47 protein-coding genes and 1 pseudogene (1 of these 48 only partly in view) are annotated in these 57,671 nt (G+C 63.4%); 17 read left to right on the forward strand and 31 right to left on the reverse strand.

Annotated features, from left to right (window positions below):
* The 8 genes from PHO31112_RS19025 to PHO31112_RS19060 all read right to left on the reverse strand — a co-directional run.
* Positions 1-40 carry the 5' end (the start) of an ABC transporter permease subunit gene (locus PHO31112_RS19025; protein WP_150621970.1) on the reverse strand. The gene continues 1,706 nt to the left of window position 1, outside the view, so the window shows 40 of its 1,746 coding nt (coding positions 1-40); the start codon lies at positions 38-40; its stop codon lies off the left edge, out of view.
* Between the two features lie 45 nt (positions 41-85).
* The gene (locus PHO31112_RS19030; protein WP_150621972.1) at positions 86-1,159 is read right to left on the reverse strand and encodes an ABC transporter ATP-binding protein; all 1,074 of its coding nucleotides are present in this window, start codon (positions 1,157-1,159) and stop codon (positions 86-88) included.
* Between the two features lie 34 nt (positions 1,160-1,193).
* A complete protein-coding gene (locus PHO31112_RS19035) occupies positions 1,194-2,276 on the reverse strand; it encodes an ABC transporter substrate-binding protein (RefSeq protein ID WP_150621974.1) in 1,083 nt (360 codons plus the stop codon).
* A 118-nt stretch (positions 2,277-2,394) separates the two neighbouring features.
* Positions 2,395-3,195: an enoyl-CoA hydratase/isomerase family protein gene (locus PHO31112_RS19040; protein WP_150621976.1), complete on the reverse strand. Its 801-nt coding sequence runs from the start codon at positions 3,193-3,195 to the stop codon at positions 2,395-2,397.
* Positions 3,196-3,504: 309 nt separating this feature from the next.
* The gene (locus PHO31112_RS19045; RefSeq protein WP_010807835.1) at positions 3,505-3,930 is read right to left on the reverse strand and encodes a F0F1 ATP synthase subunit epsilon; all 426 of its coding nucleotides are present in this window, start codon (positions 3,928-3,930) and stop codon (positions 3,505-3,507) included.
* A 116-nt stretch (positions 3,931-4,046) separates the two neighbouring features.
* Positions 4,047-5,099 (reverse strand): Ldh family oxidoreductase, encoded by a 1,053-nt coding sequence (locus tag PHO31112_RS19050; protein WP_150621978.1) that lies wholly within the window; start codon positions 5,097-5,099, stop codon positions 4,047-4,049.
* Positions 5,100-5,126: 27 nt separating this feature from the next.
* Positions 5,127-6,617 (reverse strand): DASS family sodium-coupled anion symporter, encoded by a 1,491-nt coding sequence (locus PHO31112_RS19055; RefSeq protein ID WP_150621980.1) that lies wholly within the window; start codon positions 6,615-6,617, stop codon positions 5,127-5,129.
* A gap of 310 nt (positions 6,618-6,927) precedes the next feature.
* Positions 6,928-7,440 carry a hypothetical protein gene (locus PHO31112_RS19060; RefSeq protein ID WP_150621982.1) on the reverse strand — a complete coding sequence of 171 codons (513 nt, stop codon included), beginning with the start codon at positions 7,438-7,440 and terminating at the stop codon, positions 6,928-6,930.
* Positions 7,441-7,973: 533 nt separating this feature from the next.
* On the opposite strand from PHO31112_RS19060, the gene gor reads away from it, so the two are divergent.
* Complete coding sequence (gene gor / locus PHO31112_RS19065; RefSeq protein WP_150621984.1) at positions 7,974-9,335, forward strand: glutathione-disulfide reductase; 1,362 nt, start codon at positions 7,974-7,976, stop codon at positions 9,333-9,335.
* A gap of 141 nt (positions 9,336-9,476) precedes the next feature.
* Here gor and PHO31112_RS19070 read toward each other — a convergent pair whose 3' ends face one another.
* From PHO31112_RS19070 to PHO31112_RS19115, 10 genes are all read right to left on the reverse strand, one after another.
* The gene (locus PHO31112_RS19070) at positions 9,477-10,868 is read right to left on the reverse strand and encodes a sodium-dependent transporter (protein ID WP_246178382.1); all 1,392 of its coding nucleotides are present in this window, start codon (positions 10,866-10,868) and stop codon (positions 9,477-9,479) included.
* Positions 10,869-11,127: 259 nt separating this feature from the next.
* The gene (locus PHO31112_RS19075; RefSeq protein WP_150621986.1) at positions 11,128-11,889 is read right to left on the reverse strand and encodes a phytanoyl-CoA dioxygenase family protein; all 762 of its coding nucleotides are present in this window, start codon (positions 11,887-11,889) and stop codon (positions 11,128-11,130) included.
* A gap of 117 nt (positions 11,890-12,006) precedes the next feature.
* On the reverse strand, positions 12,007-12,375 hold the full coding sequence (locus PHO31112_RS19080; protein WP_150621988.1) for a hypothetical protein: 369 nt from the start codon (positions 12,373-12,375) through the stop codon (positions 12,007-12,009).
* Positions 12,376-12,538: 163 nt separating this feature from the next.
* Entirely contained in the window at positions 12,539-12,721 is a 183-nt protein-coding gene (locus tag PHO31112_RS19085) for a hypothetical protein (RefSeq protein WP_150621990.1), read from the reverse strand.
* A gap of 101 nt (positions 12,722-12,822) precedes the next feature.
* Entirely contained in the window at positions 12,823-13,056 is a 234-nt protein-coding gene (locus PHO31112_RS19090) for a formate dehydrogenase subunit delta (RefSeq protein ID WP_150621992.1), read from the reverse strand.
* A gap of 27 nt (positions 13,057-13,083) precedes the next feature.
* Positions 13,084-14,013 (reverse strand): formate dehydrogenase accessory sulfurtransferase FdhD, encoded by a 930-nt coding sequence (fdhD, locus tag PHO31112_RS19095; protein ID WP_246178385.1) that lies wholly within the window; start codon positions 14,011-14,013, stop codon positions 13,084-13,086.
* A gap of 33 nt (positions 14,014-14,046) precedes the next feature.
* On the reverse strand, positions 14,047-16,932 hold the full coding sequence (gene fdhF / locus PHO31112_RS19100) for a formate dehydrogenase subunit alpha (protein WP_150621994.1): 2,886 nt from the start codon (positions 16,930-16,932) through the stop codon (positions 14,047-14,049).
* 30 nt (positions 16,933-16,962) lie between these two features.
* On the reverse strand, positions 16,963-18,603 hold the full coding sequence (locus PHO31112_RS19105; protein WP_150621996.1) for a formate dehydrogenase beta subunit: 1,641 nt from the start codon (positions 18,601-18,603) through the stop codon (positions 16,963-16,965).
* The gene (locus PHO31112_RS19110) at positions 18,596-19,078 is read right to left on the reverse strand and encodes an NAD(P)H-dependent oxidoreductase subunit E (RefSeq protein ID WP_150621998.1); all 483 of its coding nucleotides are present in this window, start codon (positions 19,076-19,078) and stop codon (positions 18,596-18,598) included. Before PHO31112_RS19110 ends, PHO31112_RS19105 begins: the two co-directional genes overlap by 8 nt.
* Before the next feature lie 253 nt (positions 19,079-19,331).
* A complete protein-coding gene (locus tag PHO31112_RS19115; protein WP_150622000.1) occupies positions 19,332-20,405 on the reverse strand; it encodes a substrate-binding domain-containing protein in 1,074 nt (357 codons plus the stop codon).
* A gap of 234 nt (positions 20,406-20,639) precedes the next feature.
* On the opposite strand from PHO31112_RS19115, the gene PHO31112_RS19120 reads away from it, so the two are divergent.
* From PHO31112_RS19120 to PHO31112_RS19150, 7 genes are all read left to right on the forward strand, one after another.
* Positions 20,640-22,955, forward strand: a complete 2,316-nt coding sequence (locus tag PHO31112_RS19120; protein WP_150622002.1) for an FdhF/YdeP family oxidoreductase — start codon at positions 20,640-20,642, stop codon at positions 22,953-22,955.
* Positions 22,945-23,259 (forward strand): helix-turn-helix domain-containing protein, encoded by a 315-nt coding sequence (locus tag PHO31112_RS19125; protein WP_174995787.1) that lies wholly within the window; start codon positions 22,945-22,947, stop codon positions 23,257-23,259. The genes PHO31112_RS19120 and PHO31112_RS19125 overlap by 11 nt, the downstream gene beginning before the upstream one ends.
* A gap of 152 nt (positions 23,260-23,411) precedes the next feature.
* Positions 23,412-24,494 carry a fatty acid desaturase family protein gene (locus tag PHO31112_RS19130; protein WP_150622006.1) on the forward strand — a complete coding sequence of 361 codons (1,083 nt, stop codon included), beginning with the start codon at positions 23,412-23,414 and terminating at the stop codon, positions 24,492-24,494.
* A gap of 302 nt (positions 24,495-24,796) precedes the next feature.
* Entirely contained in the window at positions 24,797-25,075 is a 279-nt protein-coding gene (locus PHO31112_RS19135; protein WP_150622008.1) for a hypothetical protein, read from the forward strand.
* Complete coding sequence (locus PHO31112_RS19140) at positions 25,065-25,319, forward strand: hypothetical protein (protein ID WP_150622010.1); 255 nt, start codon at positions 25,065-25,067, stop codon at positions 25,317-25,319. The genes PHO31112_RS19135 and PHO31112_RS19140 overlap by 11 nt, the downstream gene beginning before the upstream one ends.
* A gap of 10 nt (positions 25,320-25,329) precedes the next feature.
* Positions 25,330-26,997, forward strand: coding sequence for a PepSY-associated TM helix domain-containing protein (locus tag PHO31112_RS19145; protein WP_150622012.1), 1,668 nt, complete (start codon positions 25,330-25,332; stop codon positions 26,995-26,997).
* A gap of 143 nt (positions 26,998-27,140) precedes the next feature.
* Complete coding sequence (locus tag PHO31112_RS19150) at positions 27,141-29,390, forward strand: TonB-dependent siderophore receptor (protein WP_150622014.1); 2,250 nt, start codon at positions 27,141-27,143, stop codon at positions 29,388-29,390.
* 64 nt (positions 29,391-29,454) lie between these two features.
* Here PHO31112_RS19150 and PHO31112_RS19155 read toward each other — a convergent pair whose 3' ends face one another.
* Entirely contained in the window at positions 29,455-30,627 is a 1,173-nt protein-coding gene (locus PHO31112_RS19155; RefSeq protein WP_150622016.1) for an MFS transporter, read from the reverse strand.
* Entirely contained in the window at positions 30,624-31,814 is a 1,191-nt protein-coding gene (locus PHO31112_RS19160; RefSeq protein ID WP_150622018.1) for a serine hydrolase domain-containing protein, read from the reverse strand. The genes PHO31112_RS19155 and PHO31112_RS19160 overlap by 4 nt, the downstream gene beginning before the upstream one ends.
* 127 nt (positions 31,815-31,941) lie before the next feature.
* Between PHO31112_RS19160 and PHO31112_RS19165 the strand changes: the two genes are divergently transcribed.
* On the forward strand, positions 31,942-32,838 hold the full coding sequence (locus PHO31112_RS19165) for a LysR family transcriptional regulator (RefSeq protein ID WP_150622020.1): 897 nt from the start codon (positions 31,942-31,944) through the stop codon (positions 32,836-32,838).
* Between the two features lie 131 nt (positions 32,839-32,969).
* Here the strand turns inward: PHO31112_RS19165 and PHO31112_RS19170 are convergent, their stop codons facing one another.
* From PHO31112_RS19170 to PHO31112_RS19200, 7 genes are all read right to left on the reverse strand, one after another.
* Positions 32,970-33,740 (reverse strand): ferredoxin--NADP reductase, encoded by a 771-nt coding sequence (locus PHO31112_RS19170; protein ID WP_010807810.1) that lies wholly within the window; start codon positions 33,738-33,740, stop codon positions 32,970-32,972.
* Between the two features lie 217 nt (positions 33,741-33,957).
* Complete coding sequence (galE, locus tag PHO31112_RS19175) at positions 33,958-34,989, reverse strand: UDP-glucose 4-epimerase GalE (protein ID WP_150622023.1); 1,032 nt, start codon at positions 34,987-34,989, stop codon at positions 33,958-33,960.
* A 156-nt stretch (positions 34,990-35,145) separates the two neighbouring features.
* The gene (pelG, locus tag PHO31112_RS19180) at positions 35,146-36,522 is read right to left on the reverse strand and encodes an exopolysaccharide Pel transporter PelG (RefSeq protein ID WP_150622027.1); all 1,377 of its coding nucleotides are present in this window, start codon (positions 36,520-36,522) and stop codon (positions 35,146-35,148) included.
* Positions 36,522-38,168 (reverse strand): GT4 family glycosyltransferase PelF, encoded by a 1,647-nt coding sequence (gene pelF / locus PHO31112_RS19185; RefSeq protein WP_246178386.1) that lies wholly within the window; start codon positions 38,166-38,168, stop codon positions 36,522-36,524. Before pelF ends, pelG begins: the two co-directional genes overlap by 1 nt.
* A 5-nt stretch (positions 38,169-38,173) precedes the next feature.
* On the reverse strand, positions 38,174-39,307 hold the full coding sequence (locus PHO31112_RS19190; RefSeq protein WP_150622030.1) for a lipopolysaccharide N-acetylglucosaminyl transferase: 1,134 nt from the start codon (positions 39,305-39,307) through the stop codon (positions 38,174-38,176).
* Positions 39,300-40,793, reverse strand: coding sequence for a PelD GGDEF domain-containing protein (locus tag PHO31112_RS19195; RefSeq protein WP_150622032.1), 1,494 nt, complete (start codon positions 40,791-40,793; stop codon positions 39,300-39,302). The genes PHO31112_RS19190 and PHO31112_RS19195 overlap by 8 nt, the downstream gene beginning before the upstream one ends.
* A 300-nt stretch (positions 40,794-41,093) precedes the next feature.
* Entirely contained in the window at positions 41,094-41,921 is an 828-nt protein-coding gene (locus tag PHO31112_RS19200) for a phosphodiesterase (protein ID WP_150622034.1), read from the reverse strand.
* A gap of 574 nt (positions 41,922-42,495) precedes the next feature.
* Between PHO31112_RS19200 and PHO31112_RS19205 the strand changes: the two genes are divergently transcribed.
* The gene (locus tag PHO31112_RS19205; RefSeq protein WP_010807803.1) at positions 42,496-42,774 is read left to right on the forward strand and encodes an HU family DNA-binding protein; all 279 of its coding nucleotides are present in this window, start codon (positions 42,496-42,498) and stop codon (positions 42,772-42,774) included.
* A 496-nt stretch (positions 42,775-43,270) separates the two neighbouring features.
* Complete coding sequence (locus PHO31112_RS19210) at positions 43,271-44,185, forward strand: CHAD domain-containing protein (RefSeq protein WP_174995788.1); 915 nt, start codon at positions 43,271-43,273, stop codon at positions 44,183-44,185.
* Positions 44,186-44,212: 27 nt separating this feature from the next.
* On the opposite strand, the gene PHO31112_RS19215 is transcribed toward PHO31112_RS19210, so the two are convergent.
* The gene (locus tag PHO31112_RS19215) at positions 44,213-46,609 is read right to left on the reverse strand and encodes a heavy metal translocating P-type ATPase (protein WP_150622038.1); all 2,397 of its coding nucleotides are present in this window, start codon (positions 46,607-46,609) and stop codon (positions 44,213-44,215) included.
* 68 nt (positions 46,610-46,677) lie between these two features.
* Between PHO31112_RS19215 and PHO31112_RS19220 the strand changes: the two genes are divergently transcribed.
* From PHO31112_RS19220 to PHO31112_RS19240, 5 genes and pseudogenes are all read left to right on the forward strand, one after another.
* The gene (locus PHO31112_RS19220; protein WP_150622040.1) at positions 46,678-47,148 is read left to right on the forward strand and encodes a Cd(II)/Pb(II)-responsive transcriptional regulator; all 471 of its coding nucleotides are present in this window, start codon (positions 46,678-46,680) and stop codon (positions 47,146-47,148) included.
* A 383-nt stretch (positions 47,149-47,531) separates the two neighbouring features.
* Positions 47,532-48,767 (forward strand): annotated as a pseudogene (locus PHO31112_RS19225) (NAD(P)/FAD-dependent oxidoreductase); the annotation flags it as partial.
* A gap of 314 nt (positions 48,768-49,081) precedes the next feature.
* On the forward strand, positions 49,082-50,416 hold the full coding sequence (locus tag PHO31112_RS19230; protein ID WP_150622044.1) for a putative bifunctional diguanylate cyclase/phosphodiesterase: 1,335 nt from the start codon (positions 49,082-49,084) through the stop codon (positions 50,414-50,416).
* A gap of 6 nt (positions 50,417-50,422) precedes the next feature.
* On the forward strand, positions 50,423-52,117 hold the full coding sequence (locus PHO31112_RS19235; RefSeq protein WP_150622046.1) for a sensor domain-containing diguanylate cyclase: 1,695 nt from the start codon (positions 50,423-50,425) through the stop codon (positions 52,115-52,117).
* Positions 52,118-52,164: 47 nt separating this feature from the next.
* Positions 52,165-53,463, forward strand: a complete 1,299-nt coding sequence (locus PHO31112_RS19240; protein ID WP_150622048.1) for a phospholipase A — start codon at positions 52,165-52,167, stop codon at positions 53,461-53,463.
* A 54-nt stretch (positions 53,464-53,517) separates the two neighbouring features.
* Here PHO31112_RS19240 and PHO31112_RS19245 read toward each other — a convergent pair whose 3' ends face one another.
* Positions 53,518-53,940, reverse strand: coding sequence for an EamA family transporter (locus PHO31112_RS19245; protein ID WP_150622050.1), 423 nt, complete (start codon positions 53,938-53,940; stop codon positions 53,518-53,520).
* Positions 53,941-54,108: 168 nt separating this feature from the next.
* Here PHO31112_RS19245 and PHO31112_RS19250 point away from each other — a divergent pair, with 168 nt between their 5' ends.
* Entirely contained in the window at positions 54,109-54,324 is a 216-nt protein-coding gene (locus tag PHO31112_RS19250; protein WP_150622052.1) for a DUF1289 domain-containing protein, read from the forward strand.
* Here PHO31112_RS19250 and PHO31112_RS19255 read toward each other — a convergent pair.
* Both PHO31112_RS19255 and PHO31112_RS19260 read right to left on the reverse strand, forming a co-directional pair.
* The gene (locus tag PHO31112_RS19255; RefSeq protein WP_150622054.1) at positions 54,305-55,738 is read right to left on the reverse strand and encodes an aldehyde dehydrogenase family protein; all 1,434 of its coding nucleotides are present in this window, start codon (positions 55,736-55,738) and stop codon (positions 54,305-54,307) included. The genes PHO31112_RS19250 and PHO31112_RS19255 overlap by 20 nt on opposite strands.
* A gap of 234 nt (positions 55,739-55,972) precedes the next feature.
* The gene (locus PHO31112_RS19260) at positions 55,973-57,568 is read right to left on the reverse strand and encodes an ABC-F family ATPase (protein ID WP_010807792.1); all 1,596 of its coding nucleotides are present in this window, start codon (positions 57,566-57,568) and stop codon (positions 55,973-55,975) included.
* Between the last annotated feature and the right edge of the window lie 103 nt (positions 57,569-57,671).

Raw genomic sequence — 57,671 nt, forward strand, 5'->3', positions numbered from 1 at the left:
TACGGGGCCCCGCCTGAGGCAGGCGTTGAACAAGCCACATGGCAAATACTCCTGAAGCGGATGACTTGGGCGTCGGGCAAAAAGCTCAGCGCGTAAGCAGCGTCGCGCGGCCGTGATCCCACGCCAGACCGACGCGCTCGCCGACACACGGCGTGAGATCGCGCGGGCAGCGCACGGTGAAGTCGGCGCCGTCGTCGCGCTCGGCACCCTGCCCCAGCGACACGATCGCGCGCGTGTCCGCCCCCAGGAAGACGACTTCGCGTATCGTGCCGGCGAGCGCCCCCTCTTCGGGCGAGGTCAGCCGCGCCGCTTCCGGACGCACCAGCAGACTGGCGGCCCCGGCTGCCGGCAGATCGGGACTCGGGCCGATGGGTACCAAACGGTCGCCCACACGCAAGGCCACGCGGCCGTCGGCCACACGTTCGACCACGCCGTCGAGCAAGTTGGAATGACCGAGGAAATCCGCCGCAAAGCGTGTCGCCGGACGGTCGTACAACTGTGCCGGGGTGCCGATCTGCTCGATACGCGCCTGATTCATCAGACAGATCCGGTCGGACAGCGTGAGCGCCTCGTCCTGATCGTGGGTGACGTAGATGAACGTCGCCCCCAATTCCTGATGCAGACGCCGGATTTCCATCTGCATGTGTTCGCGCAGCTTCTTGTCGAGCGCGCCAAGCGGCTCGTCGAGCAGGATGATCGAGGGACGGAAGGCGAAGCAGCGCGCAAGCGCGATGCGCTGCTGCTGCCCGCCCGACAACTCCGACGGCAGACGCTGCGCAAAAGCCTGCATCTTGACCATCGTCAATGCGGCGTCCACGGCCGGCGCCAGTTCGGCACGCGGCAGTTTGCGCATGCGCAGCCCATACGCCACGTTGTCCCAGACGGTCATGTGCGGAAAGAGCGCGTAACTCTGGAACACCATCCCGATGCCGCGTTTGCCCGGCGCGTCGTGCGTGGCGTCGCGCCCGTCGATGAGAAGTTGCCCGGCGCTGGGCTCGACCAGCCCCGAAATCATCTGCAACAGCGTGGTCTTGCCCGAGCCCGACGGCCCGAGCAAGGTGAGAAATTCTCCTGCCGCGACCCGAAGGTCGGTCGGCAGAAGCGCGGGGGTCTCGCGATACGTCTTGGCAAGACCGATCGTTTCCAGTTTGGTACTCATGTTCGCCTCATCCTGCTCCGTTGCCTCTCACCCCTTACGACAACAGCCATGCGTTGAAACGCTCGGTGGCCCTCGTGCGGTTCTCGGCCCACCATTGCGGACTCGGCAGACGCATCCCCTTCAAGTTGGCCGGTGCCGTGGGCAACAGCATTGCGCGATCCTTCTGGATGGCGTCGAACGCCTTGAGGTTGGTTGGGCCATACGCGAGATCCTGCGTAATGAGCGACTGACGGGCAGGATCGCCGCAGAACCGCACAAACTGCTTGGCGAACTCGGCGCGCGGCGTGCCCTTCGGAATCCCCCACCCTTCGATGGAATACAGCCCCTGATTCCAGACGATCTTCACCGGCGCCTTGTTGTCGATGGCGGCCTGCGCGCGGCCGTTCCACGTCGACATCATGTCGACGTCGCCGCTCTGAATCGCCTGCATGGCTTGTGCGCCGGACGTCCACCACAGATTGACGTGCGGCTTGATCTTGTCGAGCGACTTGAACGCGCGGTCGAGATCGAGCGGATACAGCTTATCGATGGGTACACCGTCGGCCATGAGCGCCTGCTCCAGCGTGTCGAGCGGGCTGCGGCGCAGCGAGCGGCGCCCAGGGAAGCGCTTCACGTCCCAGAAGTCTGCCCACGTTTGCGGCGCTTCTTTCTGGAACTTGTCGGTGCGATAGGCCAGCACGGTCGAATACACGTCGACGCCCAGCCAGTCGGCCGTCACCGCCTCGGGCATGATGCCGGGGAAGTCGCCGGCCTTCATGCCAATGGGCTCGAGAAAGCCCTTCGACTCGAGGTACGGAATATCGGCCGAGAGCGTGAGCGTCGTCACATCCCACACGAAGTTCTTGGTCTGCACCATGGCCGCGAACTGCGCCACCGGCTGCGACTCGCGCGCCACGCTCACGACCTTGATGCCGGTGGCCTTCTCGAACGGGTCGTAAAACGCACGGCGGTAGGCTACGGTGTACGGCCCCCCCGGATCGGAGACGATCAATTGACGTGCCTGTGCGTACGCTGTACGCGACACAGCCAACGGCAAGGCGCTTGCCAGCGCGGCAGTGCCGGCCATTTGCATGAGGCGGCGACGAGACGGGTTTTGCGGGTCGTGCGGTTGAGACATGGAAAACTCCGCTAGCGTGTGGACAGACGCGACGCGCATGTCCTGTAATGTTCACCGCCCCGCAACACTGCGCGTGAAGCCGGGCGGCGGGACGTCATTCGACGGCGACCGGTATCGCTCAGGCCTTTGCCGCCTCGGCCTTGGCAGCACGCTTGGCAAAGAACGCGGCCATCATGCGCGCCGGCTCTCCCGATTCGTACGATTCGCGCTGAATGCGCATGCCGGCTTCGATGGCGTCCTGGAACGTGCCTTCGGTCATCTCGCGAAAACGCTGCTTGTCCAGACGCATGGCCACCGGCGGCTTCTCGGCCAGATCGGACGCAATCTCCAGCGCCTTCTCGAACACCTTCTCTTCCGGCACGAGGTGATGAATCAGCCCCAGACGATGGCACTCGTCGGCTTCCATCAAGCGGCCCGTGAGCGTGAGTTCGATGGTGCGCGACAAGCCCAGCATGTGATTCATGATCCACGGACCCGTCGTGCTCGCGATCCCGGCATTGATCTCCGGCTGCCCCATGCGCACGCCGGGGTGGCCGACGCGAATATCGCCCAGTAGCGACACCTGGAAGGCCGAACCGGCCGCCGTGCCGTTCAGCGCCATGACCAGCGGCTTCTTCAGGCTGCGGATCACATCGTAGTAGTGCTCCCAGCCCTTGATCCACTCGATGGCGGTGTCGCCGTCGAAGTGCTTCGCTTCGGCCAGATCCTGCCCGGCCGAGAAAGCCCGGCCTGCGCCGGTCATGATCACGGCCGCCACGGTCTCGTCGGCATTGAAGCGCTCGAGCGCATCGATGATCAGTTCGCGCATGGCGATGGTCCAGGCGTTGAGCGCCTGCGGGCGGTTCAACGTAATCACCGCAACGCGGCCAACCTGCGTGAAGAGAACTTCCTGTTCCGTTTGCTTTGCTGTCTCGCTCATTTGAACTCCAGGGACACCGACGCGTGAGATCACGCGTGCATTGAGATGGCGACAAGTCGACTATCGCATTTTTCATAAACAGTTATTTCAGTGCAATAACTATTATTTGAAAGAAATATAGTGGCTTCAAAAAAATGACGCAAGCCGAATCGACTCGGGGTTTACCTCAGGCGGTTGCACCTCTCGATTGGCGAGCAAAAGCGAAAAAAAAGGCAGTCCGTGAGGACTGCCCGTCTTGCCTGCTGATGCCTGAGTGCGATGGCGTGGCGCCGGAGGTAATGCGCTCGGCGTGAGCGACGCCTTGCCTGCTCAGCGGGTCTCCTTCTGCCTGCGCATGCGCCGGATCGCCTGCAATTGCGCCACGGCCTCGGTCAGTTCGGCCTGCGCCTTGGCGTAATCGATATCGCTCGCCTGCGTCTCGAGCAGCGCCTTGGCTTCCTCGCGGGCTCGCTGGGCACGGGCCTCGTCTAGGCTTTCGGCACGTATGGCGGTATCGGCCAGCACCGTTACCCGGTCGGGCTGAATCTCCACGAAGCCGCCCGCAATGTACAAAAACGTGTCCGTGCCGTCGCCCGCTTCGATTCTGACGGTACCGGGGCGCACCGCCGTGAGCAACGGCGTGTGCCCGGGAAGCACGCCCAACTCGCCCGATGTTCCGGGCACCGCGACAAAGCGCGCCTCACCCGAAAATATCGCCCGCTCGGTGCTCACCACATCGACCTTGAGTAATGCCATGCCTTTTATTTCTCCCTGCAATGCCACAGGCATCGCCCAATTCAGAGCTTCTTCGTGTTGCCATCGTCGCACAAAGAGGGCATCTCGGATATGCGGCCCCCCCTATTCGTCCCGGCTTACAACGTACGCGGCGGCGGGACGTCAAGCTCCGCAGCCATCTTCATCAATGATTCCCAAATCTGGGGCGTCAGGTCGATGTGATCGTGATGCTTCTCGCGGTTCTGCGCCTCATACTCGCCCGGATACTGCACCCGGTCGAAGCCCGGTTGCGGCGGGCACGACGTCAGATAGTCGATGAATGCCTCGACCTCATGCGAGCGCCATGTCGCCGAAAAATCGACCTGAGGATTGAGCACGATCGCAAACATGTTGTTCGTTGCCACACCGGCACGCGGGTGTTCCGGCTGAATCGTGCCGCCGCCCGAGAGCACACCGGCGAGCAGTTCCGTCACAACTCCCAACGCGTACCCCTTGTGGCCACCGAACGGCAGCAGTGCCCCGAACGGCTCGGTAAAGAGTGCGTTCGGATCGGTCGACGGGTTCCCGTAGCCATCGATCAGCGAGCCTGGCGGCGCCTGCTTGCCTTCGGCCGCCAGCACACGCGCCTTGTTGATCGCCATGGCGCTGGTGGCCATGTCCACCACGAGCGGCGGACGATTGTTCGGCAACGGTCCGGCAAAACACAGCGGGTTGGTCGTCAGGCGCGGCTCGCGGCCGCCGTACGGGGCCACCATTGGCTTGCGGTTCGTCACGTTGGTGAACGCCATGAAGATCAGCCCCTGATGGGCCACCATCTCGCCATACTGCCCCATCCGGCCCAGATGGTGGCTGTTGCGCAGCGTGAGGATGCAGACGCCCTTGTCGAAGGCGCGCGCAATGGCATGCTCGACCACTAACTTGCCCACGTGCTGACCGAAACCGCCATTGCCTTCATACAGCAGCAGATTGCCGTGGTCGGTGAGCACGGTCGGGCGTCCGCTCGGGTTGACCTGTCCGTCTTCGAGCACCTTGCGGTACGTCGGCAGAATCGAGAGCCCGTGGCTCGCATAACCGACACGATCCGACTCGACCAGATGATGCGCGACGTCGAGCGCAATATCGTCGGGCACTCCTTGGGCAAGCAGCAGCTGCTTGCCGAAGTCGGTAGCGTCCTTCAAGGGAATTCGCATATTGAATCCTTGTTCGGTCTGCGCGGCTCAGAGCCAGCCCAACCAGCGCCAATACGTCGCGGCGAAGAGCAGCAGCAACGCATACCCCACGAGAGTAATCACGATGCCGACTCTCGCGAACTGCTTTGCCGTGAAGGTGCCGGTACCCAGACACACCATGTTCTGCGGCGCGTTGATCGGCAGGATGAAACCGAAGCTCACCGTGAAACCGAGCAACATGGCGATCCCCAGCCGGTTAAAGTCACCCGGCAACGTTTGCAGCACGGCGATCAGAATCGGCAGCATGGCCGACGTGAGCGCCGTGGCGCTGGCGAAGCCCAGGTGAATCAGGATCAGGAATGCCGCCAGAATCGCGAAGACCCACAGTGTCGGGAGGGAATCGAGGCCGGTTGCGGCGACCACATGATTGCCCAGCCATTGGCCTGCCTGCGTCGTCAGCAACGCGGTACCGAGACTGATACCCACACCGAACACGATCACCGTGCCCCAGGGAATGCGCGACTGCACTTCTTTCCAGGTCATCACGCCGAAGCGCGGCAGCATCAGCACCACCAGACCGACGTAGGTTACCGACGTGGTGTCGAAGTGGTGCAGTTTGCCTTCCGTCGCCCAGAACAGCAGCAGACCGATGGACACGGCGAGCAGACGCTTCTGCGCGCTCGTCATCGGACCCATTTCACGCAGTTGTGCTTCCACGGCTTCCTTGCCGCCAGCGATGGCGTCGGCTTCGGGCGGCATCATCTTGAGCACCAGCACCACGAGAATCACCGACATGATGACGGCCCACGGCGCACCGGCGACCAGCCACTCGGCCCACGTAATCCGGTCGCCGAGCATCTTGTCCATAAAGCCCACGGTCAGCAGGTTTTGTGCAGCCGCTGTCTGAATACCAACGTTCCAGATGCTTGTCGCCTGCGCCACGATGATCATGACCCCGGCCGCGATGTTCGAGCGCTTGTCGACACCGAAGGCGGCGATCACGCCCATCATGATCGGCACCACGCAGGCACTGCGAGCCGTGGCGCTCGGCACCACGAGCGAGAGCAGGATCGTCACGGCGATCGCACCGATCATCACGCGGCGTGTGCTGGTGCCGATCTTCGAGAGCGTGACGAGTGCGATGCGCCGGTCGAGTCCGGTCAGCGTCATGGCTGCCGCAATGAACAATGCGCCGGCCACGAGCGCGAGCGCCGAATTCGAAAAACCGGCAAGCGCCATGCTGATGGCGTTCGATGTGCCGTACTCGACACTGGGGTTCTGCACCGTGGGCGCGGTCCCCACGAGGAAGGCCATCAACGAAGTGATGATGATGGCGCTCGCTTCGTACGACACCGCTTCGGTAATCCACACCACCACGGCGAAGGCAAGAATTGCCAGCATGCGGTGACCGGCGACCGGCAGATCGTCGGGCATGGGAATCAGGAGCACGGCGATCATGACGATTACGCCGGCCATCAATCCGATGGGAAGCGCTTTCTTCTGGGGGGAACTTTGCACAGAGACTTCAGGCGTGCTCATGAGAGGGCTCCAGAACGGAATGGCATGCCGGCAGCCGGCATGTCTTGAGGAAATGCCACGCTTGAACTGCGGGTTAATCCTAACCGCATTGATCTTGGCGAGGCAAGCGCGAGAGAAAGGTTCATGCGACGGGCGACGTGTCCGGAACGCAGCGCGGACGCGGGCTTCGCCGGCATGAGGGATGGCGTATGACGACGGTTCCGGCGCACACGAGGCATCGGAAGACGATCAACGCCGAGGTAAATCGGGCATGCGCTTCGAACGGATCGCACGAGACACACGCGCGTATCCCGTCGCAATGCCCACCGGTTTAGAAATGCAGTCCGAAGTATTCGGGAGACCCGGCGAAGAGCTGAGTGCTCAGCACAGGGTCGGAGAGCGCGCGATGCCAGACGGTTTGATATAGCCCCGTCAGCCCGGCACGAGGCCCGGTGACCAGGCCTTCTGCCCCCTTCGTCAACCCGGCATTGCCGAGCGTGCCGCCCAAGGTCTGACCGCTCACGATGATCGGATCGGACGCCCAGGCGCCCGCCTGCGCGAACACGTCGTTCCACGGCGCCGGCGCCACGCCGGCAAGTGCCGGTGGCGGTGAACCCGGCGGCAGGAAAGCCGGCGCTCGGGCCGCACGCTTCGCGCGCGCGGCCCGCGACGGCCGGGCGCCATGTCGGGTGCTGGCAGTTGCGGTCTTCTCGCTTGCCGGGGCGCCCGAATAACTCGCGGTGCCCGACGGACTCGCGACATGTGCCGATGCCGGTATCCAGAAGCCACACAACAATGCCAGCGCCATCGTGGCGCCCATGAGGCGAGAGAGCGACTTTGTCATGACATCCCCTTATGCCGGCGGTGAATCCCGCCTGTATTGACAGAGTCAGAGCAAATTTCGCGCCACAAGCGATAACCATTTGATTCTTATGCACTTCCATTTCCACCATTCGCGTGATGCCAAGACAATCCCGATGAAGTGTTTCATTTCAGAAACACCCGGCAGCCGCGATTGCTTCATCGGCGAAACGCTTGCGACACCTTGTGGGCCAGCCGCCACGCGCACCGTTCAAGCATTGATCGACTTTCGATGCCTTCGATTGTCGTCCCGCGCTTCACCCGGCGCATTGATGCGAATCAATGGAAGTGCACGACCATACGAAAACCCGGATTGACGGGCGATGCGCCGTATGCCGAGTTGGCACGGGATGGTGGCTGAAACCAGGCTCGGACGCGTCTGAAAGCGCGGGGGACATGACGACGTCATGCACGGGTCTCTGGCACAATCGCTCAACGCGAGAAGCGATGGCCGTCGCAACGCTGTCCGAATCATTCCGTCAGCGCGATGTGCCGCATGACATAGAGGAGTTAGCAATGCCCCAGTTCGATGTGGATCTTTTCGTGATCGGTGCCGGTTCCGGCGGTGTACGCGCCGCGCGCGTCGCGGCGCAGTATGGCGCACGCGTGAAGGTGGCCGAGGAGTTTCGCGTCGGCGGCACCTGCGTGATTCGCGGGTGCGTCCCGAAAAAGCTGCTCGTCTATGCGAGCCGTTTCGCCGATGACTTCGAAGATGCCGCAGGTTTCGGATGGCAAGTGCCGCCACCCAAGTTCGACTGGAAGACACTCATCGCACGCAAAGACAGCGAAATCGCCCGGCTCGAAGGCATCTACCGCACCAACCTCGAACGCGCGGGTGCCGAACTGATCGCGGCGCGTGCCGTGGTTGAAGGCCCGCACACAGTTGTGCTGCCCGCTACGGGCGAGCGCATCACCGCCCGCCACATTCTGATTGCCACTGGCGGCAAACCGGCAGATCAGCCCCATTTCATCGGCCGCGAGCATGCCATCTCGTCGAACGAAGTGTTTCATCTCGCGTCGCTCCCCGAGCGCATCACGATCATCGGCGGCGGCTACATCGCTCTGGAGTTCGCAGGCGTATTTGCTGGACTCGGCTCGAAAGTCACGCTTGTGCATCGCGGCCCGCATCTGTTGCGCGGCTTTGACGAAGAGGTACGCACCGCCCTCGAAGCCGCCTATCGCGAGCGCGGCATCGAGGTGCTGCTGGAGCGAAAAGTGGAACGCGCGGACAAGGTGCAGGACCGCTTACGCATCACGCTGTCCGATGGAAGTACACACGAAGCCGATGTGCTGTTGAGCGCAGCCGGACGCGTGCCGTACACGCAGGGCCTCGGCCTTGCCGCAAGCGGCGTGGCGCTCAACGACAAGGGTGCCGTGATCGTCGATGAATTCTCTCGCACGAATGTGCCGTCGATCTTTGCCGTGGGGGACGTCACCGACCGCGTCAATCTCACACCGATGGCCATTCGCGAAGGTCAGGCGTTCGCCGATACGGTGTTCGGCGAGCGCACGACGCGCGTCGACCACAAGCTGATTCCGACGGCGGTGTTCAGTACGCCCGAAATCGGTGTCGTGGGCCTGACCGAAAGCGACGCACGCGCGCAGTATTCACAGCTCAAGGTCTACAAGGCGTCGTTCCGTCCGCTCAAAGCGACGTTGTCTGGCCGTCAGGAAAAGATTCTGATGAAGCTGCTCGTGGATGGCGCAACCGACAAGATCGTCGGCGCGCACATGGTGGGCGATCACGCGGGCGAGCAGGTGCAGTTGCTCGGCGTGGCGTTATCGATGGGCGCAACGAAGTCCGACTTCGACCGCACACTCGCGGTGCACCCTACGGCCGCTGAAGAGTGGGTGACGATGAGAACACCGGTGGCGTAATCGGTAGCTGATTAACCACTGACGCCCTCTCGCAGCGCCCGCGCCGATCCGTCGGTTCATCTATCCAGGTTGACCGGTGGTTCGCTGTGCGCTGGCATTGCGGCAAGCCCGGACAGGCGAGACGGCCCGTCCGGCCTCGCCTCAGAGACTCTGATACCAGACGCCGAAGATCGCGACGGGCGTGAGAATGAGCAGTAGCGCGCGCCACACCGGTACGAACCACTGTCCGCGCGTGCCCACGAGTACGGCGCGTGCCGACGGCCAGATGCGCGCACCGACGAAGAGCGCCACGCACAATCCACCTGCCGGCATCAGCAGATTGACGGTCACGTAGTCCATCAGATCGAAGATCGTCCGGTCGAAGAGCCGCACATCCGACCACACGCCGAAAGACAACGCGGCAGGTGCGCCAAAGAGAAATGTCGTCACCAGCACGGCCCCCACGGCCGGCACTCGACGCCATTGGTATTCGTCGATGAGAAACGCAGTGACCGGCTCGAACAGCGAGACTGCCGACGTCAGCGCTGCGAACAGCAGCAGCAGGAAGAAGGCCACCGCCACGAGATGACCGAACGGCATCTGCGCGAAAATCGCGGGCATCGTGATGAAGGTCAGCCCCGGCCCGGCGTTGGGCGCCACACCGAAGGCGAACACAGCGGGCAGAATCATCAGCCCGGCGAGAAAGCAGGCAAGCGTGGCGAGCGTTGCCACCCAGACGGCTGAGCCAGCCAGCTTCGCGTCCTTGGGCAGGTACGAGCCATAGACCACAATCATGCCGGCGCCGAGCGACAGCGAGAAGAACGCCAGCCCCAGCGCTTCAAGCAAAGTACTACCCGAAATAACGGAGAAGTCCGGCGTGAGAAACCATGCGACACCGGCCATGGCCCCCGGCAACGTAAGCGCGCGCGCAATGACCAGCAGCATCAGCAGGAACAGCGCGGGCATGAGCCACTTGCCGGCGCGCTCGATGCCCTTCTGTACCCCTGCGGCAACGATGATGCACGTCAGCCCCAGAAACACCCCCATGCTCACAAGTGACGCGACCGGGTCCGCGATGAACGCGGAGAATTCGCTGACCAGACGCTCCGTGTCGACTGCCAGTACGTCACCCGTGACCGCCCGCTTCAGATACGCCACCGTCCAGCCGCCGACCACAACGTAAAACGACAGAATCGCAAAGGCGTTGAATGTAGCGACGCGCCCGACCCATGCCCAACGGCGTCCGCCCAGCTCACGCAATGCCGTCGTCACAGACTTGCCCGTCAACCGGCCAATAGTCATCTCGGCAAGCAACAGGGCAACGCCAAGCGTCAACACACAGCCGAGATACAGGACAAGAAACGCACCGCCACCGTGCGCGCCCACCACGTAAGGAAACTTCCAGACGGCACCGAGCCCCACGGCAGAACCCGCCGCCGCCAGGACGAACCCCAGCCGGGACCCCCAGGTGGCACGGCCAGCGGCAACGGGCTCACCGAGTACCGCCGGCGAGGTAGTGGGTGGTGCTGAGGGTGTAATGGGCGAATGGGACACGTATCTCCTCCGGAAGAGGCCGTGCGCGCTCCGCGCAACGACATCCGCAGGAGCGACACGACACTTGTGATGGCATGGCGTCAGCCAGATTACTGGCGCAGCACGGCATCGCCTTCCCATCAATAGAGGGCACGTGCGCTAGCATGTGAGGCCATAAGGGTGGCCGGAGAGTCTACGCGGGAAATGGTGCCCATCGCTTTAGGAAAGCACCCAAAACAGAGATGGCGCCGGGGATTGCCATCCCCGGCAGCCGCAATGTTCAGTGGCCGAGCGTCACTTCGCCAGCCAATGCCGAGCGCGTGCCCGGCGTTGGCGGATTGCTCTCGCCGCGATACGCAAACACTACGGAGAATTTCGTGGTATCGCCCTCGTTGCGGCCGGCGGCATGGAATAGGCCGCTGTGGAACAGCACGACGTCGCCTTGCGCCAGTTCCACCTGTTGGCCACGGGTGACGAGCGGCTGATTGTCCGGCTCGTCGGGACGCAGGAAGTCGAGTGAATCGAGCTGATGCGGCTTGAGTTGCTCGCGATGCGAGCCCGGGATGAAGCGCAATGCGCCATTGCCACGGGTTTCCGGCCCGAGCGCAAGCCACACGGAAATCAGCGAATTCTGCGGGAACGACCAGTAACGGATATCGCGATGCCAGCCGGTGGCGGTGCCGAAGTGCGGGTGCTTGGTCATCACGCAATTGTGATGCGCCAGCGTGAGCACCACGTCCTCCCCGAAGATCTGCGCGAGCGACTCGATGAGATCGGGGCGGGTTGCCCAACGGCGCAGCGCATCGCCACGGTCGTAAGCCTTGAGCAGACGACGAACGGTCTGACCACCCTCCGCGTCACGCGACTGCGGCGCCCCCTCATAACCCACATCGGCTTCGAACTCCAGCGGCGGCGTTGCAGCCGCCAACTGCGCTCGCGCATCGGCCAGAATCGCCTCGCAGTCGGCCTGCGCCGCGTAGCGCGGAAGGATCAGATAACCGTCGTTACGGAAGGTTTCGAGTTGCGATGCGGTAAGCGCCATGATGGTCGGCGAAGCGGGTAGAAAACGGAATGTTGAGGGAGATTCGGTAACGTTACAGGGTAAATCGGCAGGAACTGGAGCGATATTGGCAGGACATTGTTGTCACGGCAACAGCACTCAGGCGGCGCGTTTGCGTCGTCGTGGCGGCAATTCGGCGGTGGAATTGTGTTCGAGCTTGGGCTCAGGCTGCGGCACGTCGGTGCCGGGCAACGACGCTTGCGGATTCCCTGCGGGGCGCGGCGTATCGACCACACTGCGCAAACGATCGAGTTCGCGCGTGAGCCTCGCCAATTGATACTCAAGCTGGCAATTGCGACGGTACAACGTGCGCATTTTTTGGCTGAGCGCCTGCGTCTGTGTCCAGTATTCCGGATACATGACGAAACGCCCATCGGGGCGCTCGACGACGCCAAGCCCGCTCTGCCCCATCACATCGATGGTTTCCAGCGCGTAGCGTCGAACTTTTTTTACCGTACCTGCCGCCATTTATTTCCTACAGTCCCAGCCTGAGAGAGTCAGGCGCGGCATTTTGCCATGAATTCACCCCGGCCGGGCGTCAAACCCATGCCGAGGCGGAGATTTATTTCGGCCGGCGGCCCCGTCAGACGGGGCTGTGCCCCGCAAACCTACCGCAACCCTAGCGGGAACATTACCGTTTCGGCGTCTTGCCGGTATCGATCGACGCAGGGGCACGCTTCGGTTTGTCGATTCCGATGGAAACAGGATCGCTCGCCGGAAAGGTCTCCTCGAGTGCCTCGTCGAGATCGTGCTCCACTGCGTCCTCCTTGGGAGGAGGCTGTGGGCTAGGCTTGCGTGTGCGGGTATCGTTCATCGAGTCCTCCGCTGGTGTGAGGCCGCGCGAGTGCGCGACCGTTTCTTCTACTATACCGCGAGCTGCGTACGCTCGCGTCGCACGGGCCTCAGTTTGCGGCGTCAGTTTGATGGTGTCAGCCGTTCGCGATGACGGGCCAGCGCGTCACGTACGAGCGAGTGCATCCCGGCAGCGGCGGACGTGTCGGCCAGTGCCAGAATCTGGGCGCGCATGCGCGGGTCCCAGAACTTGTGCAGATGCGTGGCGACTTCGCCCAGCGCTTCCTCCCGATCAGGCAACGATTCGAAGAAGTCCGCGATGCGATTGGCCATGCGCACGAGATTGTTACCGTCCATCAGATGTCTCCCGCCCCATCGTTGCCGTCAGACGCCGGCGTCGAGCGCCGCCCCGCCCGTGTAGATGACACACTGCTCACCCCGTACGAAACCCACCAGCGCGACACCTGCGGCCTGCGCCGTTCGCACCGCGAGCGCGGTGGCCGCCGAGACGGCCGCAACCATCGGAATGCCGACCTGGGCGGCCTTTTGTACGATTTCGACACTCGCACGACTCGTCATCAACAAAAAGCCGCTATCGAACGCCTGTCCGTCGCGCGCGAGTGCACCGATCAGTTTGTCGAGCGCGTTGTGCCGGCCGACGTCTTCGCGCAGGCAAAGCACTTCGCCTTGCGGCGAACACCAGGCCGCGCCGTGCACCGCACCCGTCACACCGTTCAACGGCTGATGCTGTGCCAGTCCGGCATAGGCCGCGGCCAGTGCGGCATGCGACACCCGCAACGTCTGGCCCGCCGCCGGCAACGGCCGCAGCACCTGATCCAGGCTTTCCGTGCCGCACAGCCCGCATCCGGTGCGCCCCGTGAGATTACGGCGACGCTCCTTGAGCCCGGCGAACGCCCGCGACGAGACTTCGAGATGCGCAGTAATCCCCAACGGCGTCGCCGTCACGTCAATGCCATAGCACTCGCGCCGGCCGTTCAGAATGCCCTCGGACAGGGCAAAACCCAGCGCAAAGTCTTCGATATCGGCCGGGGTCGCGAGCATCACGACATGGGAAATGCCGTTGAACTCCAGCGCAACCGGCACCTCCTCGGCCAACTCGTCGCTCGCCTGCTGCCATGTGCCCCGGCGAAAGCGCCGCACGGCGAACGTCGCGTGCGGCGTCAGCGCCTGCGGATCGATCGCAGCGGGCGCCACGTTGCACACCGGCGCAGCAATGGCTTGTGCGTCTTCGTCGCGCAATTCGCGGGCGGACTGCCTGTGGTCACGCTCACCTAAGGGGTTGGACATCGTCAAACGCTGACTCCACTTCAATTCACTGATCGCCGCCTACTTCGCCGGCACCGGCTCGGAGGACGTGCGGGCCGCATCGAGCAATTCGAGCTGCGTGCGGTTGAATGTCGAATAACTGGCTTGCCATGCCGAAGGCTGCGCCACGGGCAGCACCTGCACGGCCGTCACCTTGTACTCGGGACAATTGGTCGCCCAGTCGGAATTGTCGGTCGTGATGACGTTCGCCCCCGACTCCGGGAAATGGAACGTCGTATACACCACGCCCGGCTGCATGCGCTCGCTGAGCACCGCGCGTAACACCGTCTCGCCCGCCCGGCTGCGAATGCCGACCCAGTCGCGATCCTTGATGCCCCGCTCCTGCGCGTCGTGCGGGTGGATTTCAAGCCGGTCTTCATCGTGCCAGTGAACGTTGTGCGTACGGCGTGTCTGCGCTCCGACATTGTATTGCGAGAGGATACGCCCCGTGGTCATCAGCAGCGGATAACGCGGCGTGACCTTTTCGTCGGTCGGCACGTAGCGCGTAATGATGAAGCGCCCCTTCCCACGCACGAACGTGTCGACGTGCATGATCGGCGTGCCGTCCGGGGCGTTGTCGTTGCACGGCCATTGCAAGCTGCCCGCTTCGTCGAGACGTGCGTAGCTCACCCCATGGAATGTCGGCGTGAGCCGGGCGATCTCGTCCATGATCTGCGACGGATGCGAGTACGGCATCTCGTAGCCCAGCCGCTTCGCGAGCGCAATCGTCACTTCCCAGTCGGCCATGCCCGGCAGGGGCGCCATGACACGGCGCACGCGTGAGATGCGCCGCTCGGCGTTCGTGAACGTCCCGTCCTTTTCGAGGAACGTCGTACCGGGCAGCAGAACATGCGCGTACTTGGCGGTCTCGTTCAGGAAGATGTCCTGCACGACGATGCACTCCATCGCCTCCATGGCCGCCGCAACGTGCTGGGTGTTCGGGTCGGACTGCACGATGTCCTCGCCCTGGCAGTACAGCCCCTTAAAGCTGCCGTGAATCGCGGCGTCGAACATGTTGGGGATGCGCAACCCCGGCTCGGCCTGCAGCGTGACGCCCCACGCCGCCTCGAACTGCTCGCGCACCAACGTGTCGGAGACATGCCGATAGCCGGGCAACTCGTGGGGAAACGACCCCATATCGCACGACCCCTGCACATTGTTCTGCCCGCGCAACGGGTTCACACCCACGCCCTCACGCCCGACATTGCCCGTAGCCATCGCCAGATTCGCAATGCCCATGACGGTGGTCGACCCTTGCGCGTGCTCGGTTACCCCCAGTCCGTAGTAGATCGCCGCATTGCCGCCCGTGGCGTACAACCGGGCTGCGCCGCGAATCTGCTCGGCAGGCACGCCGGTGACGACCGACACCGCTTCGGGTGAATTCTCCGGTAGCGCCACGAAATCGCGCCACTGCGCGAACGCCCGGTCTTCGCATCGCTCGGCGATGAATGCGTCGGCCAGAAGCCCCTCGGTCACGATGACATGGGCGAGCGCATTCACCATGGCGACATTGGTCCCAGGACGCAACGGCAAGTGATATGCCGCCTTCACGTGCGGCCCGTCGACGATATCGATGCGGCGCGGATCGATCACGATCAGCTTCGCCCCCTCGCGCACCCGGCGCTTGAGCCGCGACGCAAAGACCGGATGGCCGTCGGTCGGGTTCGCGCCCATCACCAGAATGACGTCGGCGTGCTCGATCGATTTGAACGTCTGCGTGCCGGCAGACTCGCCAAGCGTCTGCTTCAGGCCGTAGCCCGTGGGTGAATGACACACCCGCGCGCAGGTATCGACATTGTTGTTGCCGAACGCCGCGCGCACGAGCTTCTGCACGAGATACGTTTCCTCGTTCGTGCAACGCGACGAGGTGATACCGCCGATGGCATCGCGCCCGTACTTCGCTTGAATCCGCCGGAACTCCGAGGCCGCGTAGTCCAGCGCCTCCTCCCACGACACTTCGCGCCATGGGTCCGTGATCTTGCTGCGAATCATCGGCTTGGTGATGCGCTCCTTGTGCGTTGCGTATCCCCAGGCGAAGCGCCCCTTCACGCAGGCATGCCCTTCGTTGGCCAGACCGTCCTTGTAGGGCGTCATGCGCACGACTTCCCCACCCTTCATTTCCGCCTTGAACGCGCAGCCAACGCCGCAGTACGCACATGTCGTCACCACCGCGTGCTCGGGCTGCCCCATCTCGATGACGCTCTTTTCCTGTAGCGTGGCCGTCGGGCAGGCCGCGACGCAGGCGCCGCACGACACGCATTCCGAGTCCATGAACGGCTGATCCTGCCCGGCCGAGACGCGCGCCTCGAAACCACGGCCGGAGATCGTCAGCGCAAAGGTGCCTTGCGTCTCTTCGCACGCCCGCACACAGCGGTTGCAGACGATGCATTTGGACGGGTCATACGTGAAATACGGATTCGACTCGTCCTTTGCGCTCTGGATGTGGTTCTCGCCATCGAAGCCGTAGCGCACCTCGCGCAGCCCGGTCACGCCCGCCATGTCCTGCAATTCGCAATCGCCGTTGGCGGCACAGGTCAGGCAGTCGAGCGGGTGATCGGAGATGTAAAGCTCCATCACGTTGCGACGCAGATCCTGCAACTTGGGCGACTGCGTGCGCACCTTCATGCCCGGCTCGACGGGGGTCGTACACGAGGCAGGAAACCCGCGCCGCCCCTCGATCTCCACGAGACACAACCGGCAGGACCCGAACGGCTCGAGCGAATCCGTCGCGCATAGCTTGGGGATGTTGACGTCGTTACCCGCGGCGGCACGCATGATCGACGTGCCGGCCGGTACGGTCACGGTCTGACCGTCGATCTCGAGCGTGACAGCCACTTCGCTCCCGCGCAGTGGCGTGCCCATATCCGGGCCGTGGCCCGGCGTGACTTGTACGTTCGGATGGATCATAGGTTGTCCTCCCTGCCCGGCGCTCGCGCGTCAGGCAGCTTCGGCGCACCCGGCGCCATCGGGCAGACCGAAGTCCGCCGGGAAATGTTCGAGCGCGGAGCGCACCGGATACGGCGTCATGCCGCCCATCGCGCACAGCGAGCCCGCCACCATGGTGTCGCAGAGATCGTGCAGCAATCGCACCTGCCGCACGGACGCATCCCCATGCCGGATACGCTCGATCACTTCGACACCACGCGTCGATCCGATACGGCACGGTGTGCATTTGCCGCATGACTCGTGTGCGCAGAACTGCATCGCGTAGCTCGCCAGCGCCGCCAGGTCTGCGGTGTCGTCATGAACGACCACACCACCGTGGCCGACGACTGCGCCCAGTGCGGCATAGGCCTCGTAATCCATCGGCACGTCCCACTGTGCGCTCGGCAGATAGGCTCCCAGCGGGCCACCGACCTGAATGGCCTTGGCGGAACGCCCACTCGCCGTGCCCCCGCCAAAATCGTCGAGCAGTGTGCGCAACGTCACGCCGAACGCCAGTTCCACGAGTCCGCCGCGACGGATGTTGCCCGCGAGCTGCACCGGCAACGTGCCTTGCGAGCGACCCATGCCGAACTCGCGATAGACCACAGCGCCGTGCGCGAAGATGAACGGCACGCTCGCCAGCGTAATGACGTTGTTGATGAGTGTCGGCTGCCCGAAGAGCCCGGCAAGCGCCGGGATCGGCGGCTTCGCCCGCACTACGCCGCGCTTGCCCTCGAGGCTTTCGAGCAACGCCGTCTCCTCGCCGCAAATGTAGGCCCCGGCTGCCTTGGCGACACGCAACTCGCATGCTCGTCCGGAACCCAGCACATCCGTGCCAAGCCAGCCTTCCCGGCGCGCCACCGCAATGGCGGCCTCGAGCGTCGCGATGGCGTGGGGGTATTCGCTACGCACGTAGACGATGCCCTCGCTCGCCCCTACGGACAATGCGGCGATGAGCATCCCCTCGATGAGCACAAAGGGATCGCTCTCCATGATGAGCCGGTCGGCAAACGTGCCCGAGTCGCCTTCGTCGGCGTTGCAGACGACGTATTTGCGCGCCGACTGGGCACGGCTGACGGTACGCCACTTGATGCCTGCCGGAAAAGCCGCGCCGCCACGACCGCGCAGTCCCGAGTCGAGTACTGTCTGACACGCGGCCTCGGCGTCCAGCGCCAGGCAGGCGCGCAGGCCTGCCAGACCGCCGTGCGCCTCGTAGTCCGCCGGATCGAGCGGATCGGTCACGCCCACGCGTGCGAACGTCAGGCGCTGCTGGCGCGCAAGATACGGAATCGTATCCACCAACCCGACACAGGAGGGCATTGGCGCCTCCCAACTGCCGTCGGGGTTTTCGGTCGAAGGTTCTCGCCCGGCGTCTTGCGTGGCGCACGCAGGCCACCCGCCATCGAACAGCGCGGCGACCTGCGCCGCCTGCACGTTGCTATACCCCACGCGCCCGGCCGGTGTCGCCACTTCGACGAGCGGCTCGAGCCAGAACAACCCGCGCGAGCCGTTGCGAACGATCTCAACGGCAACGCCTCGCCGGACGGCTTCCGTCGCCACGGCAGCCGCCAGCCGATCCGCGCCTAACGCGAGCGCAGCGGAATCGCGCGGGATGAAAATGCGATACGGGGCACACTTCGAAGACTCAGACATGACGGCCCTCCTTGCGCTCCGGCACTAACGCCAGCAAAGCGTCGAACCGTGCCGGACTCACACGCGCATGCAGATCGCCGTTGATCGTCACCGCCGGAGACAACGCACATTGGCCGAGGCAATACACCGACTCGACGCCAATACCGTGACATGGCTCACCATCGATACGCGCTCCCGTGCACGCCTCGGCATGGGCGACGAGCGCTTCGCCACCGCGGCTGCGGCACGCTTCCGCACGGCAAATCTGCACCACGGTGCGCGGCGGCGGCGCACTGCGGAAGTGGTGATAGAAGGTGATGACGCCGTGGACTTCGGCGCGGGAAAGATTCAGGGCGTCGGCGATCGCCGGCACGTGCGCCGGGTCGACGTAGCCGTCGCGGTCCTGCAAAGCATGCAGCAGCGGCAACAACTCGTGTGCATGGCCGGCGTGGCGAGCCAGCAACGGCACAAGCGCTGCATGAGGTGTGGGCACCATCTCGAATGTCTCCTGAGGCAAAACGGCGTTCCATATGTTCTTTCTTGCATATGGTGACAACGCGTTTCTGGGGGCTCGGTATCTAGGACATTAGTGCAAATGCCCCGCGCCAACAAGCCTCGTGGAAACACCGATGGTTCAGTTTTGCGCTATTCGCTGCACGGCAACATGCCGCTCGGCCAAGAGCCGCGCCGGCCGGACGTCTGCCGCCGTCGCTCGTCGCGCATTAAATATGCAAATAAATGCATATAAATTACCCCAACGAAGGAAACGCCTCGGCGAGCGGCGTGACACGCCCCGTTGCCGCCTCGCTGTAGCCGGGAATGGCATGAACCGTCTGCCGGTACTCCCCGCTTTGCAGAATCTCCAGCAGTCCTTGCAGATGCGGAGAATCGCTACCGCTTTCCGGGAACATCAGGCAGTAGCGTTCGGTCAGGATCGGGAGGAAGTCGAGCCCGAACTGACTCGCTGCGGCTTCGATGGCCAGCCCCGCGTCGGCACGCCCGCTTGCGATATAGGCGGCCACGGCGGCGTGAGTGAACTCGATGTTCTCTGCCCCCGCGATGGCGGAAGGATCGATGCCTTCACGCGCGAGCAGGAGATCGAAGATGATGCGCGTGCCCGACCCGCGCTCCCGGTTGGCGAACCGCGCGCCGGTTCGAGGCAAGTCGGCCAGTGAGTGAATGCCGAGCGGGTTGCCTCGCGCGACGATCAGCCCGAGGCGGCGAGACGCCACATCGGCCACCCGGTACGATTTGCCCTTGAGCAACGGACCGTAGTGCTCAAGCACAGGCTCCGCGAGCGCGCCGATCGGCACATGAAAGCTCGCGACCTCGCATTCGTGTTTCGTCAGCGCGGCAATGGCTTCGATACTACCGCGATAGCTCACGTCGATAGGCAGGCCGGCGCGCCCCGCGAAATCGACCAGCGCGGCGACAGCCAATCCGTGGCTCGCGAAAAGCCGGAGTTGATCGCTCTCCTGCAACAGCAGATCGTCAAGCTCGGTCTGCAACTCCGACGCCATTGTCTCCAGCAGCGGCCCCAGCCGTGCCTGCAAACGCTTTTGCCCCCACAGAAGCCGTTGCGCGAGCGGTGTCAACACCGCGCCACGTCCACGTGCCATGCTCAACAGCGGTGCCCCCATGAGCGACTCGACTTCCTTCACGTGGCCCCAAGCCCCTCGGTACGACTGCCCAAGCACTTGACTGGCCGCCTGCAAGTTGCCATGCGCCTGCACTTCCGTGAGCAGCGACAACACCTTGTCGAGCGGGAAATCGTTGCCGTCACGGCGGAAACGGAGTTGCGGGGCAATGGAGATTTGCTTCATTGGCTCACCTTTATGCTATTAATTGCATAAATCAATTTATGCAAAATCCTGATAAGATTTCTTAAAATGCCGAGTTAACAAGGAATTTTGCATCGACATTCATACAGAATCACCGTTGCGAAGCGATGTAATTATGCATTAATTTGCCTATTTGACGTTAACGTTTGTCCCTGGCCGAGGCGTTCCCCCCAATGTCGACGCGCCGTGCCAGTCACCCTTGCCCGAACCCGCGTCATGTCTGCCCCGAAAATTGCTCCGTACGATCGTCCCGCAGGTGGTTGGGGCGCGCTTAAGAACGTCGCCATCCAACTCGTCACTCAAGGCATTCCCCTCAAGGGCGCACGCACGCTGCTTAGCGCGAACCAGCCCAGCGGCTTCGACTGTCCGGGCTGCGCGTGGCCGGACCGCGAGCACGCCTCGACGTTCGAGTTCTGTGAAAACGGGGTCAAGGCGGTGGCCGCCGAGGCTACCAAGCGACGTGTCACGCCCGCGTTTTTTGCCGAGCATAGCGTGACCGGCCTGCTCACCCTCGACGATTACACACTCGAAGGCTATGGCCGCCTCACGCATCCCATGCGTTACGACGCCGCTACGGACCACTACATGCCCATCGCGTGGGACGATGCCTTCGCACTGATCGGCGAACACCTGCGCGCCCTGCCCGACGCCGATCAGGCAGCGTTCTATACCTCCGGGCGCACGAGCAACGAAGCCGCGTTTCTCTATCAACTCTTCGTTCGCCAGTACGGCACGAACAATTTCCCCGATTGCTCGAACATGTGTCACGAGCCAACGAGCGTAGGCTTGCCTCCGGTCGTGGGACTGGGCAAGGGTACGGTCACGCTCGAAGACTTCGAACTGGCCGACACGCTGCTGCTGTTCGGCCAGAACCCCGGCACCAATCACCCGCGAATGCTTGGTGAACTGCGCGAGGCCGCCCGGCGCGGCGCCACCATCGTGTCGGTCAATCTGCTGCACGAACGCGGGCTGGAACGTTTCGTCGACCCGCAAAGTCCTGCCGAGATGCTGAGCATGGGAGGCACCGCGATCAGCGGCCATTACGTCACACCCGCGAGCGGCGGCGATTTTGCGTTCGTGAAAGGCGTCATCAAGCATGTGCTGGAGCGTGACAGCGAAGCACGCGCGATTGGCGAGCCTCCCTTGCTCGACGATGCCTTCATCGCTGAACACACACATGGCTTCGAGAATTTCGCGGCCGACGTGCAAGCCGAGCGTTGGGACGATCTTGAGCGCGCGTCCGGCGTGTCGCAAGCGCAGATGTGCCAGATTGCCGACGTCTATCTACGTGGCGAGCGCGTTATCGCGACGTGGGGCATGGGCATCACCCAGCACAAGCAAGCTGTGGCGACGATTCAGATGATCGTCAACCTGATGCTCCTGCGCGGCAACATCGGGCGCCCGGGCGCGGGCCTGTGCCCCGTGCGCGGTCACAGCAATGTGCAAGGCGACCGCACCGTCGGCATCAATGAAAAGCCGTCGGCCGCATTCCTCGACCGGCTCGGCAAGGTGTTCGATTTCGCGCCGCCGCAACGCGAAGGGCTCGGTGTCGTCGACACGATCTCGGCCATGCTCGACGGACGCATCAAGGTTTTCATCGGCATGGGCGGCAACTTCGCGATGGCTACGCCCGACACGCCGCGCACCTGGGAGGGCCTGCGCCAGTGCGACCTGACCGTGCATGTGGCAACCAAGCTCAACCGCAGCCATCTCGTTCATGGCCGCGACGCACTGATTCTGCCGTGCCTGGGCCGCACCGAAGTCGACATGCAGAACGGCACCGTGCAAGGCGTGACGGTCGAAGATTCGATGAGCATGGTGCACCTGTCGTATGGCATCAACGCTCCGGCGTCGGAGCATCTGCGCTCGGAGCCGGCCATCGTGGCGGGGATGGCGCAGGCAACGATGGGCCGAGCCCTCGCCGGCCATGACGACTGGCACTGGTACGTGCAAGACTACGATCGCATTCGCGACGCCATCGCAGCGACCTTCGACGACTTCGCGGATTTCAATCGTCGCGTGCGGCATCCGGGCGGATTCCGGCTGGCCGTACCGCCTTCGGAACGTCGGTGGCTGACCGCCAACGCACGCGCCAACTTCACCACACATGCGCTGCCGCACGAGTTGCCGATCGACGTGGCCCGCCGTCAAGCGGGCGAGCGCGGCGCCGACGTGCTGCAACTCGCGACGATTCGTTCGCACGATCAATACAACACGACGATTTACGGCCTGAACGACCGGTATCGCGGTGTGTTCGGACAACGCCGCGTGGTCTTCGCGAACATCGAGGACCTGGATGCCCGAGGCTTGCGCGCAGGCGAACGCGTCGACGTCGTAGGCGTCTGGAATGATGGCATTGCGCGGCGTGCCGACGACTTCCTGCTCGTCGCCTACGACATTCCGCGCGGCTGTATCGCGGCCTACTACCCCGAGACCAATGGACTGGTGCCGCTCGATGCCGTCGCCGACGGCGCAGGCACCCCCACGTCGAAGTCGATTCCGGTGCTGCTGGAGCGCCGTCATGGTGGATGAGGCCGCCGGCGTCGACGCCAGCCTCGCGCAGGCCGAGCAGGATCTGGCGCGCCTGCTCGCGACGTTGGCCGACGGCCGCCGCGAAAGCCGCGAATGCCGCGAATGCCGCGAAGGCCGCGAAGGCCGCGAATCGCTGTCACTGGCACGCCTTGCGAAGCGCAGCGCGTTGCCCATGAGCACGCTGCTGCGTTATCTCGGTGTGCTCACCAGCGCCGGCTGGGTCTCGCTCGAAGACGGCGAGCGGGGACTGCGGCTTGTGCGCCTCACTGACGCCGGCATCGCACAATGCGACAGCCTGAGGTGAGCCGCCGGAAAGGCTGCAGAAGTCAGGCGCTGCAACACGACTGACATATTTCCATCCCGAGACGCGACGTACACTCGTCGCCACCGTGCCTGGCCATACCCTATTTGCGTATGCTGACGTCCAGCGCACGGCCCTAACGTCACGGAGACCCCATGGAGAATGTCGTAGCGCGTCCGGCAGGGATCGACACCGCCACGTCCGCCGCTGTTTCTGTTGCTCCTGAATCACTTGAACTTCCCCTCTTCCTTGCCACTGAGACGATTGCGTCTCCCGCCTTGTGGCGTCATGCCCGCCCGTCGAGATGGAATCCATGGCTCATCGGCCTGACAGCGCTCACCGGACTCTGGCAATGGCTGGGACTGGGCTGGGCGCTGCGCCATTTGGGAGAGATCGCCGCATGGTCGCTGGTTCCCGTGCTGCTGCTCACCCCCATGCACTGGGGCCTGATTCACGAGTCGATCCACGGCCAGTTGCGCCTGAAGGCGCGCGCTAACGAGCGCACCGGCCGCGCGCTCTCCGCGCTGCTCGGGTTGCCGTTCGAGATCATGCGCTTCGGGCATCTGATGCATCATCGCTTCACGCGTCAGCCCTTCGACCGCCCGGATATTTCAACGCTGCCCGACACCGCGCCGCTGCCCCTTCGCGCGCAAAAGTGGCTCGGCTATCAGTCGCGGCTATTGGGGGGAATGTGGCTCGCAGAAGTCTTTGCCCCCGTCATCGCGTGGCTGCCCGTGCGGCGTTTGCCCGCACTCGCCATGAGCGCCCTCGGCGGCCATCCGGAAGATCAAGACGTGCGCCGCCGCGTCATCATGTTTGCCTCCGATCCGGTCCGTCGCCGTCGCATTCGACGCGACTTTCTTGTCCTGCTCGTCGCGCTGACGGTGGCCCTATGGGCATACGGACCCTGGTGGCCTGTGTTTCTGGCAACGTTTGCCGCGCGCGGCGTCTGGTTGTCGATCGCAGACAACTTGCCGCACTACGGTGTGGCGATGGACGAGCCGGCGCGCGCGCGCAACTTCCGGGCCCCCATGTCGGGCCGCGCGCTGCTGCTAAACCAGCATCTGCATCGCGTGCATCACCAATACCCGACCGCACCCTGGCACTTGCTGCCGGGAATCGATGCCGCCCAACCAACCGGCGGGCCTGTGATTGCGTACTGGCGTGCCGTCTTTCGTCAATTTGCGGGGCCGCTACCGGCCAGCGCGCTTGCCGCAGGCGCAGCAGACACACCTTGAGCCCAGGCACCTCGCCCACACACCGCCAATACCCTCCCGCCAGACAATGGCGCGCTACGCGCCGTTGTCTCTTTACCACGTAACACGCCAACGCCCAACGCCGTCAATTCAGATCATTTTGGGATTTTTCCTAATCATGATATAAATGCGAATCGTTTTCGTTAACGTTCGCATCTTCACGCAAATAAGTGAGGTGACCGAAACGTCCTACGGGAACCGTTCGTGGATTTGCTTCGCCAGCCACGTCGCCGCCAAGGGCGGCGTTTTTGCTTGCTGAGCCTGACTATTTTTGATCCCCAAGCATGTTGATTGCATTGGCCATTGCACTGGCATGGCTGGCAGGTGGTGCCAGCTATCTCACTTCGGAACACCAGCGCTTGCGAGTGCGGCGTCTGCCGGCACAACCCGCGCGAGGGCTGTCGATCGCCGCAGCCATCGCGTGCCTCGTGTGCTGGTGGCTGGCCGCCGGTCCGTCGGCGGGCATCGCAGCGGCTTTCATGTCGCTTTGCTTCGGCCTGCTCTTCTGGCCGTACGCGGCTGGCGGCTGGCACTGGCTGCGCGGAGACGCCCATGTGGAGTAGAACCCTCGCGGGCCTCGTGCTTGGATGCTTCGCCGCTATGGCGTTATGCGGCGCCATCGCCTACATGACGCCCGCCGGCTGGCAGACCGCGATCATTCCGGTCATCGCCCTCTTCCCGCTCGTGTGGCTCGGCCTGTTTGCCGTTGTCTACGCAAGCCGCACCGCCACACGCGCGTGGGTTGGCCTTGGCGCCACGACCGCCGTCGCCTGGGCCGCGCTGCTGCTGGCGCGCGCTGTTTGGTAAGGATCTCCCGATGCGTGCCCAAACTCTGCGTCAATACCTCTGTGTCCATACCTGGGCCGGTATCGTTGCCGGCTTCGCGCTGTTTATCGCCATGCTCGGCGGCGCCCTGACCGTGTTTCACCACGAGATCGAACGTTGGGAGCAACCGGCCACACGTCATGCGCCGCTCTCGCTCGCGCAGACGGAACAGCTCGCCGAGCGCGTTCGCGCGAAATTCCCTGCCGCACGCGAGCAGATGGGTGTGGTACTGCCCAATCACTCACCCACGCCGTTCGCCTACTGGCAAGAGCCGAACGGCGAATGGATGCAGGCACGCCTGAGCGCGAGCGACGCCGGTGCCGCAGATGCCGCATCGTCGCTGGTCATTGGCGACGCACGCCCCGGTCTGTCGAGCACGATCAACGCACTGCATTACTCGCTGTCGATCCCGACGTATGGCCTGTACCTGATGGGAGCGGTGGCGCTGTTCTACGGCATGGCGCTCATCTCCGGCGTGATCGTGCACTTGCCGCGCGTGACGCGCGACATCTTCGCGCTGCGCCCAGGGCGCAACCTCAAACGTTTTTGGCAGGACGCTCACAACGCGATCGGCGTGCTGAGTCTGCCGTTTCACATCGTCTTCGCCCTCACGGGTGCGCTGTTGTGTCTGAGCCTGCCACTGATGATGGCGTTCAACGTCGTGACGTTCGAAAGCAAGCTGATGTCGCAAATCCCGCAAGTCACAGGTTCCGTGCCCGCCAGGATTGCCCCGATCGACGGCAAGCCGCTCGACTTGCAGGCAGTGCTCGCACGGGCCGAACAGGCGGCGCCCGGCATGGAGACGACCGCCGTGGCATGGACCGGTTACGGCAAACCGAATGCGGTGGCCGAAGTCTACGGCGAGGCCAAGGATTCTCTGGGCGTCCTCGCCGCCGTGGCCGTGCGTCTGAACGATGGGGAAATCGTCGGCCAGCACCGTCCGGGGGTGCGGGATACGAACCACGCCGTGATGAGCATGATCTACGGCGCGCACTTCGGCAACTTCGCGGGCGACGCCGTGCGCTGGGTGTACTTCGTGCTCGGGCTGATGGGCGCGGTGCTGGTCTATAGCGGCAACCTGCTTTGGCTCGAATCGCGTCGCAAGCGCAACGCCGCCATTCAGCCCGCCCATTTGCGCTGGATGGCCAAGGCCACGGCCGGCGTATTCCTGGGGACTTGTCTAGGCATCGCCGCGGCCTTCGTCGGCGCAGTTGTCGCCCCCAGTACGACGGCGCTCTCGATCTTCGTCGCCACACTCGCCGTCTCTGCCATTTTCGCTGCGCTCACGGCGCCGGCCGTGGCAGCTACGGGACTGCTCGTGGCCACTGCGCTCGCCTGCCTCGCCGTCCCGGTCGTCGATGCCACCTTCACGACCGACAATCTCGCGCGCTCGCTGGCCTCGGGCGACTGGGTGCTCGCCGGTGTCGATCTGGTCGCCATCGTCTGTGCGGCGATCTTCGCGCTGTTCGCCCGCGCAACGTGGCGGCGCGCCCGCCGTGGCGATCCGAACAGCGTCTGGGCGCGACCTGCCGAGGCCAGGGGTCAGACGTCGCGCGACACAGGCACGGCTGGCACGCCGGAGCGCACTGTCATTGCCCGACAAGGCACCACCAACATAACGACAACGCTGCCCGAGCAGCCGGACCCGGCGCGAACCTGACACGGCTTGCGCAAGCGCCGGGCGGCGGCATGACGTCGCGCTCGACGCTTGCGTGAGCAAGTTCGCCCACGCCACACAAGACGATCGATTTCGAGACGTACGCGTCGGCACACGACGCATCACAAATATGGAGATTCACACCGATGTTGCATCACCGCCCGCTCGCAGGGCGCGGTTTCGCTCGCCCACGCACCGCGCATGATCTGACGTTCCCCCACGCTTCACCGCTCTCGCCCTCCTCGGTGTCACGCGCCGTGGCTGGGGTGTTCGCGATTTGTGCCGCGTCGCTGACGCTGGCCTCTGGCAGCGTCTATGCCCAGCAAGCATCGCAAACGTCCGACCCGCAACCAGCCGCGAATGCCTCGCAAGGCACTGCCGCGTTGCCCGCTACCACCGTATCGGCCGGCCGCGACGACGACATCAAGGTCGAGCGAGTGTCGAGCGGTGCGCTGGGCACACGGCGCGCGGTGGACACACCGTTCTCGGTTGTCGCCGTCAACAGCGAGCAGATCAAGAACCAGATGGCCCAAACCGCGACAGACGCGTTCAAGTACGACCCGGCCGTCACCACGCTTTCGGAAAACAAGCGCAACGAGAACTCGTATTTCGCCGTGCGCGGCATGCGCGTGGACATGCTCGACGGCACCAAGGTCGACGGTCAGAACTTCGTCTCGTGGCAGGCGGACATTCCGCTCGAGCCGTTCGAACAAGTGGAACTACTCAAGGGCCTGTCCGGCTTCATGTACGGTTTCGGCGCGCCCGGTGGAATTGTGAATTACGTGCTCAAGCGCCCGACGGACGAACCGCTGCGCCAATTCTCGGTCGGCTATGAAGCCAGCAATGTGTGGAGCGAAAAACTCGACCTCGGCGGACGCTTCGGTCCCGACAATCGCTTCGGCTATCGCCTGAACGTCGTGAATGAGGAAGGCAACACCGCCGAGCCGAACAACCACGTGCGTCGCAAGACGATCTCGCTTGCCACGGACTGGCGCATCACGCCGGACCTCACATGGACGGCCGACGTGGCGTATTGGAAGCGCCAGACGACCGGCACGCTGTTCGGCATGAACTTTTCCGGTGCGGGGGCAGTCCCCGACGCGAACAAGGTCGCCCGCAATCTGGCCCAGCCGTTCACCTATTACGAAACCGATTCGCTGACGGCAGGCACGTCGCTCGACTATCGCATCAACGATCAGTGGAAGGCGAACTTCAAGTATCGCTTCGCACGCCTGAATCGTCTGAACGGCGACAGTTTCCTCTCCGTGCTCAACGCTGCGGGCGACTACGCCGACACGCAGTACAAGTGGAAGACGGCCTATTACTACCAGGCGTGGGACGCCATGATGCAGGGCAAGTTCACCACCGGTCCGCTCAAGCATGACGTGGTGTTCGGCGTAGCGTATCAGAGCCAGGTCAAGCTCAATGACAATGGCGACGGCGGTAACGGCATTTCGCTCGGCACGAGCAACATTTACAACCCGTCGCTGCTGCCGAATCAGGACGTCGGCCTGAACTACCAGCCGTACCGCAGCGAGAAGATCTCGCAGCGTGCAATCTATGCCAGCGACACGATTGGCATCACCTCGCGTATCTCGTTGCTGGCCGGCCTGCGCTACACCCAGTTCAACGACGATCTGTACGACATCACAGGGCAGACTGGCGCGTCCTACCGTGCGAAACCCGTCTCGCCGACGGTCGCGCTCATGTACAAGACCGACAACGATTCGACTGCGTACGTCAGCTACGTCGAGTCGCTGGAGCCGGGGGGCTCGGCGAGCATCACGAACGTCAACTTCCCGCAGACCTTCGGGCCGCTCACCAGCAAGCAGTACGAGGTGGGCTGGAAAGCGGACAAGCAGACGTGGGGGGCGAATCTTGCGCTGTTCCGCGTCGAGCGCGGTTATGGCTACACCAATCAGGCGAACTATTACGTGCAGGACGGCACGCAACGCTTCCAGGGGCTGGATGCCAGCGGTTGGGTGCGTCTCGCCCGCGACTGGCGCGTGATGGGCGGCGTACTGCTGCTCAACACGAAGGCCGTGGACGTTGACGACCTGAGCGTGGCGGGCAAGCGCATCTTCGCCGCGCCGCGTTACGTCGTGACAGGACGTGTCGAGTACGACACCCCGTTCGTGCGCGGCCTGACGCTCGCGGCCGGCGTCAAGGTCACGGGCCAGCAGGAAGTCGATGCCGCCAACACGTTGTCGATCCCCGCTTACACCGCGATCGACCTGTCGGCCAAGTACGCCACGCGCATCGCCGGCAAGTCAGTCGTGCTGCGCGCCGCCATCAACAACCTGACGGATAAGCACTACTGGACGACGACGTACAACGGCTTTGTGCTGCCGGGCTCCACCCGCACGTTCCTCGCCAGCGCCACGATGGACTTCTGATCGGCATCTGCGCCGTACACGCGCACGCGCTGACGCCCTCACGTCAGCGCGATCCCCCCAGTCGCTACCGTTGCACTGCCGGGAACCCGCGACGTCTGGCCATCCACACGACGATCAGCGTGGCCGTCAGCAACGCAAGCAATGCAGGCGAAAACGCGGCCACGCCGAGGCGATCGAGCAAGACGCCCCCTACGATGCCACCCCCGGCAATCGCCATGTTCCAGACCGTCACTAACATCGACTGCGCCACGTCGGCCGCATCTGCCGCCGCATTGGCGATCGCCGTCTGAAACAGCGTTGCCGCGCCACCGAACGCGAGTCCCCATACGGCCACCGACGCATACACCACAACCGGGGTATCGCCTCGCATACCGAGCGCCAGCGCAGACAGACCAAACAGCGCCGTGCTGGCAAGCGTGAGGGCGCGCAGATGGCGATCGATCATGGCACCGACGATCCAGATGCCGATCAACGACATGGCACCGAACACCAGCAACACGGTGTCGGTGCGCGGTGCCATGTTCGCTCGCGCCAGAAACGGCGCGATATAGGTGTAAAGGATGTTGTGCGCGAGCACAAAAGCCAATACGACGAACAACACCGGACGGACGCCCGGCACAATGAAGACGTCTGCCAGCGACAATCGTTTGCCCGCGGGTTGCCCGTCAAAATCGGGCACCTTCGCGCGCATCCACACGGCGAGCGCCAGTGCCAGCAAGCTCATGATGCCGAAGCACATCCGCCACCCCGTCCAATGCTCCAGGAATGTGCCGGCCGGCACACCGAGCGAGAGCGCCAGCGGTGTTCCGACCATGGCGACGGCGATGGCGCGTCCCTTTTGATTTTCAGGCACCAGGCGTGCCGCGTACCCTGCCAACAGCGCCCACAGCAGTCCGGACGACACGCCAGCCAGAAAGCGCGCCGCCATCGTCAGCCCATAGCTCGAAGACAACGCCGTCACCCCGTTGGCGATTGCGAAGCCGATCATGGTACTCAACAGCAGCGCACGCCGTCGCACTCCCTGCGTCGCCACCGTCAACGGAATGGCCGCCACCAGCGCTCCGATGGCGTAGATCGAGATCGTCTGACCGACCCACGCCTCCGAGACGACGAGACCTTGTGCCATTTGCGGCAGCAAGCCGGCGGGCAACACTTCCGTCAGGAGGGTGACGAATGCCGCCATGGAGAGCGACAGTAATGAAGTCAACGGTAAACGCTCTTGCGCTCGGGCGTTCATCGCCGCGCCCCGATCGCCTCGTAGACGGCATCGCGAAGATCGGTTACCAGGCGACCGGACATGCCTTCCAGTGCGGTGTTCGTGAACGCCACCACGCTGAGTTCGCGCACAGGATCGACGAACCACGAATGCCCGTAGGTTCCCCCCATGCGCCAGGTGCCGACCGATTCGGGCGACTGCGCTTCGGCGGGGTCTTTCAGGACCGTAATTCCGAGGCCGAATCCTCGCCCTGGCCAAAATGGCATCGGCAACCCGCCGATCTGATCCGTAGCGAACTCGCGCACGAGCGATTCGGGCAACAACGGTGCGCCGCCTTTACGCAGCGTTTCCAGTAATCGCAAGAAGTCCCCTGCAGAGCCGACCATCCCGGCGCCGCCTGAAGGATAGGCATCGGTGTTCAGCGCACGTCCCGGTGACAACCGGAAACCCGCTGTCCCGTCGACGAACGGCACGAAGTCAGGCTCCGCCAGACGCCGCGGCACGGGACTGCCGTCGGCATAGGCAGTCGTAAGACGACGCGCATCCACGGCAGTAAATGCCGTATCGCGCATGCCAAGCGGCGCCGTCACCAGCCCCTCGACAGCCTTGTCCAGCGGCAACCGCGTGACGGCCTCAATGACGGCGCCAAGCACGTCCGTCGCTATCGAGTATCGCCACTCGGTGCCTGGCGGATAAAGCAACGGCACGCTGGCAATACGCCGAATGTTCTCGCGCAGACTCATGCGGCTGTCGTCCATGCCGTCGGAGACACCCGCACGCGCATAGGTGTCATCCGGCCCCTGAAAGAACCCATAGGTCAGCCCCGCCGTATGCGTCATCAGATGACAAACCGTCAGCCGCGAGATCGTCCCATCGGCCAGCGTGGGGGTGAACTCGGGCAACCATCGCGTTACGTCGTCGGAGAGCCGCAATCGCCCCTGTGCGATCAGGACCAGCGCGGCGGCGGTGACGATTGGCTTGGTCACGGACGCCAGACGAAAAAGCGCATCGAGCGCCATCGGTACAGCCTGCTCGCGGTCGGCAAAACCCGCCGCTTCTTGATGGATCAGTTCGCCATTGCAGGCCACCAACACTACAGCCCCCACCAATCGCCCGTCGTCAAGCGCATCGGCGACGGCGGCATGAATCAGCGCGGCCCGAGGCGTGGGCATCGCCCCTGCAGGTGCCGGAAATGCGGAGATCGTCATAGGAAAGTCCTTTCGTTCGTTAACCGTCCCGACACGATAGAAAGTCCGCAATTAAAGAAAAAGTGGGCTAGAGTTCCCTTTTATACGGACATTTTCGTCCGTAATTGCACAGCAATCAGGAGTGGACGTGGAAAGTCTGAGCGGTTTCGTGGTTTTCGTGCAGGTGGCGGAGACACGCAGCTTTGTCGCTGCCGGCCGCCTGCTGGGCATCTCGGCATCGGCGGTTGGCAAAAGCGTGGTGAGGCTGGAAGAGAAGCTGGGCGTGCGTCTGTTTCATCGCAGCACACGCAGCGTGACGCTGACCGCCGAGGGTGCGCTATTTCTGGAGCGCAGCCGTCGTATTCTCGCGGAGATCGAAGCAGCGGAACTGGAGCTATCGCAAGCCAGCACGGCGCCGCGAGGACGGTTGCGCGTGAGCTTGCCGATGGTCAGCGCCCTGGTCCTGCCAGTGCTCGGCGACTTCATGCGCCACTACCCCGATATCGAGCTGGATCTGGACTTCACCGACCGGATGGTCGATGTGATCGAAGAAGGATTCGACGCGGTGGTCCGCACGGGGGAGCCGACGGATTCACGCCTCACCGCGCGGCGACTCGGGGAATTCCGGTCACACCTCGTCGCATCACCTGCGTATCTGGCACGGCGCGGCACACCGATCGTTCCGGCCGATCTGCAACAACACACCTGCCTGCACTACCGTTTTCCCAACAGCGGCAAACTGGAACCGTGGACGCTGAGGCACCCCCCCGGTGCGCCGGAACTGCCCATTCCCACCTCCATGGTCTGCAACAACATCGAGACGCGCCTGTGTTTCGCGCTTCAGGGCCTGGGGATCGCCTACCTGCCGGAGTTCGCCATCCGGGAGCCACTTGCCGACGGCCGCCTCCATCCCGTACTCGCAACCTATGCACAACGCACCGGCGTCTTTTATGTGCTTTGGCCGGCGAGCAAACACCCTTCGCCCAAAGTCCGGGCCTTGGTGGATTTTCTCTGTGCGAATGTGTTCCCCTTCACGAAAACCTGAACAGGCAAGGTCGACAAAAAGCCCCCAAGGGCTGGACTGATGTCCAGCCCTTGGGGGCTTTTTTTGCGTCTTCGCGACCGGTCAGATTGAGCCGGCAGCGCACCGCGTACTACTGAGGCAAGATCAGATACTCAGCCCACGAACGCGCGCTCAACGAGGTAGTGCCCCGGCGCGTGGTTGTGGCCTTCTACGAAGCCGCGCTTTTCTAGCAGTTCGCGGGTGTCCTTGAGCATGGCCGGGCTGCCGCACAGCATGACGCGATCGTTCTCCGGCGAGAATTCCGGCAAACCGATGTCGGTGAACATCTTGCCCGACTCGACCAGCTCCGTGATACGGCCCTGGTTTTCGAACTCTTCACGCGTGACCGTCGGGTAGTAGATCAGCTTGTCGCGAATGTACTCGCCCAGATACTCATGCTCCGGCAGATGCTGCGTGATCAGGTCGCGGTAAGCCAATTCGCTGGCGAAGCGGCAGCCGTGCACCAGAATGATGTGCTCATAGCGATCGTAGACTTCCGGATCGCGGATGATGCTCATGAACGGCGCGAGCCCCGTGCCCGTCGACAGCAGATACAGATTCTTGCCCGGCAACAGGTTGTCGTTGATGAGCGTGCCGGTCGGCTTGCGGCCGACGATGACCTTGTCGCCCGGCTTCAAGTGTTGCAGACGCGAGGTAAGCGGACCGTCCTGCACCTTGATGCTCAGGAACTCCAGCTCTTCCTCGTAATTCGCGCTTGCCATGCTGTAGGCACGCAGCAGCGGTTTGCCTTCCACTTCCAGCCCGATCATCGTGAACTGGCCATTGACGTAACGGAACGACGCGTCGCGAGTGGTCTTGAAGCTGAACAACGTATCAGTCCAGTGGTGAACTTCCAGCACGGTCTGTTGATTCTGAGTACTCATAGTGGCTTGACGTTAGACGAAGGGCGGCGGCGCGGCGCATCGGCGGGGCTGATGGCCCAAACGCCTGAAATGCTTGTGCGCGAGCCATCCTTAATGGCCCGATGCCCGGACTCCAGGTGCAGGTGTACGCACTTTCAGTTTTGGGCGGGAAAACCCGGTTATTTTACCCCAATTGGGAATTGCTTTCATTTGTCCGGTGGAGGGACCGCGTGCGGTTTCAGCGTGGCGATTGATATCCATCAGGGTTTTGATACTGCCAACGCCAGTGATCGGCACACATGCGCACAAGATCGTATTTGGTGCGCCAGCCCAGTAGCGCGTGCGCGCGCGACGCATTGGCATACGATGCCCCCACGTCGCCCGAGCGGCGTTCGACAATCTCGTACGGCACTTTGCGGCCGCTGGCGGCCTCGAATGCCTGCACGACTTCGAGCACGCTGTGCCCTCGCCCGGTGCCCAGATTGACGGTGAAACCCTCAGCCAGCTTGTGCAGGCCAGCGAGCGCCGCCAGATGGCCGCGCGCCAGATCCACCACATGCAGATAGTCCCGCACACCCGTACCATCGGGGGTCGGCCAGTCGCCGCCGTAGATCTTGAGTTTCGGCAGCTTGCCCACGGCGACTTGCGCAACGTACGGCATCAGGTTGTTGGGCACCCCCCCGGGGTCCTCACCGATCAGCCCGCTTTCATGCGCGCCCACCGGGTTGAAATAACGCAACACCCCGACACGCCAGCGCGCGTCGGATTTCACCGTATCGGCAAGTATCTGCTCGGCCATCAGCTTGGTGTGACCGTACGGATTCCCCGTCGAAAGCGGCGCCGTCTCATCGATCGGCACCGATGTCTGATAGCCGTACACGGCAGCCGACGAACTGAACACCAAATGCCGTACGTCGTGGCGCTCCATCGTCTCGATCAGTGTCAGTAGGCTGCCGAGATTGTTGCGGTAATAGAGAGACGGTTTCTCGAGCGATTCGCCGATCGACTTCAACGCGGCAAAGTGGATCACCCCGTCGATCCGATGGCGCGTGAAGACGTTATCCATGAACGCCGGGGAACAGGCATCGCCTTCCATGAACACGGGTGCACGACCGGCAATACGTGCGATGCGCGCCACCACGTCGAGATGGCTGTTGCACAGGTTATCTACGATGACGACATCGTAGCCGCCCGCCAGAAGCTCGACACAGGTATGCGAGCCGATGTAGCCGGCCCCGCCGGTGACGAGAATGGTGCCCAGATTATTCATGAAAATGCCTTAGCGACGCCCATGTGGCGCCCTTGATGCCGCACTGATCGAGCAACACGACCACGCATGCGAGACCCGCGATATTACTCCAGCCCTCGTTCCTTCGCCAATGGGACGCCAGGCCGCTCGCGCGGCGCATCTGCCCGGTCGAGCGAGTTATGCCCGTTGCCCCATGTAAGTGTCGTATTCGAGCGCCGCCAGCCGGCGGGTCAGCCGGTGTGCGCTGAGCCCCAGCACGCACAGCAGCGCGAGCGCGAACCCATAGCCGTAGAGCGCGGGCCCGTATTGCAGACTGACCCAGGTGAAAGTCGCGTTCAGCACCACCAGGAGCGAGGTGAGAACCAGTACGTCACGGCGCCGGTCCAGATAGAAGAGCACATTGAGCACACCGAGCAGCAGCACTTGCAAACCTGCCGAGATGACGTCGATGCGCAGCAACGATTGCCACGCCTCGGGCACCCCAACGAGCCGCAGCATGTCGTCGCCGAACGCAAAGACGAGCAGCGTCACCACGGCCTGTACCTTGAGGATCTCGTAGAGCCCGGTGCGCACCGCGCGCACCATCGACACCCGTGACGCCGAAATCTGGCGCAGCGTGCCGCCATGCCGTATGGCATCGAAAAACCCGGTATAGGCTTCGGCAAAATCCGTCTCGATCCGTAGCAGGAACACTGCCATGCCCGGAATCACGCAAAGATACGACAGGAACACCGGCAGATCGTAGATGGGGGCGGCGCGCAGCGGCCCGATGATGGCCGTGCCGGTCACTGGCGACGCCCAGAAGATCAACTTGTCGATCCACGCCCCCAACCCGAAGCACACCCCGACGCCAACCAGCGAAAGCCGCAGATTGCGCGGCACGAAGACCGACCACGACAGCCAGGTGGTGGTACGGTAGTTGCGCATGACGATGGCGGTCAGCCCCAGCAGCAGGCATGTGTGGCCGATTACGAAGCCGCCCAGCAGGCCCGTGAGTCCGAAGCGCCCGAGCAGTACCGCACTGACCACGCTCAGGCTGTACCCCAAGCAGAACACACCGAGAATCGCGCGGTATTGCTTTACGCTCGTGAGGAACAGCACCACGATCCACAGATTGCCGAGCAGAACGAAGCCAATCCACATCAGCCAACGATAGGCCAGCGGCAAGGCCGAGAAGAGCGTCTGCGACAGAATGAGCCCCATCACGCCGAGCACGACGGTGGTGACCAGCGTCACGGCATTGAACGACGGCATCACGGCCTGCGGCTCGCCCGCAAACAATCGGTCGCTCAGATAACGGGTGAATGCCAACTGGATCAGTCCCGTCACAATGACGCTCGACGCAATCAGATACGTCACCGAGACTTGAAATTGCGTCAGGACCTCGTGCGGATGAACGCTGGCCAGGCTCATTAACCCGACCAGCACTACACCGACCATCGACAACACCAGCGGACCGGCACTGATGATCCCCGCATAGCTGTAGGCGGCGAAGGTGCCCGAAAGCGTGTCACTGCGCAGCAACCGCCGCAACTCGAAACCGATACCCGCCATCAGTCATCCCCTCCGTCCATCCAGCGCCCATATAACGTGCGATACGCGTCGCACAAGGTGTCGAGCCGGTAGTGGCGCTCGACACGCGCGATACCGGCGCGACTCGCGGCATGCCATACGTCGGGCTCCAGCACGTCGACGATGGCGGCGGCCAGTGCCTCCGGGTCGGCCATCGGCACGATGCGCCCCGAGCTGCCAAGCGCGCGATCCTCGGCGCCGTTGCCTTCGATCAACTGACGGCATGCACCGACGTCGGTCGCCACGACCGGCACGCCGGCCGCCGCCGCTTCGAGCATGACCAGCGGCAAGGCTTCGGAAACCGACGACAACGCCAGCACGCCGATCTGCGGCAAGACCGATTCAATGGCGCGATAGCCCATGAAGCGCACCTGATACTCCATCCCGAGACTCTCGGCAAGGTCCCGGCACTCTTGTGCGTAGGCAGTGTCTTCGGTGTCCGGCCCGATAATCCAGCCCTGCAAGTCCGGACGCGCCCGATAGGCAATGAAGATGGCGCGCAGAAACGTCTTGATGTCCTTGATGGGCACCACACGCCCCACCAGCGCCACGATCGGGGGGATGTCCGCGCGGTCCGCCTGCGCGTCGGTCTCGCGCCGCGCGACACGCAACGCCGCGAATCGCGCAATGTCCACGCCGTTGGCGATGCTGCGCGTCTTGTGCACGGGCGCGCCGTCGCTCACCTGACGTTGGCGGTTACCCTCATACAGCGAGACGATCTCGTTGGCCGTGTCGTAACACACCCGGCCGATGGCCTCGAAAAACCGCATCCACAGGTTCTGGAAATAGCCAACACGCGAGATGTCGCGCTCGAACGGACCGCGATTGTCACGCAGCCATTCGCTTTGCAGCAGGTCGAGCTTGCGCTCTTTCGTATAGCTGCCATGTTCGGTCACGAGCAACGGCCGGCCGGTGCGCTTGCTCAGCATCGCCCCCAACAGCCCGGCATATCCCGTCGACACGGTGTGGTACAGGCGAGCCGGTGGCAAGGCACCGGCGATCCCTGCCAGTTGCCAGATCGGCTTGTGCATCGCACGTATCGTCCAGAAGTAATCGGTGAACGACGGGTCATGGCAGTAGCGTTCGTAGCGCTGCGTGATGAAATCCCAGGCACGCTCGCTATGGAGAAATTCCGGCAGCGCCAGCGCCTGAGCCTCGCCCAGCATCGGCAGAATCCGCGACAGGATGGCGTGCAGATCGTCGACACCCATGTCGTCGATCGCGCAATCGTGCCCTTCGTGCCCATCGCGCGCTTCGTGCCGCTGACGGAACAGGTCATGCATCCGGGCCATCTGCGCGAATGCGTTTGCGTCGCCCGAGCCTTGCCGCGTTCGCACCGGATCAGCGGCCGCCCCCACCGGAGCGTCTGCCGTCTCGTACAGATAATGCGCCTCGAAGTGGACGATGTTCGCCGGCATCGGATAGACGGGCGCGCCGTAGTCGTCCCGGCGGCTGCCGATGAACACCACCGAGAAGGTCAGTTCGGGAAATGCGCGAATGAGCAGATCGACCCACGCCGACACCCCGCCCCGCACATACGGGAAGGTGCCTTCGAGGAGCAGCGCAATGTCGGCGGCCTCGCCTGACGGCCGCGAATTCGGAAGATCGCCGTGCGGGCGCATTGGCATAGGCCCTAACGTGTCCAGAATCGTACGGCGGGCTGCATCGCTGGCGAGGTCGTCGCGCCTCTGGCGCCCTTCGCACTCGCCCCTAGCCCGCCGAGCAGTTGCGCCACCCGGTCGTAACGACGCTTCTGGAACGCGGCTTCCGCCAGCCAGGGCAACAGGCGCTCCGTCGGGAAGCTGTGAAACTGTGCCTGGCGCAGGTACATCTCGGCGACGTCCGGCGTCTCACGCAGCAGCGCACAGCGGCCCAGGAGGTACCACATCGAGGCGTCGTCTTCGTGCTGCTCCAGTGTGTCGCGGGCGAACTGCTCGACCCGCTCCAACGTGAAGCGCAGCACTTCGCCACGCACCAGATTCTGATAGATCAACTCCCAGTACAGTTGAGCGAGATGCCGGCACGCATGGGCGCGCTCATCTTCGTCCTGCGCTGCCGCGCGCCGGTCGCGCATCGCGTAAATCTGCTGCATGATGCGCTTCTCCATCCCGTCGAGAATGCCGTACGCCAGCAAGCGCACTTCTTCCACGGGATCGGCCAGCAGGTCGCGCGCGATTTCACTCGTCACCCGCGACGGCAGCGCCTGAACCGATACCAAGGCCGCCACGCGATCGTCGCGCTCGCCGTGCAGGTTGCGCAGGCGCGCCCGCAGCCGCATTCCCGCGCCATGCCGCACGCGCGCCACCAAATGCGATATGAAACCGGGGGGCGTCACCCGGCCCGCCACCAGTACCTCGCTCGGCGGGGGAAACAGGTAGCCGATCAGGAGCACGCCCAGCACGACGCTCAGGCCGGCACCGGGCAGAAAGAAGGTGATGAGCGCGATATGCCAGAACGCGCCGCGCCGCCGGCGATAGCTCGCCGGCAACACGCATGTCGTAAAACCGCCCGCCAGCAATGCCGCGACGGCTTGCCACGCCAGCACCGCCGACATCGACGCCAGTGGCACCGCAACGCCTCCCGGCGGAGCATCCCACGCCTCGCTCTGTATGACGAGGCGCAGTGCCTGTGCTTGCGCACCCAGGGCAAGCGCGGCAAGGCCAAGCGTGCATGTCCAACGCAGCAGACACAGGCCGCTTGCACCATCGCTCCGACGCAACCGCCGGCCCGTCGTCACGTGCTCGTCCTGCGATGTGTGCTCAGGCATGATCGACGCACCGCTCCACCAGTTTGAGCAGTCCGGCACCGGGCGCGTCGGCGTCCACGTGTGCCGTGTGCACCGCGATGTGCCCCCTCTGGAAATCGACGTCGTACTGTTGGCGCAAGAGTGTCTCCACACGCAGCAGATAGCCGTCGATACCGTGCTCGTCCGTAATCGGCATCAAGGCGATCGCGATCTGCCGGCGCGGTGTGCCGATGGTCCATAGCGCGTCGAGCGCGCGGCGCTGACGTACCGTCTGCTCGAACAGCGAGTCGCCCCGAGCGCCTCGCGGGAACGCCAGCGCAACGAGCGAAGACTCGATGCCGCTCGCCCGCTTGAGCCGCGCCAGACGCCCAAGCTCAAGCGCGAAATCGTAAGGCGCTTGCGGCACCGATTCCCGGACACTCGCCACCAATGGCTGATGCGCGACGCCATCGGCGTAATAGGCCAGCAGCACCAGCAGCAATTGCAGATTGTCGTGATTGAGCGCGAGGAACGGCATGCGACGCACGATCAATACGCTGACCAACGTGCCATCGGTGTCGAGCAGCGGCGCGCAGGCGAGATAGGGGCTCATGTCGCTGGCGGCGTCGTCGGCGCGCACATGCGCGAGCGTGCCCCCCTGCAAACAATGCCGGACAAGCGGGTCGTCGGCATCCGGCTCGAACCCCTCGCCGACACGCGCGATAGGCGTCGTGACGAGGTGGCCCGCGCGCACGGGGAATAACGAGGCGACTTCAATCTGGCAGGTGAGTGACGCGAACTCAAGCATCGGCTGCGCATTCGGCAAACCGCCCGCGTGCCCATGCACATCCCCGGCTCGCCGCACGGAAAGCTCACGCAGACGCGTCAGCGCGTCACGCAATGTCACGGGACGTGCCAGCAGATCGCGTTCGAGCCGTTCGTGAGACACACGCAGGAGATAGTGGTTGTGTGTGATCGCCACGAGCCGGTCACTGAAGTACGCGTTGATGCCCTGCGCCCGATTTGCCCGGTGAGACCAGATGTCGCAGAAATGCCCTGCAATCAAAACCGCCGTCATGCCACCCGCGAAGTGCACCATGGGGAACGGGCCGCCAGCCGGAGCGCACAGCGCATACCAGGCCGCCGCGAGCACCAACCCGCTCGCAGCCCCCGCCAGCGCCCCATAGCGCAATGCAGCGACGAGTGCCGCCAGCCATAACCACGGGAACTGCGCGCCAAGCAGCAAGGGATCGTCCGGACGCAACCGCCATGCGACAAGCACCACGAGTGCGGTGCCGCCCAGCACTTCAAGCATGGCAAAGGGACGTGCGATAGCCGGGGCGATCCAGCGCCCCCAACGCCCGAGATTGCCAAGCGGCTGCGAGCTGCGCACGCGTGCGGGCGACTGGGTATTGCGTGCCGGTTCGGCTTCGTTGGGCGTAGCGGCGGTCACGTGGTGTTCGCGGAAATTGAGATCAAGATCAACCGGGTGCGCACGCGCGGATTCGATGGCGTCGCGGCGTCGCATGCCATCAAAATGCCCAGCGCGAAACGCGGGCGTTCGCGCAAGCGCTGCGCGATGGCGGATTGCATGATTCCCCGTTATCGGAATGTGCCCTGCCCGGCGTCTTCGGCCGGTGCTTCGGGCGGCGGATCGACAGGTCTCCTGCCAAGCCCCGTCGCTCCCGTCCCGAGATACTTCCCCGGCGGGACGGCCTATGACTGCTGATCCGAACTGATCTCTTATGTTTGATGGGAATGAACTTTACACACGCCCAGTCCTACTTTCGTCCCCATTTTTGTTCTGCCGAAAACCCGCATGAATCCTTCAGGAGACCGATTCACCGTCGAACGAATACGGTCCATCGTGCGGGCCAATATACGCCAGATGCGTACGAACACCCGCCCCCGGCTGCCACAGATGCAACGCGAAGCCCGGCGGCTCGAGCGCGATCGTCCCTGGCGCACCGGGCGCGAGTCCGAGCGTGATCTGGTGCGCGGTCGACACGCACGTACTTGCCATGACGCCGGGCGCCCCCTCGACGCTCGCCTGAATGCTCCGGTGCAAGTGGCCGCAAATCACCCGCTCAATGTGACGATGCCGTGACGTCACACGCGCGAAACCTGCGCGCCCTTGCGCAGTAAGGCCGTATCCATCCATGAACTCGATGCCCGTATCGAACGGCGGATGATGCATGGCGACGATCGTCGGGCGCCCCGCGCACGCATGCAGTTGCTCGTCGAGCCAGGCAAGCCGGTCTTCACACAAATGACCACCGGCATTCGGAGGATCTTGCGTATCGAGCGCGAGCACGGTCAGTGGCCCGAGATCGACGCGGTACTGCACGAACTCATGCCCCGTATGCAGATAGGCATGCTCCGGAAACGCGGCGCGCAGCCCTTCGCGATGATCGTGGTTCCCTACCAACAGATACAGCGGGATTGTGAGTTCCGCCAGACACTCGCGAAGTACTTCGTATTCCGATAGATGCGGTGTGTCGATCAGGTCGCCGGTAGCAATGATGGCATCGGGCCGCGGCGTCCAGCGATTGATGGTGGCAATGGCGCGGCGCAATGCCTGCGCGGTATCGACACGCCCGCAGGCAAGCAAACCGGGCCGTGTGATATGAAGGTCGGTGATCTGACAGAGCAGCATGAAGGCAATTCCTCAAAGGCGTACTGCGACGCGTCCCACCGCTCGTCGCCATTCGAGTGTAGGACGCACGCAGCGGTACGTGATCTATCGTGCGGCGCCACGCTAGACATTGCAGATGACACGCCAATGAATTCCGGGCAATACGGACACTGTGTCAGCAATGCCAACCAAAAGTCGGCGCGCAACGCAACCCCTATTAAGTTAGGGGAAACCTGCAAAGCCCGCCCAGCAAGGGATTGAGCGCGGCGGTGACCGGAGATGCCCGCAGTTACCGGGTTTTTATCATCAAAAACGAGAAAGTACGCGGCATGCCACAACAAAATCGCCGCAAACCATTGTCAGGACTGGCCCACAGCCCGCCGAAGGCTCTATAATGCGGCTGCCCGGCCAGTGCCGGCGCCCTCTCGATACGTGACAGACCCAATCTTCGGATCGCGTTTGCGTGGCGTATCGCGATGGCGATATCCTGGCGTGCGCCGCGTGCCTTATGGCGCGGATACAACACCGACACTCGCCAAATGGCGGAAGTGTTAGAGTTGTCGCCGGTATTCACCACCTCTCAAGGGAAACACACATGAACAAACAGGAACTGATCGACGCCGTCGCTGGTACTACGGGTGCAAGCAAGGCTCAAACCAACGAGACCCTCGACGCCGTGCTTGAGGCGGTCAAGAAGGCCGTTGCCAAGGGTGACACGGTTCAGTTGATCGGCTTCGGCTCGTTCGGTTCGGGCAAGCGTGCCGCGCGTACCGGCCGCAACCCGAAGACCGGCGAAACGATCAATATCCCGGCTGCCAAGACCGTGAAGTTCACGGCTGGCAAGGCGTTCAAGGACATCGTGAACAAGAAGTAACACCAGTTGCGCGCAGGCTGGCCTTCGGGCCAGCCTATCTTTTTGCTCACATTGCCGTCCTGCGGCTTGTGGCATTGGATGCGTCACGTCATCCTCTCGCGAGGTCCACGACTGATGTGATGCTGCGCGCCTCGCGGGTGTCCTGCGTACCGAATCCTCGGAGACGGAGACCGGGCGCCCGCAGCGGCTTCACCCCTGCTTTTCCTTCGGGCCACACGCCCCTGCCGATCCGTTTCGGCAACGCGCCCCTTGTCACGACCTGCCGTTTCGGCTGGCGCGACCGATTTGTCTTCGCAAATCGCGGCGCTGCGACCCTGCGCGTCATCGCGCCGCACCCAATTTTCCGCGGCTCATTTCCCGAAGCATCTATGCTATGTTGCGTGACATGACACGCGCGATGACAGCGGCCATCGCCGCCTCCAGTGAGGTTTCACCCGCGGCCGCTCCGGCTGACGCAGAGGCTATCGCGCCGCCCGACGCCCGGCACATGCGACACATGTCGGCTTCGCGCCTGCTTGTCACGCTAGCCACATTTCCTCTGAAGCAGTGGCCATCATTGCCGAACACCCCGGAGAGCGACGCTCACCACGGGGCCTTCGATCCCGAAGCCATTCATCAGTTGCGCGTTGCGACGCGCCGTCTGCGTGCGCTGATCGACGTCTTCTCGCCATGGCTCAAACCCCGCTGGCACCGCCGGCTCAAAGCGGAATTGCGCTGGCTGGGGCAAGCGATGGGCCCCGCGCGAGATGCCGACGTGCTGGTGACAACGACACTGCCCGCATTGCGTACTGAGCATCCCGATATCGACTGGCAGGCAGTTGACGCCCATGTGGTGAAACTGCGCAGCGACGCCCGCGCGCACGCCGCCGACGCGCTCGCTAGCGAACGTCAGCGGGCGTTGCGTACGCTGTTGTTGAAGGCTTTCGGCATCGGGGAAGACGGCAACGCCGACCTGCGAAGCGCAAAGGCGTTGCGGCACCCCTCGCGCACGCCAGGCAAGCGGCCGCGCGCGCTGGCGAAGCACGCTCACAACATGCTCCGTGCCCGTTACGTTGCGCTATTTCCGGATTGTCGTCAGTTGGCGATGCTCGACACCGGGCAGTTGCACGCATTGCGCGTGAAGGTCAAGAAGGCCCGTTACAGCGCCGAAGCCTTGACGCCGTGGCTCCGCAAGGAGGTCGGCACGCCCTATCAGGGCACACTGCACGCCGCCCAATCCCTGCTGGGGCAACTCAACGATGCGGTTGTGGCTCAGCGAGTCTTCGAAGACATGCCGATTTCGGCTGCGCAGCGCGACATATTGATCGGACGCCTCGACACAATCATCGTGAACGCAACCAGCCGCGCCGCCCATGTCCTGTGTCAATTGCCCGACGCGCACACCCTTGAGCGGAGCATGCGCCGGCACTGAACCGCAGGCGTCGGGCAATCCGAGGGCTCACGCTACCTTCGTGCGCAACAAGCGCATGCCGTTGGCGATGACCAGCAGGCTAGCCCCCACGTCGGCAAACACCGCCATCCACAGCGACGCCAGCCCAGCGATAGCGAGTGCGAAGAACACCGCCTTGATGGCGAGCGCTACGGCGATGTTCTGCTTGAGCACGGTCGCCGAGCGTTTCGATAACGCGAGGAAGGCCGGCAGCTTACGAAGGTCGTCGTCCATCAACGTGACGTCGGCTGTCTCGAGCGCGCTGTCGGTGCCCGTCATGCCCATCGCGAAACCGACATCCGCGGCAGCAAGCGCGGGGGCGTCGTTAATGCCGTCGCCGACCATGCCGACGTGCCCAAACGCCTCTCGCAACGCCGACACCGCCTGCCATTTGTCTTCCGGCAGCATTTCCGCACGCACTTCGCTCACACCTGCCTGCTGACCGATGACCTGCGCAGTGGCACGGTTATCCCCCGTCAGCATGACGGTGCGAACGCCCATTTGGGTGAGTCGCGCAATCGCTTCGCGGCTTTCCTCCCGCAACGTATCCGCCACAGCCAGCACCGCAAGCACTTGTGTTTCGCCAGCCAGCACGATTGCCGTGCGAGCCTGCGCTTCGAGGCGGTCCAGCGCCGCCTCCACGTTCGCGTTACACACCCCTAGCGACTCGATCAGCCGGTGATTGCCGAGGTAGTACAGCGTTTGACCGACGCGCCCCTTCACGCCCATACCAACGAGCGCCTCGAAGTCCGTCACTGGCGGCAGTACGCCGAGCCCTGCTTGCGTGTGGCCGTCGACGACCGCGCGGGCGATGGGGTGCGTAGTCTGCGCGTCGAGCGCGGCGGCCAGCGTCAACACATCGTCGTGCGATGTTTCGCCCAGCGGCACCACATCGGTCAGGCGCGGCTCGCCGCGTGTGAGCGTGCCCGTCTTGTCGACGGCCACCGCCCGGATCAGGTGGCCGCTCTCCAGAAATGCGCCCCCCTTGATCAGGATGCCGGCGCGCGCCGCCGCTGTCAGACCGCTCACGACCGTGACCGGCGTCGAGATCACCAGGGCGCACGGGCACGCGATCACCAGCATCACGAGCGCCTTGTAGATCCATGGCGACCAGGCCAGACCGAAGGCCAGCGGTGGCACGAGCGCGACGAGCAGCGCGCAGATCACAACTGCCGGCGTGTAGACGCGCGAGAATTTGTCGACGAAGCGCTGTGTCGGCGAGCGCTGCTGCTGCGCAGACTCGACGATGCGCACAATGCGGGCGAGTGTCGTATCGCCCGGCGCAACGTTCGTGCGATACACGATGAGACCGCTCTCGTTGATACTGCCTGCATAGACTTCGTCGCCCACCGTCTTGTCAACAGGCACGCTTTCGCCAGTGATCGACGCCTGATTCAGTGCAGAGCTGCCCTGCTCGATCACGCCGTCGATGGCAACGCGCTCGCCCGGACGCGCACGCACGCGCGCACCGATCGGGAGCGATGCAGCAGGCACATCTGCCCAGGTGCCGTCCGCCTGTTCGACCGATGCCTGATCGGGTGCCAGACGCATCAGCGATTCCACGGCACGGCGAGCCCGCGTGAGCGACGCGGCCTCAAGCTTTTCCGAAAGGGCAAAGAGGACGATCACCATCGCGGCTTCCGGCCACTGTCCGATGAACACTGCACCGATCACAGCCAGCGACATCAGGAAGTGGATATTCAGCGTGAAGTGTCGCAGCGCGATCCAACCCTTCTTGAGCGTTGGCAAGCCGCACGCCAGAATGGCGACGGCCACCATGGCACCCACCCAGGGGCTGTGTTCGGGCACGCCCGACCAGACGGCAGCTTCGCTTGCCGCAGCCAGCACGCCCCCCACCACCAGGCGCGCAACATCGCCCTTATGGCTCGCGGGGGGCGGTGCGGCGGTCGCGTTGCCTCCAACGAGCGGCACTGGCGTCATCCCCAGCTTGCGTAACGTCCCGGCGACCGCCTCCCCACGCTGGGCAACATCGGCGGCCGACGCGCTATCGTCGAAAACAACCGTCAATTCCCGCTTGAGAAGATTGAAATACAGGGCATCGACGCCGGGCCGGTGCTCGAGTTGGTCTCGGATGAGGCGCTCTTCCGTCGGGCAATCCATCTGATCGATGCGGAATCGAGCCTGCGGCGCGCCGGTCGACGGCACTGGCTCGACAAGGGCCAAATTTGCGTCACTGGCGCAACAGGACGAGCCTTCGTGCGCATGAGCTGCATCCGAGGCGCGGGGCACAGCATGATCGTGGCTGTGGTCGTGACGATGCGAATGATCGTGATGCTGCCCCTGGTCGTGGCGATGCGCATGGCCCGGGTCTTGCCCATGGTCGTGCGCCTTGTGCTCTGCCGCCGTCGAGCCCGCCAGACGAGCCGAATCCGAGGGGTTGGACATGTGAACTCCTGGTTTTCTGATTCGTGTTACCCTGCATTCAAAACCCTGTAGCGACTACGGAGTCAAGTATGAAAATCGGAGAATTGGCCCGGGCGGCGGGTACCGATGTCGAGACGATTCGCTATTACGAGCGGGCAGGCCTGCTGTCGGCCCCGCCACGCACGGATGCCGGTTATCGCACCTACGGCGAAGACCATCTGGAAGCCCTGCGCTTCATCCGCCATTGCCGCTCGCTCGATATGCCGCTCGCGGATGCGAAGCGACTCGGTGAACTCGCTCACGATACGAGCGTGACGTGCGAAGACGCCAACCAGCTGATCGAAGCGCACCTCGAGCGCGTGCACACCCGCATTCACGAGTTGCAGGCACTCGAACAACAACTGCTGCATCTTCAGGCGCAATGTCGTAGCCGTCACGAAACAAGTGACTGCGGAATTCTGCGTGCACTCATGCAAGGCGCTCACGGCGAAGCCTGTGCTTGCCATACCGATACCGATCCGATCGAAGTCGCCTGCGATCACGATCATCTGCACGCGTAAATCTCAAGGGATGTCACCGTAGTGGTGGCGCCCTCTTCGCTTCTCTCGGCAATCCTCTTCGGCAACCGCAAGCGCCGCCGCTTCAGAAAGCGCACGTCTGCCAGCACTGAACCGGCGTGCGCCTTCCAAACCCTTTCCTCATCCTGCATTGCGCTGAACGCCGCGATGATTGTGATGAATGCCCGCGCTCCCAGCGAAAACAAGGGCAAACCAGCGCAGTTTCTATACAATGGCCCGCACGCGCCGCGCCAGTAGCTACTTGTTCGTGTGAACAGCCATGGCGTGCCGCTCAGGAAGTGCGCATCGATATGTCGCAATCCGTTCCAATTTCTTGCTCATTTGTCGGAGACCTTATGTCCAGCGATGTATCCGCTACGCCAACACCCGCGACGGAAAGCAGCGCCGACATCGTGATCATGGGTGCTGGCGCCGCAGGGATCTCCGTGGCGGCCAGCTTGCGCCGACGACGGGCGTCGCTCTCGATCACGATCGTGGACCCGGCCGACACACACTACTATCAGCCAGCGTGGACACTCGTCGGTGCGGGGGAATTCGACGCTGCGCGCACCGCGCGTCCGATGGCAAGCGTCATCCCTGAAGGGGTGACGTGGCTCCAGGCCGCAGTGACGGCCTTCGCGCCGGATCGTCAGCACATCCTGCTCTCGGACGGTCGGCGTCTCGGCTACCGCTATCTCATCGTAGCGCCGGGCTTACAACTGAATTGGGAAGCCATCGATGGCTTGACCGAAACACTCGGTCACAACGGTGTCACATCCAACTATCGCTTCGACCTCGCCCCCTATACGTGGTCGCTGGTTCGCGAATTCAAGGGGGGCAACGCGCTGTTCACGCAGCCGCCGATGCCGATCAAGTGCGCGGGGGCACCGCAAAAGGCGATGTACCTGTCCGCCGATACGTGGCGTCAGCGCGGCGCGCTGGACAAGACGAAAATCGAATTCCATCTCGTGGCGCCGACGCTGTTCGGTGTGAAAGATTACGTCCCCGCGCTCATGGAATACGTGAAGCGATACGGCATCTCGCTCAATCACCTCTCGCATTTGCGTGCGGTGGACGGCGAACGGCGCGTTGCCCGTTTTGAAATCTTCGATGCCGACGGTCAGTCGCAGTTTATCGACAAACCGTTCGACTTCCTGCATGTGGTGCCGCCGCAAAGCGCACCGGACGTGCTGCGCGCAAGCCCGCTTGCCGACGCTGCCGGTTGGTGTGAAGTCGATCCGGCAACACTGCGCCACGCGCGCTATGCCAATATTTTCGGCTTGGGCGATGCCATCTCCGCGCCGAACGCCAAGACGGCTGCCGCTGCGCGCAAACAAGCGGTCGTCGTCGCGGAAAATCTGCTTGCTGCCATGGACGGCCGCCCGCTCGCCCTGCACTACGACGGCTATGGCGCTTGCCCGCTCACGGTGGAACACGGCAAGATCGTGCTTGCCGAGTTCGGCTACGGCGGCAAGCTGCTGCCCACGTTCCCCATCGACGGTACGCATGCGAGCCGTTTTGCATGGGTATTGAAAAAATACGTGCTGCCAAAGGTTTACTGGGATTTCATGCTTCGCGGTCGCGAATGGCTGGCACAACCCAGCCGCGCCGACCATAGGTGAAACCCGAACTCAATTTTCAATGATGGGTGCCGTTAAAAGTCAAAGGACCCGGTTTCGCAACCGGGCACGAGCTTCTGTCGGGCCACGCCTTGCGCGCGGTCTGCCGGATGGCGAGGGATGTGGTGCCGTGGCCGGTGTCTCCCACCCGCCCCTCGCCTGACGGCCGACACATTTACGCGTCTTATGCTGAACATGATTCAAGGGTTTTCCGGCGGCACGACCTATTCGACGCGTGGTTTTCCTCTGTCCGCAGGCATTACACGCGGCAATGACAAACGTTCAACCGTACGGGTCACGCCTGCCCGTTTGCCGAGATGAACGATACCAACGCGCTGCGACGACAAGTCGTCCTTGCCGATCTGCTGCTGGATCGCCAGCGGCTGTTACGTGCCCTCAGCCTGGAGTTGCGCACCCCGAGTCCGCCTGGCAGCCACAGTGCGCTGGTGGTACTGCATGTGGGCCGTGGTCAGCGTAAAGCGAGCAGTCAGGCCGCCATTTCAGATGCCGACCTGCTCGCCACCATCGCGTTTCGCATTGGCTCGCGCATTCGCCGCCGCGACCTCATCGGGCGCGTCTCCGAGCAGCAGATTGCCATCTTGCTGCGCGACCTGGGCAGCCGCGAAGCCGCCTCGCAGATCACGCGCCGCTTTATCCGGGCCGGCGAATCGCCCGTGCCGTGCGGGAATGGCCTCCTTTATCCGATTCTCTCGGCAGGGGTAACCCACCTGCCGCAAGTGCCGGTCTGGCCCGCCACGCTGCTCGAGCACACCTCGGACGTCGCCGATCAGGCCATCCGGGAAAGCGCGTCGCGGTTTCTCGTGACCGAGGCTCCGTCTGCCCCCACGGAAGGCATCACGCCGCCGGATGAAGCGGGCAACGAACACTATTGGCGCAGCGCTATCGGACGCGCCCTGTCGGAGTCCGAATTCCGCTTGCACTACCAGCCGCAGATCGACATGCGTACGCACCGGCTGACCGGTCTCGAAGCGCTGATCCGCTGGCAGCGTGACGACGAACTGATCATGCCGGGCGAATTCATCCCGGCCGCCGAGCGCTGCGATGTCATCGGCCCCATCGGTGAATGGACACTGCAGGAGGCTTGCCGTCAGCTCGATCAATGGCATACGGACGGCGAGGAATATCCGCGCGTGGCCGTGAACCTGTCGGCACAGCAAATGCGTGTGCAGACGCTTGAGACAGTCCGCTACGCCCTCAAGCACCATCGTGTGCCGCCAGACAAGCTCGAGATCGAGATTACCGAGTCGTCGCTGATCTCCCACCTCGACGAAGCCGCCACGCTGATGAACGAACTCGTCGCGATGGGCGTTCGCCTGTCGCTAGACGACTTCGGCACCGGCTATTCGAGTTTCGTGCGTCTGAAGCGCTGGCCGTTCGGCACGGTCAAGATCGATTATCAGTTCGTCGCCGGCGTGCTGCTTGGCGGCTACGATACGGAACTGATCCGGGCCATCATCGCGATCGCCCGCAAGCTGGAGATCGAAACGGTTGCGGAAGGTGTTGAGACCAGTGCACAACGCGACGCACTTGCGTCACTGGGTTGTCACGCCTGGCAGGGGTATCATTGCACGCGCCCCCTGCCGCCCGGGCATATCGAGACATTCATTCGCGACTGGCACAGGCGCCTGTAATCGCGTTTGCAACCGCCTCTGCCGCTGGTCAACGCCTTGTTCAATCACCACCGCACCGCCTCTGCCTTCGTCAGAGGCCTGGTCATTCTCGTGTGCGCCCTCGTCGCCTGGGGGCTGGCCCGCTTCGCCGCCGATCAGTTGGTGGCGAACCGCGCGGCGCGGCTGCTCTCCGAAGAGCGCAGCGTGGCGACCCGACTCGCCCAGGGCACCGTCCACACGGTTAACCAGGATCTGATACTCATTCGCGGCATCCCGCAGGTACTCGCCCAGGTCGAGCAGATTCAGGACGCCGCAGCCAGCCTTGCAAAGCACCCGCTCACGGGCATGCCACCGGGAAAGGCCCGTCAGACACTGCTCGCCAACCCCGTACTCAAGCCAGTCAATGAGCTGCTGCACGCCGCGCAGCTCTACTTCGGCGCAGATCTCGTATGGCTGGGCACACCGGATGGCATCACCGTCGCCTCCAGCGATGCCGACACGGCCAACCCGCTGATCGGCGAGAACTACGGCGACCGGGAGTACTACAACACTGCCGTGCTCGGGGGTATCGGGCAGCAATATGTCATCGGCCGCAAGACCGGCTTGCCCGGTATCTACTTCACGGCCCCCGTCTATCGGGACGGCCTGCTCGTCGGTGTGATGGTGGTGAAGCTCGGCCTGCGCCGGCTGGCGCATTGGGTCGATTCCGGCGCGTCGTTCGTGACGGACAATAACGGCGTCATCGTACTCGCCAACGACCCGACATTCACCGGCATGGCAGTTCCCGGCGCCAAGGTCTTCAAACTGACGCCAGCGGAACGACGCCGCCTCTACCAGCAGGAAGACTTCCCCCTCGTTCCCATCGAAGATTACGATTCGTCGCCCGGCACGCCGGGGTTCATGCAAAAAGCGCCTGAAGACGAGGAGGGTCAGCAGCACGCTCGTCTGGTTCGTGTGCACCCCGACGATCGGCCATATCTTCTGGAGGCCGAAACGTCTGCGGACAGCGAACTGGTTGTCTACACCATGAACGAAGCGCCGACGCTGGGCAGCCTGTCCATCGAGCGGCGCCGCTATGCGGTATTGGTCTTCGCGCTGTTGCTCAGCTTAGCGGGTGCGCTCTGGTTGCTCGTTCGCTATCTGCGCCGCGAAAAACTCCAGTTGACCGACACCTTGGCCAGGAATGCGGCACTTGAGCACGAGGTCAAATACGATGCGCTCACGGGTGCGCTGTCACGCGGGCACTTCCTCAAACGCTTGCGCGCCGAAGTAGCACAGGCCGAATCGACAGGGGTGCCCACCTGCGTCATCCTCGTCGACCTGGACCACTTCAAGCAGATCAACGACACGTGGGGTCATGCGCTCGGCGATACCGTGCTGGCGACATTCGTCCATCTTTGTCACGAATCGTTACGCGAAGATGACATCTGCGGTCGTTTGGGGGGCGAAGAATTCGCTATCATCCTGAGTGGCGCCGCCGAGGCACGCGCTTTTGAAGCCGCCGAGCGTTTGCGCGATGCGGTGCGCACGTCCCGCGTCAATGTCGGTGGCCGGCCGCTTCAGTTCACGATAAGTGCGGGCGTAGCCCAATGGCACGCTGGCGACGACGACCACGCTTGGCTAAAACGCGCCGACGCGGCACTGTACCTAGCCAAATCTCTCGGGCGCGATCGCTGCGCCTGCGAATCCGACCTCAAGGGATTCTCCCCAGGCGGGTCGTAACAGACGTCGGGCTCACCGGCCCGGGGTCGCAAACCCAGACCGGACCGATGCCCAAGACGAATCTCGCCACATTCGCCCCGTCGCCGCTGCGTGCCATCCGCATCGGCACAACTGCGCTTTGCCTGGTCCTGAATACCGCTGCAAATGCCGAACTCGCACTCTTGCAGCCCCCGCGCGCCCTCACGGGCGAAGCCCCCTTACAACTGACCCTGCTGGCCACACAGGACACGCAGGGCCGCAAAACCATCAAGCTGCCGGACGAAATCGTCGTGCGCATCTCAAACGACGACTTCGGGCCCACGCTGCTCCTTCTGAAGCGTGCAGCGGCGATCCCCGCTGAAGTCACGCTCTCGAAGGGCCAGTTCCGGCGCATCTCGTACTCTGCCTCGCTCCCGAAGGAACTACGCGGCACCCTGCACCTTGAGCCCATCGACTGGGACGTCTCGACAACAACCATCGTCCTCGATCGCGCCGCCCCCGCCGAACCGATGGTGGCAGCCGCACCGGCACCATCCGAGGCGGGCGCAGCGCAAGCGGCGGGGAACGGCGCCCCTGCTGCTGCCGCCGCCGCAGCAGCAGGGGCGACGGCCAGTGCCGCACCCGACGCAATCGCCCCGACAACCGACACCGAGTTCGCCCGCATCTCGTCGAGCGAGCCGATGTACATGGCTTTCGGCAGGAACGGCGGCTCGAACGCACGATTTCAACTCAGCTTCAAGTTCCACATTCTGAAGCCGGACAATCCGGCCTCGAAATCCTTCCTAGACAACTTGTATTTCGGCTACACGCAATTGTCGATCTGGGATCTGCAGGCCGAGTCGGCCCCGTTCCGGGACTCGAACTACCGTCCGAGCCTGTTCTACTACATCCCGGATACTGGCGCGCGAGCCAACTGGTTCACATCGCTGGGCCTCGCGGCAGGTGTCGAGCATGAGTCCAATGGCAAGGCGGGCGACGATTCCCGCAGTCTTAACACCATCTTCGTCAAACCGATCCTGAAATTCGGTGATCCGTCCGAATACCATTGGACGGTGGCACCGAAGCTCTACGCCTACCTGGAAAAGAACGACAATCGCGATATTCAGAACTATCGCGGCTATATGGACCTGCTGGTTCTATGGGGCAAACCGAATGGCTGGCAGATCGGGGCGACGCTGCGCAAAGGGATGAAGCGCAACTACGGCAGTGTGGATGTGCAGGTGACCTACCCGCTCAGCAAGCTGATCTCAGGCGCCGGTGGCTACCTCTGGCTCGGCTACTTCACGGGCTATGGCGAAAACCTGCTCGACTACAACCGTCACTCGAGGTCGCAGGTGCGTGTCGGGTATAGCGTGTTCCGCTGGTAACGTCGCCTGCTTGCGCCCACAGCGCAGAGCACGTCCATCCACAGCCCTGCAAGCTCATAACACCAGCACGAGCGCCCCTGCGACAATCAGCGCGCCGCCGAGGGCTTCCTTGAGCGAGAATGGCTCACCAAGCACCACCCAGCCGATCAGCATCGCCATCGCGACACTGAGCTTGTCCAACGGCGCCACACCCGACACGGGTCCCAACTGCAACGCGCGGAAGTAGCAAAGCCACGACAAACCGGTCGCCACCCCGGAAAGCACGAGGAACAGCCACGTATTCGCGCTCAAACTAGTCGGCCGCTGCCACTCACCGCGCATGCCCACGATCGCCAGCGTCACCGCGAAAATGATGACCGTGCGAATCAGCGTGGCCATATTGGAATTGACTTGCGCCACCCCGAGTTTGCCGAACACGGCCGTCAGTGCGGCAAAGAACGCTGAACCCAGCGCGAATAGTTGCCAGTTACGCAGCATAGTGCATCACCATCGCTATTGAGATTTGAGTACCGCCAACCTGAAACGCATTGAAAAGTCCACTGCCTGCCCCCGCCCGTAGGGGAATGGCTGCCGGTGCCACCATCGGTGAGATAATGGCGCTTTCCTGTGACACCGACCCGCCTCCGGCCAAATTCGCCCCCCTTTATGTCCGAACTGCACGACCGTCCCGACAGCCCCTGCATTGGCGTTTGCTCGACGCTCTTCGACGACGTCTGCAAGGGTTGCGGCCGTACGGCTTACGAAGTGTCGAACTGGGTGTTCTTCACTGACGACGAGAAGGCAGCCGTCTGGGAGCGCATCAACCGTGAAGGCACAGCGATGCGCTATTGCGACAAAGGGTCTACGACTTCACGGACTTGAATTGCAGCGACTTGTACTCGAGAAATTCCTCGAAGCCGTACACGCCATTCTCCCGTCCGTGCCCTGACTGCTTAAAGCCCCCGAACGGTGCCTGCACGTTGAATTCGCCGCCGTTGATATCGACTTGCCCCGTGCGGATCTGACGCGCCACGCGTACCGCACGCGCCTCATCGCCCGACCACACACCACCGCCCAACCCGTAGATCGAATCGTTGGCAATGCGCACCGCATCTGCCTCGTCCTCATAGGTGATGATCGAGAGCACTGGGCCGAAAATCTCCTCCTGAGCGACGGTAGCGTCGGGGGCGACACGCCCCAGCACCGTTGGCTGGACGAAGAACCCTGACTCGAAGCCCTCCGGTACGGTATCTCCGCCCGCAATCAGTTCGGCCCCTTCTGCGAGGCCCTTGCGAATATAAGTCTGCACGCGCTCTCGCTGGGCGGCCGATGCCAGCGGTCCGAGACGCGTTGTTTCCTCGCGCGGGTCACCCAGCGTAAAGCGGGCAACGGCTTCCTTCGCCAGCGCCTTGACTTCCTCATAACGCGACGCCGGGACAAGCATGCGAGTGTGCGCCGAACAAGTCTGTCCGGAGTTCAGATAGCACGCGTTGAGCGTGCCTTTGACCGCGGCGGCGAGATCGGCGTCGTCGAGCACCACTGAAGCCGATTTCCCGCCCAACTCCAAGGCCACGCGCTTGACCGTTTGCGACGCCACTTCGGACACGCGCTTGCCTGCACGCGTCGATCCGGTAAACGACACCATGTCGACGTCGGGATGACGTGCCAACACCTCACCGACGACCGGCCCGAGCCCCGTGACCAGATTGAACACACCCGCCGGCAGCCCGGCCTCGGCGATCACCTCCGCCAGAATGAACGCATTGAACGGCGCCACCTCCGACGGCTTGAGCACCACTGTGCATCCGGCGGCCAGCGCCGGCGCAACCTTCAGGGTGATCTGGTTCAGCGGGTAATTCCACGGTGTGATCGCGCCAACCACCCCCACCGGTTCGCGCACCACCAGCGAATTACCCACGCGCGCTTCAAATTCGAACGTCTCGGCCAGTTCGGCGTACTTGTTCCAGTGATACACCGGCCCCCCCACCTGAATCGCACGAACGAGTTTGATCGGCATGCCCGTCTCGCCCGTCATCACGTTCGCCAGATCCGCCGTGCGCGCCTTCAGGCCCGCCGCGATCTTCCGCAAATAGGCCGCACGTTCGGCCGGTGGCGTGGCCGCCCAGGTGTCACGCGCCTTCAACGCTGCGGAAATGGCCGCCTCCGTGTCTTCGGCAGCCCCCTCGGGAATGCGGCCCATGAGCTTCGCATCGGCCGAGTGGAAAACGTCCAGCGTGCCGCGCCCAACCGGCGTAACCCACTGACCCCCGATGAAAAATTTGTCGTACGTAATCATGCAATGTCTCCTGCAGGCAGAGGAACGTCGAACGCTCATTGTAGTCTGCTCGCCTCAGCACTTCTCAACCTTGCGGTGAAATCAGGCGCCTCTGCCCTGCGCCTTCCGATATTCCCATAGCACCGTCAGACAACACCTGCTCCGCTTCAACGTGCTGTAAACGCAAACAGGGCGCTTGCCAAGCAAGCGCCCTGCCGGGTATTACGCGTCGCGTGAACGTCTCGAAGACTTCCGTCAGACTTCCACGCCCTGGCTGGCCAGGTACTCATCATAAGTGCCGGCGTAATCGACCAACGTGCCGTCGCTCTTCACTTCGATGACGCGCGTGGCCAGACCCGACACGAATTCACGATCGTGCGAGACGAAGATCAGCGTGCCCGGATATTTGTCGAGCGCGATCTGAAGCGACTCGATCGACTCCATGTCCATGTGGTTGGTGGGCTCGTCCATCATCATCACATTGTGACGGCCCAACATCAGCTTGCCCCAGATCATGCGCCCCTTCTCACCGCCGGAGAGCACGCGCACGGACTTGCGCACGTCGTCGCCACCGAACAGCAGACGGCCCAGCGAGCCACGGATCACCTGATCGTCGTCGCCTTCCTTACCCCATTGCGTCATCCAGTCGGTGAGCGACAAATCTTCCGGGAAGGCTTCCGAGGTATCTTGCGGCATGTAACCGATGTTGGCGTTCTCGGCCCACTTCACGTTACCCGCGTCGACCGGCAGTTCCGCCATCAGGCTGCGCAGCAGCGTGGTCTTGCCCGCACCGTTCTCGCCAATGATGGCCACACGCTCACCGGCACGCACCGCGCCAGAGTAGTTCTTGAAGATCTGACGGTCGAACGACTTGGAAATGCCTTCGAATTCGAACGCGAGATTGTGCAGCTTCTTCTCGAATTCGAAGCGGATGAACGGGTTCTGACGCGACGAAGGTTTGATGTCTTCGACCTTGATCTTGTCGATCTGCTTGAGACGGCTCGTCGCCTGACGCGCCTTGGACTTGTTCGCCGAGAAGCGGCGCACGAAGTCTTGCAGATCGGTGATGCGTTCCTTCGCCTTGGTGTTCGCCGCCATCTGACGCTCGCGCGCCTGCGCCGACGCGAGCATGTAGTCGTCGTAGTTGCCCGGATAGATCGTGAGCGTGCCGTAGTCCATATCCGCCATGTGCGTGCACACGGCGTTCAAGAAGTGGCGATCATGCGAAATGATGATCATGGTGGAGTTGCGCTCGTTGAGCACGTCTTCCAGCCAGCGGATCGTGTTGATGTCCAGGTTGTTGGTCGGCTCGTCGAGCAGCAGCACGTCCGGATTCGAGAACAGCGCCTGTGCGAGCAGCACCCGCAGCTTCCAGCCCGGTGCAACGTTGCTCATCGGCCCCTGATGCTGGTCGATCGGAATGCCCACGCCCAGCAGCAGTTCACCTGCGCGCGCTTCGGCCGTATAGCCGTCGTACTCGGCGAACTTCGCTTCGAGTTCGGCGGCGTGCATATAGTCGTCGTCCGTCGCTTCCGGATTGGCGTAAATGGCATCGCGCTCGCTCATGGCGGCCCACATTTCGGTGTGGCCCATCATCACGACGTCGAGCACGCGCATGTCTTCATACGCGAACTGATCCTGCTTGAGCTTACCCAGACGCACGTTGGGTTCGAGCATGACGTTACCGGCGCTCGGCTCCAGATCGCCCCCGAGGATCTTCATGAACGTCGACTTGCCGCAACCGTTGGCGCCGATCAGGCCATAACGGTTGCCCCCGCCGAATTTGACAGAGATGTTCTCGAAGAGCGGCTTGGCGCCGAATTGCATCGTGATATTGGCAGTAGACAGCACAGGCGGTATCCGGGGAAATGAAGTGCGGCGGCACAAAATTGCGCCACGAAACCCGACATTTTAGCACCGATGCGTGTCACGCGCCCTCAGTTGCCCCCAGCGC

Origin of the sequence: Pandoraea horticolens, from assembly GCF_902459555.1 — a bacterium.
Taxonomy (GTDB): Bacteria; Pseudomonadota; Gammaproteobacteria; order Burkholderiales; family Burkholderiaceae; genus Pandoraea; species Pandoraea horticolens.

Excerpts from the sequence above, each read along its gene's own strand:
- PHO31112_RS19090 (WP_150621992.1), bottom strand. The coding sequence starts at position 13,056 with ATGGACGGTAACAATCTCGTGCGCATGGCCAATCGCATCGCGGACTTC.
- PHO31112_RS19200 (WP_150622034.1), bottom strand. The coding sequence starts at position 41,921 with ATGCTGCTCTGTCAGATCACCGACCTTCATATCACACGGCCCGGTTTG.
- PHO31112_RS19110 (WP_150621998.1), bottom strand. The coding sequence starts at position 19,078 with ATGGTGCCCACACCTCATGCAGCGCTTGTGCCGTTGCTGGCTCGCCAC.
- PHO31112_RS19240 (WP_150622048.1), top strand. The coding sequence starts at position 52,165 with ATGCCCAAGACGAATCTCGCCACATTCGCCCCGTCGCCGCTGCGTGCC.
- PHO31112_RS19170 (WP_010807810.1), bottom strand. The coding sequence starts at position 33,740 with ATGAGTACTCAGAATCAACAGACCGTGCTGGAAGTTCACCACTGGACT.
- PHO31112_RS19045 (WP_010807835.1), bottom strand. The coding sequence starts at position 3,930 with ATGGCATTACTCAAGGTCGATGTGGTGAGCACCGAGCGGGCGATATTT.
- PHO31112_RS19195 (WP_150622032.1), bottom strand. The coding sequence starts at position 40,793 with ATGCGACGCCGCGACGCCATCGAATCCGCGCGTGCGCACCCGGTTGAT.
- PHO31112_RS19085 (WP_150621990.1), bottom strand. The coding sequence starts at position 12,721 with ATGAACGATACCCGCACACGCAAGCCTAGCCCACAGCCTCCTCCCAAG.
- PHO31112_RS19030 (WP_150621972.1), bottom strand. The coding sequence starts at position 1,159 with ATGAGTACCAAACTGGAAACGATCGGTCTTGCCAAGACGTATCGCGAG.
- PHO31112_RS19220 (WP_150622040.1), top strand. The coding sequence starts at position 46,678 with ATGAAAATCGGAGAATTGGCCCGGGCGGCGGGTACCGATGTCGAGACG.
- PHO31112_RS19210 (WP_174995788.1), top strand. The coding sequence starts at position 43,271 with ATGTCGGCTTCGCGCCTGCTTGTCACGCTAGCCACATTTCCTCTGAAG.
- PHO31112_RS19255 (WP_150622054.1), bottom strand. The coding sequence starts at position 55,738 with ATGATTACGTACGACAAATTTTTCATCGGGGGTCAGTGGGTTACGCCG.
- PHO31112_RS19060 (WP_150621982.1), bottom strand. The coding sequence starts at position 7,440 with ATGACAAAGTCGCTCTCTCGCCTCATGGGCGCCACGATGGCGCTGGCA.
- PHO31112_RS19080 (WP_150621988.1), bottom strand. The coding sequence starts at position 12,375 with ATGGCGGCAGGTACGGTAAAAAAAGTTCGACGCTACGCGCTGGAAACC.
- PHO31112_RS19230 (WP_150622044.1), top strand. The coding sequence starts at position 49,082 with ATGAACGATACCAACGCGCTGCGACGACAAGTCGTCCTTGCCGATCTG.
- PHO31112_RS19135 (WP_150622008.1), top strand. The coding sequence starts at position 24,797 with ATGTTGATTGCATTGGCCATTGCACTGGCATGGCTGGCAGGTGGTGCC.
- PHO31112_RS19205 (WP_010807803.1), top strand. The coding sequence starts at position 42,496 with ATGAACAAACAGGAACTGATCGACGCCGTCGCTGGTACTACGGGTGCA.
- PHO31112_RS19035 (WP_150621974.1), bottom strand. The coding sequence starts at position 2,276 with ATGTCTCAACCGCACGACCCGCAAAACCCGTCTCGTCGCCGCCTCATG.
- PHO31112_RS19150 (WP_150622014.1), top strand. The coding sequence starts at position 27,141 with ATGTTGCATCACCGCCCGCTCGCAGGGCGCGGTTTCGCTCGCCCACGC.
- PHO31112_RS19245 (WP_150622050.1), bottom strand. The coding sequence starts at position 53,940 with ATGCTGCGTAACTGGCAACTATTCGCGCTGGGTTCAGCGTTCTTTGCC.
- PHO31112_RS19130 (WP_150622006.1), top strand. The coding sequence starts at position 23,412 with ATGGAGAATGTCGTAGCGCGTCCGGCAGGGATCGACACCGCCACGTCC.
- fdhF (WP_150621994.1), bottom strand. The coding sequence starts at position 16,932 with ATGATCCATCCGAACGTACAAGTCACGCCGGGCCACGGCCCGGATATG.
- PHO31112_RS19140 (WP_150622010.1), top strand. The coding sequence starts at position 25,065 with ATGTGGAGTAGAACCCTCGCGGGCCTCGTGCTTGGATGCTTCGCCGCT.
- PHO31112_RS19040 (WP_150621976.1), bottom strand. The coding sequence starts at position 3,195 with ATGAGCGAGACAGCAAAGCAAACGGAACAGGAAGTTCTCTTCACGCAG.
- galE (WP_150622023.1), bottom strand. The coding sequence starts at position 34,989 with ATGAATAATCTGGGCACCATTCTCGTCACCGGCGGGGCCGGCTACATC.
- PHO31112_RS19160 (WP_150622018.1), bottom strand. The coding sequence starts at position 31,814 with ATGACGATCTCCGCATTTCCGGCACCTGCAGGGGCGATGCCCACGCCT.
- pelG (WP_150622027.1), bottom strand. The coding sequence starts at position 36,522 with ATGGCGGGTATCGGTTTCGAGTTGCGGCGGTTGCTGCGCAGTGACACG.
- PHO31112_RS19050 (WP_150621978.1), bottom strand. The coding sequence starts at position 5,099 with ATGCGAATTCCCTTGAAGGACGCTACCGACTTCGGCAAGCAGCTGCTG.
- PHO31112_RS19115 (WP_150622000.1), bottom strand. The coding sequence starts at position 20,405 with ATGAAGCAAATCTCCATTGCCCCGCAACTCCGTTTCCGCCGTGACGGC.
- PHO31112_RS19120 (WP_150622002.1), top strand. The coding sequence starts at position 20,640 with ATGTCTGCCCCGAAAATTGCTCCGTACGATCGTCCCGCAGGTGGTTGG.
- PHO31112_RS19105 (WP_150621996.1), bottom strand. The coding sequence starts at position 18,603 with ATGTCTGAGTCTTCGAAGTGTGCCCCGTATCGCATTTTCATCCCGCGC.
- PHO31112_RS19250 (WP_150622052.1), top strand. The coding sequence starts at position 54,109 with ATGTCCGAACTGCACGACCGTCCCGACAGCCCCTGCATTGGCGTTTGC.
- PHO31112_RS19190 (WP_150622030.1), bottom strand. The coding sequence starts at position 39,307 with ATGCCTGAGCACACATCGCAGGACGAGCACGTGACGACGGGCCGGCGG.
- gor (WP_150621984.1), top strand. The coding sequence starts at position 7,974 with ATGCCCCAGTTCGATGTGGATCTTTTCGTGATCGGTGCCGGTTCCGGC.
- pelF (WP_246178386.1), bottom strand. The coding sequence starts at position 38,168 with ATGCCAATGCGCCCGCACGGCGATCTTCCGAATTCGCGGCCGTCAGGC.
- PHO31112_RS19075 (WP_150621986.1), bottom strand. The coding sequence starts at position 11,889 with ATGGCGCTTACCGCATCGCAACTCGAAACCTTCCGTAACGACGGTTAT.
- PHO31112_RS19155 (WP_150622016.1), bottom strand. The coding sequence starts at position 30,627 with ATGAACGCCCGAGCGCAAGAGCGTTTACCGTTGACTTCATTACTGTCG.
- PHO31112_RS19125 (WP_174995787.1), top strand. The coding sequence starts at position 22,945 with ATGGTGGATGAGGCCGCCGGCGTCGACGCCAGCCTCGCGCAGGCCGAG.
- PHO31112_RS19145 (WP_150622012.1), top strand. The coding sequence starts at position 25,330 with ATGCGTGCCCAAACTCTGCGTCAATACCTCTGTGTCCATACCTGGGCC.
- PHO31112_RS19055 (WP_150621980.1), bottom strand. The coding sequence starts at position 6,617 with ATGAGCACGCCTGAAGTCTCTGTGCAAAGTTCCCCCCAGAAGAAAGCG.
- PHO31112_RS19215 (WP_150622038.1), bottom strand. The coding sequence starts at position 46,609 with ATGTCCAACCCCTCGGATTCGGCTCGTCTGGCGGGCTCGACGGCGGCA.